This is a genomic window from Pseudomonas sp. S3_B08 (assembly GCF_054667725.1).
Window position 1 is genome coordinate 393,520 of record NZ_CP162750.1, and the last position, 55,599, is coordinate 449,118.

54 protein-coding genes (2 of these 54 cut by a window edge) are annotated in these 55,599 nt (G+C 60.2%); 33 read left to right on the forward strand and 21 right to left on the reverse strand.

Annotated features, from left to right (window positions below; all coding sequences use genetic code 11):
* From AB4N73_RS01885 to AB4N73_RS01905, 5 genes are all read left to right on the forward strand, one after another.
* Nucleotides 1-532 carry the 3' portion of a class I SAM-dependent methyltransferase gene (locus AB4N73_RS01885; protein ID WP_236167969.1) on the forward strand. 179 nt of this gene lie to the left of the window's left edge, so the window shows 532 of its 711 coding nt (coding positions 180-711); its start codon lies off the left edge, out of view; the stop codon is at nt 530-532.
* The gene (locus AB4N73_RS01890; RefSeq protein WP_150636531.1) at nt 529-915 is read left to right on the forward strand and encodes a GtrA family protein; all 387 of its coding nucleotides are present in this window, start codon (nt 529-531) and stop codon (nt 913-915) included. The genes AB4N73_RS01885 and AB4N73_RS01890 overlap by 4 nt, the downstream gene beginning before the upstream one ends.
* Entirely contained in the window at nt 912-3,017 is a 2,106-nt protein-coding gene (locus tag AB4N73_RS01895; protein WP_460142867.1) for a DUF6311 domain-containing protein, read from the forward strand. The genes AB4N73_RS01890 and AB4N73_RS01895 overlap by 4 nt, the downstream gene beginning before the upstream one ends.
* An 89-nt stretch (nt 3,018-3,106) precedes the next feature.
* Nucleotides 3,107-4,027, forward strand: a complete 921-nt coding sequence (locus tag AB4N73_RS01900) for a LysR substrate-binding domain-containing protein (RefSeq protein ID WP_122691656.1) — start codon at nt 3,107-3,109, stop codon at nt 4,025-4,027.
* A gap of 166 nt (nt 4,028-4,193) precedes the next feature.
* Nucleotides 4,194-4,559 (forward strand): 5-carboxymethyl-2-hydroxymuconate Delta-isomerase, encoded by a 366-nt coding sequence (locus AB4N73_RS01905; RefSeq protein ID WP_041478855.1) that lies wholly within the window; start codon nt 4,194-4,196, stop codon nt 4,557-4,559.
* A 3-nt stretch (nt 4,560-4,562) separates the two neighbouring features.
* Here the strand turns inward: AB4N73_RS01905 and AB4N73_RS01910 are convergent, their stop codons facing one another.
* Together AB4N73_RS01910 and AB4N73_RS01915 are read right to left on the reverse strand one after the other, a co-directional pair.
* On the reverse strand, nt 4,563-5,498 hold the full coding sequence (locus tag AB4N73_RS01910) for a LysR family transcriptional regulator (protein WP_252887457.1): 936 nt from the start codon (nt 5,496-5,498) through the stop codon (nt 4,563-4,565).
* Between the two features lie 176 nt (nt 5,499-5,674).
* Nucleotides 5,675-6,847, reverse strand: a complete 1,173-nt coding sequence (locus tag AB4N73_RS01915; protein ID WP_460142868.1) for a cyanate transporter — start codon at nt 6,845-6,847, stop codon at nt 5,675-5,677.
* 403 nt (nt 6,848-7,250) lie between these two features.
* Here AB4N73_RS01915 and AB4N73_RS01920 point away from each other — a divergent pair, with 403 nt between their 5' ends.
* From AB4N73_RS01920 to AB4N73_RS01940, 5 genes are all read left to right on the forward strand, one after another.
* A complete protein-coding gene (locus AB4N73_RS01920; RefSeq protein WP_041478852.1) occupies nt 7,251-8,900 on the forward strand; it encodes a phosphoethanolamine transferase in 1,650 nt (549 codons plus the stop codon).
* 163 nt (nt 8,901-9,063) lie between these two features.
* Nucleotides 9,064-10,197 (forward strand): ribonuclease D, encoded by a 1,134-nt coding sequence (gene rnd / locus AB4N73_RS01925; RefSeq protein WP_460142869.1) that lies wholly within the window; start codon nt 9,064-9,066, stop codon nt 10,195-10,197.
* Complete coding sequence (locus AB4N73_RS01930) at nt 10,194-10,487, forward strand: YcgL domain-containing protein (protein WP_041478850.1); 294 nt, start codon at nt 10,194-10,196, stop codon at nt 10,485-10,487. The genes rnd and AB4N73_RS01930 overlap by 4 nt, the downstream gene beginning before the upstream one ends.
* Nucleotides 10,488-10,592: 105 nt before the next feature.
* A complete protein-coding gene (locus AB4N73_RS01935) occupies nt 10,593-11,525 on the forward strand; it encodes a D-2-hydroxyacid dehydrogenase (protein WP_353188738.1) in 933 nt (310 codons plus the stop codon).
* Nucleotides 11,526-11,779: 254 nt separating this feature from the next.
* Complete coding sequence (locus AB4N73_RS01940; protein ID WP_016771232.1) at nt 11,780-12,229, forward strand: YcgN family cysteine cluster protein; 450 nt, start codon at nt 11,780-11,782, stop codon at nt 12,227-12,229.
* Between the two features lie 121 nt (nt 12,230-12,350).
* Here AB4N73_RS01940 and AB4N73_RS01945 read toward each other — a convergent pair whose 3' ends face one another.
* The 4 genes from AB4N73_RS01945 to AB4N73_RS01960 form a co-directional block, all read right to left on the reverse strand.
* Nucleotides 12,351-12,728, reverse strand: a complete 378-nt coding sequence (locus tag AB4N73_RS01945) for a YgaP family membrane protein (protein ID WP_110645006.1) — start codon at nt 12,726-12,728, stop codon at nt 12,351-12,353.
* 81 nt (nt 12,729-12,809) lie between these two features.
* Nucleotides 12,810-13,280 carry an RNA methyltransferase gene (locus tag AB4N73_RS01950; protein WP_007911337.1) on the reverse strand — a complete coding sequence of 157 codons (471 nt, stop codon included), beginning with the start codon at nt 13,278-13,280 and terminating at the stop codon, nt 12,810-12,812.
* A gap of 127 nt (nt 13,281-13,407) precedes the next feature.
* Entirely contained in the window at nt 13,408-13,833 is a 426-nt protein-coding gene (locus tag AB4N73_RS01955; RefSeq protein ID WP_460060184.1) for a YajD family HNH nuclease, read from the reverse strand.
* 47 nt (nt 13,834-13,880) lie between these two features.
* Entirely contained in the window at nt 13,881-14,567 is a 687-nt protein-coding gene (locus AB4N73_RS01960) for a spermidine synthase (RefSeq protein WP_236167963.1), read from the reverse strand.
* Between the two features lie 80 nt (nt 14,568-14,647).
* Between AB4N73_RS01960 and AB4N73_RS01965 the strand changes: the two genes are divergently transcribed.
* The gene (locus AB4N73_RS01965) at nt 14,648-14,932 is read left to right on the forward strand and encodes a hypothetical protein (protein ID WP_016771228.1); all 285 of its coding nucleotides are present in this window, start codon (nt 14,648-14,650) and stop codon (nt 14,930-14,932) included.
* On the opposite strand, the gene AB4N73_RS01970 is transcribed toward AB4N73_RS01965, so the two are convergent.
* Entirely contained in the window at nt 14,929-15,402 is a 474-nt protein-coding gene (locus AB4N73_RS01970; RefSeq protein ID WP_016771227.1) for a cyclic nucleotide-binding domain-containing protein, read from the reverse strand. The two genes, AB4N73_RS01965 and AB4N73_RS01970, sit on opposite strands and share 4 nt — an antisense overlap.
* 235 nt (nt 15,403-15,637) lie before the next feature.
* Nucleotides 15,638-17,692: a S9 family peptidase gene (locus AB4N73_RS01975; RefSeq protein WP_460142870.1), complete on the reverse strand. Its 2,055-nt coding sequence runs from the start codon at nt 17,690-17,692 to the stop codon at nt 15,638-15,640.
* A gap of 236 nt (nt 17,693-17,928) precedes the next feature.
* Here AB4N73_RS01975 and AB4N73_RS01980 point away from each other — a divergent pair, with 236 nt between their 5' ends.
* From AB4N73_RS01980 to AB4N73_RS01990, 3 genes are read left to right on the forward strand one after another with little or no spacing between them, the layout of a single operon-like run.
* Entirely contained in the window at nt 17,929-18,426 is a 498-nt protein-coding gene (locus tag AB4N73_RS01980) for a hypothetical protein (protein ID WP_041478845.1), read from the forward strand.
* Between the two features lie 15 nt (nt 18,427-18,441).
* A complete protein-coding gene (locus AB4N73_RS01985; protein ID WP_041478844.1) occupies nt 18,442-19,218 on the forward strand; it encodes a class II glutamine amidotransferase in 777 nt (258 codons plus the stop codon).
* A 12-nt stretch (nt 19,219-19,230) separates the two neighbouring features.
* Nucleotides 19,231-19,773 carry a DUF2937 family protein gene (locus AB4N73_RS01990; RefSeq protein WP_024012023.1) on the forward strand — a complete coding sequence of 181 codons (543 nt, stop codon included), beginning with the start codon at nt 19,231-19,233 and terminating at the stop codon, nt 19,771-19,773.
* Between the two features lie 302 nt (nt 19,774-20,075).
* On the opposite strand, the gene AB4N73_RS01995 is transcribed toward AB4N73_RS01990, so the two are convergent.
* A complete protein-coding gene (locus AB4N73_RS01995; RefSeq protein WP_095180652.1) occupies nt 20,076-20,990 on the reverse strand; it encodes a LysR family transcriptional regulator in 915 nt (304 codons plus the stop codon).
* 159 nt (nt 20,991-21,149) lie between these two features.
* On the opposite strand from AB4N73_RS01995, the gene AB4N73_RS02000 reads away from it, so the two are divergent.
* From AB4N73_RS02000 to AB4N73_RS02020, 5 genes are all read left to right on the forward strand, one after another.
* Nucleotides 21,150-22,436 carry an MFS transporter gene (locus AB4N73_RS02000; RefSeq protein WP_016771221.1) on the forward strand — a complete coding sequence of 429 codons (1,287 nt, stop codon included), beginning with the start codon at nt 21,150-21,152 and terminating at the stop codon, nt 22,434-22,436.
* Nucleotides 22,437-22,498: 62 nt separating this feature from the next.
* Entirely contained in the window at nt 22,499-23,251 is a 753-nt protein-coding gene (locus AB4N73_RS02005; protein WP_460142871.1) for a 5-oxoprolinase subunit PxpA, read from the forward strand.
* Nucleotides 23,248-23,952, forward strand: a complete 705-nt coding sequence (locus AB4N73_RS02010; protein ID WP_460142872.1) for a 5-oxoprolinase subunit B family protein — start codon at nt 23,248-23,250, stop codon at nt 23,950-23,952. The genes AB4N73_RS02005 and AB4N73_RS02010 overlap by 4 nt, the downstream gene beginning before the upstream one ends.
* Nucleotides 23,949-24,866: a 5-oxoprolinase subunit C family protein gene (locus tag AB4N73_RS02015; protein WP_460142873.1), complete on the forward strand. Its 918-nt coding sequence runs from the start codon at nt 23,949-23,951 to the stop codon at nt 24,864-24,866. The genes AB4N73_RS02010 and AB4N73_RS02015 overlap by 4 nt, the downstream gene beginning before the upstream one ends.
* Before the next feature lie 118 nt (nt 24,867-24,984).
* Nucleotides 24,985-25,515, forward strand: coding sequence for a hypothetical protein (locus AB4N73_RS02020; protein WP_056783600.1), 531 nt, complete (start codon nt 24,985-24,987; stop codon nt 25,513-25,515).
* A gap of 43 nt (nt 25,516-25,558) precedes the next feature.
* On the opposite strand, the gene AB4N73_RS02025 is transcribed toward AB4N73_RS02020, so the two are convergent.
* Nucleotides 25,559-26,737: a vWA domain-containing protein gene (locus tag AB4N73_RS02025; RefSeq protein WP_016771218.1), complete on the reverse strand. Its 1,179-nt coding sequence runs from the start codon at nt 26,735-26,737 to the stop codon at nt 25,559-25,561.
* A gap of 12 nt (nt 26,738-26,749) precedes the next feature.
* A complete protein-coding gene (locus AB4N73_RS02030; protein WP_406228499.1) occupies nt 26,750-27,595 on the reverse strand; it encodes an AAA family ATPase in 846 nt (281 codons plus the stop codon).
* Nucleotides 27,596-27,820: 225 nt separating this feature from the next.
* Between AB4N73_RS02030 and AB4N73_RS02035 the strand changes: the two genes are divergently transcribed.
* A complete protein-coding gene (locus AB4N73_RS02035; protein WP_056783602.1) occupies nt 27,821-28,318 on the forward strand; it encodes a helix-turn-helix domain-containing protein in 498 nt (165 codons plus the stop codon).
* Here the strand turns inward: AB4N73_RS02035 and AB4N73_RS02040 are convergent.
* On the reverse strand, nt 28,315-29,391 hold the full coding sequence (locus tag AB4N73_RS02040) for a DUF748 domain-containing protein (RefSeq protein WP_056783605.1): 1,077 nt from the start codon (nt 29,389-29,391) through the stop codon (nt 28,315-28,317). The genes AB4N73_RS02035 and AB4N73_RS02040 overlap by 4 nt on opposite strands.
* 141 nt (nt 29,392-29,532) lie before the next feature.
* On the opposite strand from AB4N73_RS02040, the gene cysK reads away from it, so the two are divergent.
* Both cysK and AB4N73_RS02050 read left to right on the forward strand, forming a co-directional pair.
* Nucleotides 29,533-30,507, forward strand: a complete 975-nt coding sequence (gene cysK, locus AB4N73_RS02045; RefSeq protein ID WP_041478837.1) for a cysteine synthase A — start codon at nt 29,533-29,535, stop codon at nt 30,505-30,507.
* Nucleotides 30,508-30,691: 184 nt separating this feature from the next.
* Nucleotides 30,692-31,630, forward strand: a complete 939-nt coding sequence (locus AB4N73_RS02050) for an aspartyl/asparaginyl beta-hydroxylase domain-containing protein (protein ID WP_252877661.1) — start codon at nt 30,692-30,694, stop codon at nt 31,628-31,630.
* Between the two features lie 55 nt (nt 31,631-31,685).
* On the opposite strand, the gene AB4N73_RS02055 is transcribed toward AB4N73_RS02050, so the two are convergent.
* Nucleotides 31,686-31,847, reverse strand: a complete 162-nt coding sequence (locus AB4N73_RS02055; protein WP_016771212.1) for a hypothetical protein — start codon at nt 31,845-31,847, stop codon at nt 31,686-31,688.
* A 35-nt stretch (nt 31,848-31,882) separates the two neighbouring features.
* Entirely contained in the window at nt 31,883-32,305 is a 423-nt protein-coding gene (locus AB4N73_RS02060) for a hypothetical protein (RefSeq protein ID WP_305965250.1), read from the reverse strand.
* Between the two features lie 551 nt (nt 32,306-32,856).
* Between AB4N73_RS02060 and AB4N73_RS02065 the strand changes: the two genes are divergently transcribed.
* On the forward strand, nt 32,857-33,720 hold the full coding sequence (locus AB4N73_RS02065; RefSeq protein WP_460066787.1) for a DMT family transporter: 864 nt from the start codon (nt 32,857-32,859) through the stop codon (nt 33,718-33,720).
* Nucleotides 33,721-33,833: 113 nt separating this feature from the next.
* Here the strand turns inward: AB4N73_RS02065 and AB4N73_RS02070 are convergent, their stop codons facing one another.
* The gene (locus AB4N73_RS02070; RefSeq protein ID WP_460142874.1) at nt 33,834-34,742 is read right to left on the reverse strand and encodes a DMT family transporter; all 909 of its coding nucleotides are present in this window, start codon (nt 34,740-34,742) and stop codon (nt 33,834-33,836) included.
* A 214-nt stretch (nt 34,743-34,956) separates the two neighbouring features.
* Between AB4N73_RS02070 and aceK the strand changes: the two genes are divergently transcribed.
* The 5 genes from aceK to AB4N73_RS02095 all read left to right on the forward strand — a co-directional run bounded on the left by aceK (nt 34,957) and on the right by AB4N73_RS02095 (nt 43,418).
* Nucleotides 34,957-36,678, forward strand: a complete 1,722-nt coding sequence (aceK, locus tag AB4N73_RS02075; protein ID WP_056783617.1) for a bifunctional isocitrate dehydrogenase kinase/phosphatase — start codon at nt 34,957-34,959, stop codon at nt 36,676-36,678.
* A 273-nt stretch (nt 36,679-36,951) separates the two neighbouring features.
* On the forward strand, nt 36,952-40,863 hold the full coding sequence (gene hrpA / locus AB4N73_RS02080; protein WP_460142875.1) for an ATP-dependent RNA helicase HrpA: 3,912 nt from the start codon (nt 36,952-36,954) through the stop codon (nt 40,861-40,863).
* A gap of 453 nt (nt 40,864-41,316) precedes the next feature.
* Nucleotides 41,317-42,438: a beta-ketoacyl-ACP synthase III gene (locus AB4N73_RS02085; protein ID WP_016771207.1), complete on the forward strand. Its 1,122-nt coding sequence runs from the start codon at nt 41,317-41,319 to the stop codon at nt 42,436-42,438.
* Between the two features lie 135 nt (nt 42,439-42,573).
* Entirely contained in the window at nt 42,574-43,185 is a 612-nt protein-coding gene (locus AB4N73_RS02090) for an RNA polymerase sigma factor (protein WP_375123257.1), read from the forward strand.
* The gene (locus tag AB4N73_RS02095) at nt 43,179-43,418 is read left to right on the forward strand and encodes an anti-sigma factor family protein (protein WP_236167956.1); all 240 of its coding nucleotides are present in this window, start codon (nt 43,179-43,181) and stop codon (nt 43,416-43,418) included. The genes AB4N73_RS02090 and AB4N73_RS02095 overlap by 7 nt, the downstream gene beginning before the upstream one ends.
* Before the next feature lie 264 nt (nt 43,419-43,682).
* Here AB4N73_RS02095 and AB4N73_RS02100 read toward each other — a convergent pair whose 3' ends face one another.
* Nucleotides 43,683-45,005, reverse strand: a complete 1,323-nt coding sequence (locus AB4N73_RS02100) for a putative porin (protein ID WP_041478827.1) — start codon at nt 45,003-45,005, stop codon at nt 43,683-43,685.
* Nucleotides 45,006-45,285: 280 nt separating this feature from the next.
* Here AB4N73_RS02100 and AB4N73_RS02105 point away from each other — a divergent pair, with 280 nt between their 5' ends.
* Nucleotides 45,286-46,410, forward strand: coding sequence for a GNAT family N-acetyltransferase (locus tag AB4N73_RS02105; protein WP_353189069.1), 1,125 nt, complete (start codon nt 45,286-45,288; stop codon nt 46,408-46,410).
* Nucleotides 46,411-46,528: 118 nt separating this feature from the next.
* Here AB4N73_RS02105 and AB4N73_RS02110 read toward each other — a convergent pair whose 3' ends face one another.
* The 4 genes from AB4N73_RS02110 to AB4N73_RS02125 all read right to left on the reverse strand — a co-directional run bounded on the left by AB4N73_RS02110 (nt 46,529) and on the right by AB4N73_RS02125 (nt 50,758).
* Nucleotides 46,529-48,361 (reverse strand): ABC transporter ATP-binding protein, encoded by a 1,833-nt coding sequence (locus tag AB4N73_RS02110; protein ID WP_056783633.1) that lies wholly within the window; start codon nt 48,359-48,361, stop codon nt 46,529-46,531.
* 88 nt (nt 48,362-48,449) lie between these two features.
* The gene (locus tag AB4N73_RS02115) at nt 48,450-49,013 is read right to left on the reverse strand and encodes a peptidylprolyl isomerase (RefSeq protein ID WP_150742416.1); all 564 of its coding nucleotides are present in this window, start codon (nt 49,011-49,013) and stop codon (nt 48,450-48,452) included.
* A gap of 3 nt (nt 49,014-49,016) precedes the next feature.
* Nucleotides 49,017-49,820: an alpha/beta fold hydrolase gene (locus AB4N73_RS02120; RefSeq protein ID WP_236167953.1), complete on the reverse strand. Its 804-nt coding sequence runs from the start codon at nt 49,818-49,820 to the stop codon at nt 49,017-49,019.
* A 14-nt stretch (nt 49,821-49,834) separates the two neighbouring features.
* A complete protein-coding gene (locus tag AB4N73_RS02125; RefSeq protein WP_016771199.1) occupies nt 49,835-50,758 on the reverse strand; it encodes a LysR family transcriptional regulator in 924 nt (307 codons plus the stop codon).
* Between the two features lie 49 nt (nt 50,759-50,807).
* Here AB4N73_RS02125 and AB4N73_RS02130 point away from each other — a divergent pair, with 49 nt between their 5' ends.
* From AB4N73_RS02130 to AB4N73_RS02140, 3 genes are all read left to right on the forward strand, one after another.
* Nucleotides 50,808-51,122, forward strand: coding sequence for a hypothetical protein (locus AB4N73_RS02130; RefSeq protein ID WP_016771198.1), 315 nt, complete (start codon nt 50,808-50,810; stop codon nt 51,120-51,122).
* A gap of 232 nt (nt 51,123-51,354) precedes the next feature.
* Complete coding sequence (locus AB4N73_RS02135; protein WP_041478822.1) at nt 51,355-51,954, forward strand: FMN-dependent NADH-azoreductase; 600 nt, start codon at nt 51,355-51,357, stop codon at nt 51,952-51,954.
* A 713-nt stretch (nt 51,955-52,667) separates the two neighbouring features.
* Nucleotides 52,668-53,534: a carboxylate/amino acid/amine transporter gene (locus AB4N73_RS02140; RefSeq protein ID WP_460142876.1), complete on the forward strand. Its 867-nt coding sequence runs from the start codon at nt 52,668-52,670 to the stop codon at nt 53,532-53,534.
* 106 nt (nt 53,535-53,640) lie between these two features.
* Here AB4N73_RS02140 and AB4N73_RS02145 read toward each other — a convergent pair whose 3' ends face one another.
* Nucleotides 53,641-54,939, reverse strand: coding sequence for a mechanosensitive ion channel family protein (locus AB4N73_RS02145; RefSeq protein ID WP_056783642.1), 1,299 nt, complete (start codon nt 54,937-54,939; stop codon nt 53,641-53,643).
* Nucleotides 54,940-55,130: 191 nt separating this feature from the next.
* Between AB4N73_RS02145 and AB4N73_RS02150 the strand changes: the two genes are divergently transcribed.
* A protein-coding gene (locus tag AB4N73_RS02150; protein ID WP_236167951.1) for a DEAD/DEAH box helicase crosses the window boundary here: on the forward strand, nt 55,131-55,599 show its 5' portion. 872 nt of this gene lie beyond the right edge of the window; only the first 469 of its 1,341 coding nucleotides appear in the window; the start codon lies at nt 55,131-55,133; the stop codon falls past the right edge of the window.

The following is a 55,599-nucleotide window of genomic DNA, read 5'->3' on the forward strand; positions in this document are numbered from 1 at the left end:
GGCGTGGTGCGTCGACATCAGTTACCCCGCCGATTCAAGCGCCACCACCGCGGGCAAACCGGTGCATTACCGCCGCGGCATCGACAGCATCGATGCCGATCTGGTGTTACTGATGGACGTGCTCGAGCATGTCGACGACGACCTCGGCCTGCTCAAAAACTATGTCGATAAAGTGCCTTCGGGCAGTCGTTTTCTGATGACGGTGCCGGCGTTTCAGTTTCTCTGGAGCGGTCATGATGATTTTCTTGAGCACAAGCGCCGCTACACCCTCGCGCAATTCGAAACCCTGGCGGGCGATGCCGGTTTGACCGTGCAGCGCGGCGCCTACTATTTCGGTGCGGTGTTTCCTATCGCCGCAGCGTTGCGCCTGATACCTCAAGGTTCGCAAACCGCACGGCCGCAGTCGCAACTCAAGCGTCATCACCCGTGGGTCAACAGCGTGCTCAAGACTCTGTGCCGGCTGGAATTGCCGTTGATGGGCAGAAACCGGCTGGCCGGTTTGAGCGTCTTCGTGCTGGCGCAGAAACCGTGATCAGCAGTGATCGTTCAGCGTTGGTCCGCCGTGGTCTGCGCTTTGCCCTGACCGGGCTGTTCGTCACTGCGCTGCATGCGCTGGTGGCTGTGCTGTTCATCCGCTTCATCGCGCCCGAACCTCCGCTGGCCAATGGTTTCGCCTTTGCCGTGGCGACCGTTGTGTCTTATGTGATCAATACCACCTGGAGCTTTTCAGCTCGCCTGCACGGGCGCACGTTACTGCGCTTTGTGTCGGTCTCGGCGGGCGGTTTTCTATTGGCGATGCTGGTTGCCTGGGCGGCGCAAGTGGCGGGGTTGCATTATCTGCTCGGGATCGGTGCCGTGGCCATGACGGTGCCGGCGTTCACATTCGTTTTGCATAATTTCTGGACGTATCGATGAAGCTTTGCTCAACCTCTCGGGCGGCTGCGCTGTTGCCTGTGCTGCTAGGCATTCTGGCCTTTTTTATCGTGGTCGGCCCACGGGCGTTGAATCCGATGAACATTGCCTGGCTGGGCGACGGCGACCCGGCCACCCATTACCAGGGTTGGGTGTTTTTCCGGCACTCGCCATGGAGCTTTCCGCTGGGGCTCAATCCGTCTTATGGACTTGAATTGAGCAATGGCTTGATCTTTTCCGATTCCAATCCGCTGTTTGCCTTTCTGTTCAAGCCGTTTTCGGCGCTGTTGCCGGAGCCGTTTCAGTATTTCGGACTGTGGTTGCTGACCTGCTTCATTCTGCAGAGCTGGTTTGCCTGGAAACTGCTCGGCCTGGTGAGCCGCGACGCGGTTCTGCGATTGCTCGGCACCGGGCTGTTTTTATTCGTTCCGGCCATGCTGATCCGCATGAGCGTGCACCTGTCCCTGGGCGGGCATTTCATGTTGCTGGCCGCGCTGTACCTGGCGCTGCGGCCATTCACGCCAAAACGCTCTCTGGCCTGGGGAACGTTGCTGGCGGCGGCCGCGCTGATTCACGCCTATTTGCTGGCGATGATTGCGCTGATCTGGCTCGCCGATCTCGCAGCACACACCCTGCGGCGACATCTGGCGCCGCGCAAAGCTGTGGCCGAACTGATCGGTCTGTTTTTGCTGGTGAGTCTGTGTTGCTGGCAGGCGGGCTACTTCAGCGTCGGCGATGACGGCCTGGCACTGATGGGTTACGGTCTGTTCCGCGCCAATGTGCTGAGCTTTTTCGACCCGGGAACCTGGTCGTTTGCCCTGCGCGACATGCCCGGTGTGTTGGGCGATGGTGACGGTTTTGCTTTCCTTGGTTTGGGTGTGGTGTTCCTGTTCATCTGCGCCTTCGCGGCATGGCTGCAACGCGGCACGGATGTTCACCTCAAGCCACGTCGCTACCCGTTGCTGTTGCTCGCGCTCGCCGGCCTGGCGCTGTTTGCGTTTTCCAACAACATCGGGTTCGGCCCATTCGAGTTGCACATCCCGTTGCCGGATGCGGTGGTGGCGGTGGCGACGATTTTTCGCGGTTCGGGGCGGATGATCTGGCCTGTCATGTACATGGCGATTTTCGCCATCCTGTACGTGGTGATTCGCGGGCACGCTGCGCGCACTGCGCGGGTTCTGCTGGGCATTGCCCTGGTGCTGCAAGTGGCGGATACGCGGTCCGGCTGGGGAGAGTCGCGCAACCTGTTCATGACCACGCCGGCGCCACAATGGCCGACGCCACTGGTTGATCCGTTCTGGGATCAGGCAGCCCGCCATTATCAGGCGGTGCGCTGGCTGCGCCCGGAGAATTATCCGGAGCAGTGGCGAACGCTGGCCGAGTATGCGGGACGCCATCATCTGCCGACCAATGCGGTCTACCTCGGCCGCATGAGTACCAAGGCCACCGAGGCGGCCCAGGCTGTGGCCGACCAGATGGTCAGCTCTGGTCAATACGCCACCGATACGCTGTATGTACTCGATAGCCGCACTGTGCTGCCGGCCGCGCTGACTCTCAATCGCGAGACTGACGTACTCGCCAGAATCGACGGTTTGAACGTGCTGGCGCCCGGCTGGAAGCGTTGCGCCGATTGCCCGCCCATCGTGGCCGCGGATCCCCTTACGCTGATTTCGCCAATGAAGTCGAACGAGCGCGTGACCTTCAACGTTACCAGCCTGGCGACGTTTTTCCTCGGCAGCGGATGGTCGAAAAGCGAACCGTGGGGTACGTGGTCCGAGGGCAGTGAATCGCAAATCATTCTGCGGCCCGAGGCCCCGGTGAGATCATTTGTGCTGGAAGCCAACGCTTTGATTGCGCCGTCGCATACCGAACAGGGGCTGGAGATTAGCGTCAACGATGTGCCGGTGCTCTCCACCCGCTTGCTCAAGGCCGAAGCGAACGTTGTCAGCGTTGATCTGCCAGCGGAAGTCCAGCAGCGCATTGAGCGTGAAGGCGTGCTGGTGATTCGTTTCCAGCACGCCGATGCCGTCAGCCCGAGAGCGCTGGGCATGGGACTCGATCCGCGCAAACTGGCCATTGGCATTCTGGCGTTGACGCTTCATTGACCCTTCAGTGACTGTTCGGCGCAGCGGCCCATAGACGCGGTTCTTGGGCCTTTCTACACTGCCGCTATTCCGGGGAGCAGGGGCAAAGGATGAACCGCAATGAACTACGCAAGGCCGACATTAACCTGATGGTGGTGTTCGAGACCCTGATGCTCGAACGCAACGTGACCCGCGCGGCGGAGAAGCTGTTTCTTGGCCAGCCGACCATCAGTTCGGCACTCAACCGTTTGCGCACGATGCTCAATGATCCGCTGTTCATCCGCGTCGGCCATCGCATGGAGCCGACGGCCCGCGCTGAAGATATTTACCGCCATCTCAAACCGGCACTGGATTCACTGTCGGCGGCGCTGAGCCTGACCCGCGATTTCGATCCCGCGACGAGCACCATGACCTTTCGCATCGGCCTGTCCGACGACGTCGAATTCGGCCTGCTGCCGCCGCTGTTGCGCGCGTTGCGCCAAGAGGCGCCGAGCGTGGTGTTCGTGGTGCAACATGTCGATTACTGGCGCATTCCCGACCTGCTCGCTGCCGGCGATATCACCGTCGGCATCAGCCAGACCCGCGGTCTGCCGGCCAACGCCAAACGCAAACTGCTGCGGCACATCCAGCCGAGCATCCTGCGCGCCGATGCCTCCGATACGCCGCTGACCCTCGACGAATATTGCGCTCGCCCGCATGTGCTGGTGTCACACACGGCCAATGTCAGCGGTTACGCCGATGAGTGGCTGGCGGAACTGGGGCGCACGCGGCAGGTGGTGTTGTCGGTGCCGCAGTACAGCGCACTGCCGGCTTTGCTGGCCGGCACCGACCTGATCGCCAGCCTGCCGGATTACACCGCAGCGGCGATGGCGGCGTCCGGGGCGCTGTTCCAGGAACCGTTCCCGTTCAAGACGCCAACACTGGACCTGTCGATGGTCTGGCTCAGCCACGTCGACAGCGACCCGGCCGAACGCTGGCTGCGCTCGCGGCTCGAAGCGTTCATGAGTGAACGGCCGCTTATTTCGTCCTGACAAGCACCACACAACCCTGTGGGAGCGAGCCTGCTCGCGAAGCCGTTCGGCAGGCGCAGATGTGCAACCTGAAAGGACGCTTTCGCGAGCAGGCTCGCTCCCACAAATGACGCTGTGTGATTGTGGTATATGTACGCCCCCCGCATCCGCCGACTGGAGATCCGCAATGCCACACCTGCACATGGAATACACCGCCAACCTGACGCAGTTGAACGCTGACATCGCCCTGATCCGGCTCAACAACACGCTGGTCGGTTCCGGTCAGTTCGGCGCGGAGTTCGATATCAAGAGCCGCGCGATCAAGATCGACAACTTCAAGGTCGGCACGGCGCAGGGCGAGCGTGCCTTCGTCCATGTGAAACTGGCCTTGCTCAGCGGGCGCTCGGCGGAGATCAAGAAGCAGCTCTCGCAAAGTCTGCTGGCAGTGTTGCAGGAACTCTGCGAATGGCCGGCCGGGCTCGAAGTGCAACTGTGCGTGGAACTGCTCGACATCGATCGCGAGTCCTACAGCAAAGCCGCCATCGGCATCTGACGTTCAGGCGTTTTCCAGCTCGCTGCACACCTGAATCACCTGCTCGCGCAGCCAGACGTTGGCGCTGTCCTGATCGGCGCTCTGGCTCCACTGCATGTCGAGGGTGAAACCCGGCAGGCCGTTGGGCGCTTCGCAGTGGTTGAACACTGCGTCGTTGGTCAGCAGACGCTGGATACGCCGGGGCAGGGTGAGGATGAAATCGGTGCCGGTGATCATCTTCAACGCGGCGCTGTAGCTGTTCGATCGGGCCACTATCTGGCGCTTTTGCGCTTGCCGCGCCAGCCAGCCGTCGACCATGTTGGTGCTTGAAGTCCACGGCGTTGGAAACACATGCCGACGTTCGGTGAATGCTTGCAGGCTCAGGCGCGGTTCGAGTGGGGTGGCGCGTTTGTCGAAGACGCAGACCAGGTCATCTTCCAGCAACATCCGTGATTTCAGATCCGCATGCTGGCGGTGAAAGTGCGGGCCGAAACTGATCACCAGATCGAGGCTGCCGTCGCGCAACTCTTCGGCCGGAACGTCGGTTTCGAATTTGTGCATGTTGACCATCACTGGCAAGTCGTCGAAATCGAAGCGCTTCAACAGTCGCGGCAGAATCAATTGCTCGAAGTATTCCGGGGCGCAGATGTTGAAAGTCACCGCCTGCCGGCTCGGGTCGAAGGCCGGGGCACCGGCATGACAGAGGTTGATGCTTTCGAGGATTTTCTGCACATGGCCGTACATGCTGCAGGCCTTGTAGGTCGGGCGCATGCCGGTGCGGGTGTTGATGAACAGTTCGTCTTCGAAACTGGTGCGCAGTTTCTTCAGGCAATAACTGACGGTGGACTGGCTGACGAACAGGGTTTCCGAGACATCGGTCACACTGCTCTGCTCGTACACGGCGACGAATACCATCAAGTCCTGCATATCGAGCTTGCGAAGCAAATTACTGTTCAGCATGAGTTCCGTCTCGCTGTGCCCCTTGCGCAGAATTCGCGCAAACGTGTGCGTACGATCCTAACGGAACGATGGTGCCAGGAGAAACCCTCGTAGGACATTTCACGGACACATGTGGGACAGAAACTTTTAGCAACACGACGTTGCCAATCTCGTGCGCAAAAGATGGCCAGAGGCCTCTAGGCCGGGCAGGGCAAGTGACGTGTGTAGTCGCGAGGGTTGAAGCGCACGACCATCAGCAGCATGAGCACCACTACTGCAGTCAGCGCCCACCACGCGCCTTCGAAACTGCCCAGCCGATCACGAATGATCCCTGCCAACAGCGGCGACAGTCCTGCGATCAGATAACCGATCCCCTGTACAAACGCGGTCAGGCCACCGGCGCGCTGCGGCTCGTCGCAGTGATCCAGAGCGACGATCAGGCTCATCGGAAACAGACCGCCAATCCCCAGCCCCAACAGACAGGGCCATAACAGGGCCAGAGATGGCGGGGCGAGAATCAGCCCGCAGAAACCGCCGATGATCAGCAACAGCAGAACCGCCAATATCCCACGCCGGTCACGGCTGCGATTGGCAATCGCGGGCACTACCAGCCCGGAAATGACCTCCATCGCTGTAAGAAAACCCAACATCAACCCGGCGGTTTGTTCACTCCAGCCTTTTTCTACGTAGTACGGGGCCAGCCAGGCGAGGACGCAGGTGTAGGACGCCGTACCGAGGCCAAAGAAAATCGCCAGCAACCAGGCGCGACGGCGCGTGATGAAAGGCTCCCGCTGGGTCACCCTTGATAGGGCTTGCGCTGGCTGCAAGCACCAGACCAGCAATGCGACCAATGCCAACGCCGCCCAGATGGCCAGCCCCACGCGCCAACTGCCGGTCTGCACCATCACCAGCGGCGCGAACGATGCGGCAATCGCGGCGCCGCCCATGATCGAAGTCACGTAGATGCCCATGCACAACGCCACGTTGTCAGCAAAGCGCGTCTTGATCAGCGCCGGCATCAATGCCTGAATCAGGGCTATGCCAATACCGGCCAGTATCGCGCTGACGATCAGCTCGACCGCAGAATCGATAAACAGCCGTGACACGTTCGCCAGCCCGATGACAAGCAGCGACAGCAGCACCGTGCGTTGTTCGCCCAGACGCTGGCTGATGCGCAGGCCGAAGAACATCGCCAGCCCCATGGCCATGACCGGCAGCATCGTCAGCAAAGAGGCAAGCGTGAAGCTCAACGGTATATCGCTACGGATCGCCGACAGCAGCGGCCCGATGGCTGCCATTGAGGGGCGCAGATTTAGTGCAACAAGAATGATCGCGAGTATCAGCCAAGCGGCGGGGCGGGAGTGATTCATCAGCAGGCCTTTGAGTGGGGAGGCTGATGATTAGGCGTCGCGGCGCGCGCATCGGCAAATCAGAAAACCCCGGGCCAGACCTAAAAACTCGATAACACCCCTGTCCCGATGTGGGAGCGAGCCTGCTCGCGAATGCGTTCCTCCAGACAAACATTCATTTGCTGACATTGCGCTTTCGCGAGCAGGCTCGCTCCCACAGAGGACATTGTGAAGTGCCTGAAACTGAATAAACCCTGAACCATTCTCAAATACTCGCAAACTTTCACGTTCGTACTCCGAGGCAACTAATCATTAGCATCTTTTTCACGAAAAATTGATCCATGCCTGCCTAAAGTTTGGCATGCCTCGGTGAATGAATTTTTCACAATCGACGAGGCTCTTCTTTCAGGAACAGTCACTCATCATGTTGAAGTTAAAAGCCGTGCGCCCGGAATGGGTGACGTTGTTTGCCAGCGCCTTTTTGTTGCTCGGTTTCAATCTGGTGCTTTGGCAACACCTGTTCGAGATCACCGCCGCCGATGGCAAGGGCATCGCCATGCGCGTGGCGTTCGGCGTGATGATCCTTGCCGCGTTCAATATCGTGCTGACGATATTCGCGTTCCGGCCACTGCTTAAACCACTTTTGACTCTTTTGTTTTTAGTCAGCGCCGGCGTGGCTTATTTCATGAGCCAATATGGCGTCATGATTGATGCGGGCATGTTGCGCAACTTTGCCGAGACCAACGCGACGGAAGTGCGTGATCTGCTTTCGTTGAAGTTGTTCGCTTATATTCTCTTGCTGGGTGTTTTGCCGTGTTTGTTGTTGTGGAAAGTACCGGTCAATTATCGGCGCTGGCATCGCGAGTTGTTCAGCAAAGTTATTGTCAGTGTTGCCTCGGCGGCGGTGATCGGCGTTGTGGCATTGGCCAACTATCAAGGTTTGTCGTCGCTGTTTCGCAATCACCACGAAATTCGCCTGATGCTGGTGCCGAGCAATTACATCGGCGCATCCATTGGTTATCTGCAAGAGCAAGTTGTCTCGGCGCAGCAGCCGTTCATCAAGATCGGCGAAGATGCCCAGCGCAACCCCGACTTGCAGCTACAGCCACGCAAATCCCTCACCGTGCTGGTGGTAGGGGAAAGTGCGCGGGCGCAGAACTTCGGCATTCTCGGTTACGACCGAGACACCACCCCGCAACTGGACAAAGAGGCTGGCCTGATCGCTTTCACTGATGTGCATTCCTGCGGCACGGAAACGGCTGTCTCGGTACCGTGCATGTTCTCCAACATGGGCCGCAAGGATTACAACGCCAGCAAGGCCAGGAATGAGGAGGGCTTGCTCGACGTACTCAAGCGCGCCGGCATTGATGTGATCTGGCGCGATAACCAGTCCGGCTGCAAAGGCACTTGCGACCGCGTCACGGTGCAGGATGTCAGCAAGTTGCAAGACCCGGCGTTGTGCGCCAACAGCGAATGTCGCGATGAAATCCTCCTGCAAGGGCTGCAAAGTTTTATCGATCACTTGGACAAGGACACCGTGCTGGTTCTGCACCAGATGGGCAGTCACGGCCCGGACTACTTCAAGCGGTATCCCAAGGAGTACGAACACTTCACTCCGGTCTGTGAAAGTAACGCGCTGAACAATTGCAGCCGCGAAAGTATCGTAAACGGTTACGACAACACCTTGGTCTACACCGACCATGTGCTGGCAAGCCTGATCGATGTGCTGCGCAGCAATCAGGACAAAGTCGACACCGCCATGCTCTATCTGTCGGACCACGGCGAATCGCTGGGCGAGTACAACCTGTTTCTGCACGGCACGCCTTATATGCTGGCGCCCGAGCAACAGAAGCATGTAGCGATGCTGGCGTGGTTCTCTGACAGCTATCAGAAGGCCTATTCGGTCGACACCCATTGCCTGCAACTGAGCCGGGACAAGCCGCTGAGCCAGGACAATCTGTTCCACTCGATGCTCGGCCTGCTGGAAGTGCGCAGCAGCGTCTATCAACCTGCCTTGGACATGTTTGCCGGCTGTCGTGGCGCGGTGATCGACGGCGTGTTGGCCAAGCAGTGAAGCGTTTCCTGCCCGTCGCGCCAATGCGACGGGCCTTTCTGTTTCTGCTGTCAGACTATTCTTGCTGACAGGCAAGACATTTCCTTACAGCTCTTGCCCTTCAAAGGCGCGTAAATCGTCGGTGGCGATATATACTGCGCGCCATTCTTCAAGGGAGAGCCGTGTGGCTATCGATATTCACTGGATTCGCGACAACGAAAGCCTCGCGCAGTTTTGCGCCGAGTGGCAGCAGCTGCCGTTCGTTGCCCTCGACACCGAATTCATGCGGGTCGACACCTTCTATCCGATTGCCGGCCTGTTGCAGATCGGCGACGGCAAACGCGCCTACCTGATCGACCCGCTGACCATCAACGCCTGGCAACCGCTGGCCGAGTTGCTGGAAAACCCGGCGGTGCTGAAAGTCCTGCACGCCTGCAGCGAAGACCTCGAAGTACTGTTGCGCCTGACCGGCAGCCTGCCGGCGCCTCTGTTCGACACGCAACTGGCCGCCGCTTACCTGAACCTCGGCTTTTCGATGGGCTACTCGCGTCTGGTGCAGGAGGTGCTCGGCATCGACCTGCCAAAGGGCGAAACCCGTTCCGACTGGTTGCAGCGCCCGCTGTCCGAAACCCAGATCAGCTATGCCGCCGAAGATGCCGTGCATCTGGCCGAGGTGTTCGTCGAGTTGCGGCCCAAGCTGTCCGACGACAAGTTCGCCTGGGTGCTGGAGGATGGCGCCGAACTGGTCGCCAACCTGCGCCGCGAAACTGATCCTTACGAGGTGTATCGCGAGGCGAAACTGGCGTGGAAGTTGTCCCGTGCACAACTCGCCGTGCTGCGTGAGCTGTGCGCCTGGCGCGAAAAAGAAGCCCGCGCCCGCGACCTGCCGCGCAACCGCATCGTCCGTGAACACTCGCTGTGGCCCTTGGCCCGCACGCAGCCGGATAACCTCGCGGCGCTGGGCAAGATTGAAGACATGCACCCGCGTACCGTACGTCAGGACGGTCAGTTTCTGCTTGATCTGATCAAGCGCTCTGGCAGTGCGGGGCCAGATCAATGGCCGCCGGCAGTGCCGGAGCCGTTGCCGATCGAAGCCGCTGCGTTGATCAAACAACTGCGCGCGCTGGGTCAGGCCGAGGCCGAACGCCTGGGTATTGCCCCGGAACTGATGCTGCGCAAGAAAACCCTCGAAGCCCTGGTCAAAAGCGGCTTCCCCGAGGGGCCTTACCAATTGCCCGATTCGCTGCGTGGCTGGCGCCGCGAATTGCTCGGCCAGAAGCTGCTCGACAGCTTGGCCACCGCCGGAGAACAGCCTTGAAACGTATTTGCTCCATCTACCAAAGCTCCAAGCGCAGCGGCATGTATCTCTACGTGCTCAAGAGCGATGCGCTCGAGCGCGTGCCGGAAGCGCTGATGACGGCTTTTGGCAAAGCGAAGCATTCCTTCGATCTGGTGCTGTCGCCCGAGCGCAAGCTGGCCAGCGAAGACATCACCGTGGTTCTGGAAAACCTCGACAAGCAGGGCTATCACCTGCAAATGCCACCGGCCGAGGACGAGTACATCGAGCACTTGCCCGAAGAGTTGCTGCGACGCAACGACCCGGTCTGACCCGCGAGGCCCTGTTCTGGGCCTCGGTTAACCCTGGAACTGTTTTTACCGCGATGGCCGGCCCGACCCCGGCGGCTGTCTGCACGGTTTGCGAAAGGTTTGAAGATGCGCGTTCTGATTGCCGAACACGACTACGCGATATACGCCCGCCTGCTGCGTCAGGCGCTGCCCGAGCTTGAAATCCTGACCAGCGGCGACTCCGCCGAACTGGCGCGTCAGGCCGCCGATTGCCCGGTGTGGCTGGGCCAGCCGGATCTGCTGGCGACCTTGCTGCGCCAGGGCCATCAACCGCAATGGCTGCAATCGACCTGGGCCGGCATCACGCCGCTGCTCGCCGACGGCCTGCGCCGCGACTATCGCCTGACCCGCGCCGTGGGAATCTTCGGTCAGGTCATGGCCGAATATGTTTTGACCTACATCCTCGGCCACGAGCGCGAAGTGCTGGCGCGGCTGGTCAGCCAGGTCGAGCGCAAGTGGGACAACCGCAGCGGCCAGAGTCTGGTCGGGCGCAAGGTGCTGATCGTTGGCACCGGTGACATCGGCCAGAGCGTTGCGCAGTTTCTGCGGCCGTTCGGCGTCGAGCTGTACGGCATCGCCAGCAGTGCCCGCGAACAGGCACCATTTGTCGAAGTCGGCGCGCTGGCCGATCTTCCGCGATTGGTGGGCGAAGTGGATTACGTGGTCAATCTGCTGCCGAACACCGAACACACCCACGATATCTACGACGCGGCGCTGTTCAAGCAATTCAAGCCGACCGGATTGTTCATCAACGCCGGGCGTGGCGTCGCAGTGGTCGATGCCGATCTGGTAGAAGCCTTGAAGGAAGGGCATCTGGCCGGCGCGGTAATCGACGTCTGCCGTCAGGAACCATTGCCGCAACGCCATCCATTCTGGACCGCGTGGGGCTTGCTCCTGACCGGGCACAGCTCGGCACCGACCTCGCCGGCGCTGATGGTGGATTTGTTTGTGCAGAACCTGAAAGCGTATGAGGCAGGTGAGACGTTGCGTGGGGAAGTGGATTTCACCCGCGGTTACTGACTCTCCACTGATTTCACTGTGGGAGCGAGCCTGCTCGCGAAGAGGGCGTGTCAGTCGACAACAGCGTGTCTGACACAGCGCTTTCGCGAGCAGGCTCGCTCCCACATTGGTTTCAAAGTGTAGCCACCAGTTTGCTCAGCGGGCGGCGCTGGTGCGGACAAGCGGATTTACCGGCAGTCGCCAGCGCTTGGCCCCCGCGCCCGCTGGCACTAGACTGGCGGCCTTTTCACCACCTTGATGTTGATGCTTGAGCCATGGCCGCCATAGTCGAACCGTTCTGGAAACGCAAAACCCTCGATCAACTCGATCACGAGGAATGGGAATCGCTGTGCGACGGCTGCGGTCTGTGCTGCCTGCAAAAGCTCGAGGACGAAGAAGACAACAGCGTCTATTACACGCGCATCGCCTGCAAACTGCTGGATCTGAAAACCTGCCAGTGCAGCGATTATCCGAACCGGATCAAGTTTGTCCCTGACTGCATTCAGCTCACGCCGGGTCAGGCGGAGGAATTCAAGTGGCTGCCGCCGACCTGTGGTTATCGTCTGGTCAGCGAGGGCAAGGATCTGCCGTTATGGCATCACCTGGTGTGTGGCGACCGCGACGCGGTGCACCATGAGCGGATTTCCCAGTCCGGGCGCATGCTCGCCGAAGGCAGCGTGCCGGAGGATGACTGGGAAGATCATCTGATTTTTCGCGCGGGCTGATGAGGTGGTGAGTTGTTGAACCCGTAAAGATCAAAAGATCGCAGCCTTCGGCAGCTCCTACAATGGAAAACGTGATTCCGTGTAGGAGCTGCCGCAGGCTGCGATCTTTTGCTTTAAAGCCTCAGACGCCGGCCTTCGGCGAGGTCAGCGAATCATTGCCGGTGACGGTCGCCGTTTCCGTGGCCACTTCGGCATTGGTCTTCAACTTGCTCAGTTCTTCCCCGGCGCGTTCGATCTTCGCCCGCACGTTGCTCATGTCCTGACGGCCTTTTTCCAACAGGCTTTTCGCCGAGCAGTGCCCGGTAATGCCACGGGCCACGGCCATGCCGCCGAGCGCCACTTGAATCAGGCCGAACACGCCGCCACGGCGCAGGCCCTTGCCGACCATCAGCACGCCGCCGGTCAACGAGCCGACGCGCTCCCAGCCATGCACATTCTTGTGCGAAGGCGACTGGAACGGGGTGGATTCGATGCGTTCTACGCGTTTGAGCTCGCTCATGATCTATCTCCAGGCAGGGTGCGATTGATAGATAAGCTGACTGCCAGGGCGGTCAGCTTGTTCCATCGAATGTGCGACGCTTCAGCGGAATTTCGGCCCGGAGCGGGTGTTCAGGCCCTTGGCCATGCGGTCGTAGAGCACGACGTTGACCGTGGCGGCGAGATTCATGCAGCCGGTGGTGGGGATGTACACGACGTCTTCGCACCAGTCGCGAATCTCTTTATCCAGCGAGCCGTCTTCCGGGCCGAAGATGTACAGGGCGCGGTCGGGGTGGGTGTATTCCGGCAGCGGCCGTGCGCCTTCGACCAGCTCTACCGCGACGGGCACGCAGTTGAGCGGAAGGATTTTTTTCAGGTCGTCGATGCCGATCAACGGGATGTCGTAGTGCACGCGCTTGGTGTCGGTGACGAAATCGGCCGCGCGTTCATAACGCTTGCCGGTGTAGAACACCGACGCCACGCCGTAACAGCCTGCGGCGCGCATCACCGAGCCGACGTTCTCCGGTGATTTGGGGTTATACAAACCAATGCAGCTGTACCGTTTGTCTGCCACGAGCGGGGTGCCTTCGGGAAAAAGAGGGCGATTATACGGGGATTGGGGGAGGGCGGGCAGATTCGAGATTTGTGGTGCCTGGCCGGCCGCCTTCGCGAGCAGGCTCGCTCCCACAGGGGAACGCATTTCAACTGTGGGAGCGAGCCTGCTCGCGAAAGGGCCAGCTCAGGCGATGAAGATCTTCAATCTTCTTTTTCATCAAGCCAGCCAGGGCCGCAAACGGGTTATGCGTGGCCTTGGCGATCTTCGGTGTGCTCAGCGAGCCGTCGCCGAAATACTGCTGATCGGTGTAACGCGAGTGCTCGTTGTCGTGGCAATACAGGCACAACAGCTCCCAGTTCGAGCCGTCCTGCGGGTTGTTGTCGTGGTTGTGGTCACGGTGATGCACAGTCAGTTCGCTCAGGCGCTTGCCGGAAAACTCACGGGCGCAGCGGCCGCAGACGTGCGGGTACATTTTCAGGGCCTTGTCGCGGTAGCCCATTTCCTTGTCGCGCTGGTTGTCGGCGAGGATGCGGTCCAGCTTCGACGTGTTGGTGGGGGTGGACGAACTCATGGGTTCACCTTTGCAGAAAGACTGATGACGGTTATGCGCAGTTTAGCTCAGCCCTTGAGCTTCTCGGCAATCCAGATCGTGTGACGGGTGCCCTTGTTGCCGTGGGCGAAGACCTGGACTTCTTCGGCCTTGAAACCGGCCTTCTTCAATTTGTCGGAAAACTGTCGGTCGGCGCTGGCCGACCATACCGCGAGAACACCTTTGGGACGCAGCGCCTTGGCGCAGGCATTCAGACCTGCGGCGGAATACAGCCAGCTGTTGGCCTTTTGAGTCAGGCCTTCGGGGCCGTTGTCAACGTCAAGCATGATCGCATCGAAACCGTTCGGCTCGCTTTGCAGCACGTTGGCCACATCTTCCATGCGGATCACCGTGCGCGGATCGAGCAATGGCCGACCGGACTTCTCCCCGAGCGGGCCGCGATTCCACTCGACCACGCCGGGCACCAGCTCAGCGACCACCACCTCGGCGGACTTGCCCAGATGCTTGAGTGCCGAGGCGAGGGTGAAACCCATGCCCAGGCCACCGATCAACACCCGCGAATTCGACCGGCCGGCGACCTTGCGGCAGGGGATCTCTGCCAGTGCGTCCTCGGAACCGTGCATGCGCGTGTTCATCAACTGTCCGCCGTCGCCGCCCTGGATCTTGATGACGAAATCCTCGCCATACTCGAACAGGCACAGGGCACCGCCGTTTTCAGGGATCGGGGTGGTGTCGAGCAGAACGAAACGTTTCATGGAAATCTCTAAAGGGGGGAAGGCAAGCAGGCGCGTTGGGAGTAGCCTGAGCACAGACTAAAGGCCAAACGGAGCCCTTGATGAAGCGCACCATTCTAACGGTCATTACCCTGGCCGCGCTCGCGATTACTGCAGTGCAGGCCCAGCAGAGCGTTCCGGTCAGCCCGACGCCGCAGCCCGGCTCGCCCGGCACCGCGACGCCGACACCGTATCCGCAGATCACCCCGATCACCCTGCCCAAGTCGGGCGCCGGCAGCGGCAGCCCGCCGCTGGTGCCGATCGAAATGCCCAGCCCGCCGAGCAAGGATCAACCGGTGCCGGGCATCGAGCCGAACGGCAACAAGGTCAAATCCCCGGGCGGCTAAACCTGTTGCGCGGCGAGCTGGCCATCGGCCATGCGCAGGCGTTTGGACAGCGAGACGGCGAGGGCGCGGATGATTTTTGCGGCGATTTTCGGTGCGTCGTTGAGCATTTTTTCCAGCGAATCCTTGCCCAGGTTGAGCAACTGACAGTTGCTCGCCGCGATACACGTGGCCGAACGACGTTCGCCATCAAGCACGGCCATTTCACCGAAGGCCCGGCCGCTGCGCAGGGTGGCCATGGTGATGACCTGGCCGTCAGCGCCGGTTTTCTGCACGGCGACCTGGCCGGTGTGGATGATGCACATGAAACTGCCGGCATCGCCCTCGCGAAAAATCGCCTCGCCTTCAGCCACGGTGCTGATGCTGAAATAGCCGGAAGCGGCCGCGAAGTCGGCCAGCTGCAATTGATCGAACAGGCCACAGTCCATCAGCCAGTCGCGGATTTCGTTGTTCAGAAAGGTCGGTTCGGACATGTCGATGCGGTCTTTTTGTTATCACATTTCAAGGCTATACACGGATCCCGTAGGAATGGGCTTTTGTGGCGAGGGGATTTATCCCCGCTCGGCTGCGCAGCAGTCGCAAATCCTGCCAACTCGGTGCTTCAGGAATACTGAGTTTGCAGGTTTTGGGGCCGCTTCGCAGCCCAACGGGGATAAATCCCCTCGCCACAAGGGTCTGCTGTAAGACCCAAGCCACCCACAGAGTTCCTCAGGCAATCTGCAAAACCTTGAACACAAATGCATATTCGAGCGCTACGTCACGTAATCCCTGATAGCGCCCGCTCATACCGCCATGCCCGGCGCCCAGTTCGGTCTTGAGCAGCAGCACATTGTCGTCGGTCTTGGTTGCGCGCAATTTTGCTACCCACTTGGCCGCTTCCCAGTACTGCACGCGGCTGTCGTTGTAGCCGGCGATCACCAGCAGTGGCGGATAAGCCTGCGCGGTGACGTTTTCGTACGGTGCGTAAGCCTTGATCCGATCATAGACGTCCGGTTCTTGCGGGTTGCCCCATTCGTCGTATTCGGTGACGGTCAGCGGCAGATCGGGGTCGAGCATGGTGTTGAGCACGTCGACGAACGGCACTTCGGCAATCGCCACGCCGAACAGGTCCGGGCGCTGATTGAGTACCGCGCCGATCAGCAGGCCACCGGCGCTGCCGCCGCTGATCGCCAGTTTTTCCGCCGTGGTGATGCCGTTGAGGATCAGAAACTCAGCGCAAGCGATGAAGTCGCTGAAGGTGTTGTGTTTGTGTTCCTGCTTGCCGGCGCGATACCAGGCTTCGCCCAGCTCGCCGCCGCCGCGTACGTGGGCAATGGCGAAGGCCATGCCGCGATCGAGCAGGCTCAGGCGGGCGTGAGAAAACCACGGATCGAGGCTGGAGCCGTAAGCGCCATAACCATACAGATACAGCGGCACCGGTTTACCTACCATCTCGCGCTTCATCACCAGACTGATCGGCACCTGCGTACCGTCCGGGGCGGTCGCCCACAGGCGTTGGCTGACATAGGCGTCGGCATCAAATTGGCCGAGTACCGGGGTTTCCTTGAGCACCGTTTGCTCGCCGCTGGCAAGAATCAACTGGCGCACCTGGGCCGGGCGATTCAACGCTTCGTAGCGCAGGCGAATGCGGTCGCTCTCGAATTCCAGGCTGTTTTGCACGTGGAGGCTGTAGGCCGCATCGGGCAATTGCACGCGATACGGCGCCGAGCCCTGCGGGTGAACCTCGATGATCGGCAGGCCACCTTCGCGCAGACTCAAAGTCATCGCCTCGGTGTTGAGGCTGACACCGTCGAGCATCACTTCTTCGTTGTGCGGGATCAGGTTCTGCCAGTCGGCCTCGCTCGGCGGCACGCCAGTGTCCGGAGCCTGATACAGGGCGAAGTTGATGCCGTCGCGGTTGGTACGGATAAACCATGTCCAGACGCCATCGAGCAGGCCGTGGTCGACATCGTATTCATGATCTTCGACCCGTGGCGCCAGGCAGGTGAACGGCAGGTGCGGCTGATTGGCATCGAGCGCCCAGACTTCGCTGGTGGTCTTGCTGCCCAGCGACAGCAGCAATTGCTGCTCGGAACTGGAACGGTAGCAGTGCAGGAAGAAACGCCCGTCCGGCTCATGGAAAACTTCTTCGGCCGCAGTGCCGTCGAGGCGATAACGGAACAGTTTGTGTGGGCGGTGGGTATCGTCGAGTACGCCGAAAAACAGGGTCAGGCTGTCATTGGCCCAGGTCATGCTGCCGTCGCAGTCTTGAAATTCCAGTTCGCTGATCTTGTCGTTGGACAGTTCCTTGACGAACAGCGTGTAGATCTCATCGCCCGAGGTGTCGACGCTGTAGGCCAAACGTTGATGGTCCGGGCTGATGCTGAACGCGCCCAGCGAGAAGAACCCGCCGTTGGCCAGCTCATTCGGATCGAGCAGCAGTTGCTCGCGGCTCTCATCGAGGGTCAGGCTGTCGTCCGCCGGACGCGGGCAGCGGTAGTGCCGGGCGTATTCGTCGCCCGCCGTGGTGCGCGTGTAATACAGGTACGGGCCCCATGGGGAGGGCAGGGACAGGTCGGTTTCGAGAATCCGGCCCTTGATCTCTTCGAACAGGGTTTCACGCAGTTCGGCCTGATCGGCGGTTTGCGCCTCCTGCCAGGCGTTTTCGGCCTTGAGGTAATCGAGCACCGCGTCGGTGTCGCGCTCCTGCAGCCAGGCATACGGGTCGGCACCGGGCGCCCGGTGGGCAATCGGGGCAGTCATGACATTGGCGGATTGGGGCATGGAAGGCTCTCGGACAATATTCGGAATTGGGTTGTTCGCAGGTCTTGAAAGCGCCGCAGCCCGTGTGGGAGCGAGCCTGCTCGCGAAAGCGGTGTGTCAGGCAACGCTGTTGCAACTGACAGTCCGTATTCGCGAGCAGGCTCGCTCCCACAGGGGCGGCTGCTGGCCGTCTGGTATTGGGACAAGCCGCATGGGCGAAAAGTCGTTACTATAAGCGCCTATTTGCCTGCCTTGCCATGGACACCATGACCGAGAACGACTATCTGATCGCCTGGGGCCTTTACGCCTTTGCCGCCGTGGGCTGCCTGCTGGTATGGATGCGCCTGACCACCTGGATGTGGCGCTGGCTGCGCGAGCCGCTGCGTGTGCTGATGGCGGTGTTGCTGTTCAGCCCGACCATCGTCGATCCGGTGAAAGCCAAAGTTGCACCGGCCATCGCCATCACCGCCCTGGACATGCTGTTCAAGGTCGGCAACAACGCCTGGCGCGCGGTTTCCGATCTGTTCATGTACGGCATGATCGCCTTCGGGGTGTATCTGGTTTTCGTTTTGATCCGCCTGCCGATCGAGCGTGCCTCGGCAGCACGGCGTGAACGCGCCGAGGCCGCCAAGGCTGCGGCCCGTGCCGAAGAGCGCGACGATGATCAACCGTTCGGCGGCGCCGGTGACGACCGCTACGGTCGCCCGCCAGTGCCGAACAATCCGCAGCGCATGCGGGTCGAGCCACGTCTGTAACCCGAGAGTCCGCACATGTGTGAATTACTGGGCATGAGTGCCAACGTGCCGACCGACATCGTGTTCAGCTTCACCGGCCTGATGCAGCGTGGCGGACGCACCGGCCCGCACCGCGACGGCTGGGGCATTGCCTTCTACGAAGGGCGGGGCCTGCGGCTGTTTCAGGACCCGGCAGCGAGCAGCGAGTCGGAAGTTGCCAACCTGGTGCAGCGTTATCCGATCAAGAGCGAAGTGGTCATCGGCCATATTCGCCAGGCCAACGTCGGCAAGGTCTGCCTGTCCAACACCCACCCGTTCGTCCGCGAACTGTGGGGGCGCAACTGGTGTTTTGCGCACAACGGCCAGCTCGCCGACTTCACTGCGATCAAGAGTTTCTACCGACCGGTCGGCGATACCGACAGCGAAGCGGCGTTCTGCGATTTGCTCAACCGGGTACGCGCAGCCTTCCCCGAGCCGGTCGATATCGAAGTGCTGCTGCCGGATCTGGTCGCAGCGTGCGCCGAATATCGCAGCAAAGGCGTGTTCAATTGCCTGCTCAGCGACGGTGACTGGCTGTTCTGTTATTGCTCGACCAAACTCGCCCAGATCACCCGCCGCGCCCCGTTCGGCCCGGCGCGGCTCAAGGATGTCGATGTGATCGTCGACTTCCAGGCCGAAACCACGCCCAACGACGTGGTCACGGTGATTGCCACCGAGCCTCTGACCGAAAACGAAACCTGGACCCGTTACGAACCGGGCCAATGGAGCCTGTGGCGACGCGGCGAATGCGTCAGCCAGGGCAAGACCGAATAAGGATTTGCACCCATGTTGCTCAGTTATCTACGGCTGGTGTTGTTTGCGGCGGGCCTGTTGATCGGTGTCCAGGTGCCGGGGTTCATCAACGATTACGCCCAGCGTGTCGAAGCGCACCTGATCGAAGCGCAGACCGGTCTGCGTGGTTTCCAGGGCACGGCGGATCAGTTTTTCAAAGGCGATATGCAGGCGCTGGTCGCACATTACCGTGCCAGCGAAGACCCGATTTTTCGCAGCGATGCCGACAGCCTGAACACCTTGCTCACCCGCCAGGTCGCGCTGGACAAGCAATTCCAGGCGATGCAAGGCCCGTGGTATGTGCGCTTCCTGCAAGTGGTGCTGGCCGCCGATCCGGATATTCGCAAGGAAACCTGGAACGGCTACAGCTACCAGATCCTGCTGACGCCAGAGGCGATGATCTGGGGCATGAGCGGCGCGTTGCTGCTGTCGTTCGGCGTCGAATGCCTGTTCCGCCTGATCGACTGGGTCGTCCTCGGCGGCCGCCGCCTGCGCCAGAGCCGGCCGATCGAAGATCGCGATGTGCGCGGTTTGTAAGACTTGCACAATCCCCTCTGGCAAGAGAGGCCTTATGGCATGGGGGATTCTGTGGTGAGTGGGCTCTGGGGTGAGTGGGTTCTGTGGTGAATGGGCTCTGTGGTGAATGGGCTATGGGGGGAGTGGGTTCTGTGGCGAATGAGTTCCGTGGCGAGTGGGTTCTGTGGTGAATGAGTTCTGTGGCGAGGGGATTTATCCCCGTTGGGCTGCGCAGCAGCCCCAAAACCTGCACTGAAAGACCGCGTTGGCCGCAATCACGACTGCTGCGCAGCCGAGCGGGGATAAATCCCCTCGCCACGTAATCATTCAGTAAGGGTGATGTAGTCCTTGCCGACCTTGTGCGCATACCCCGCCAGGACCTGCTGACACAACGTCACGATCTCCTCGACCCACTCAACCCCGACCCGCCACGACACCACCACCGGCAGATTCGCCGGCCGCTGCTCGATGTCGAGCAAGATCAATTCGCCCCGTGCCAGCTCCTCGGTCACCAGCACCGGCGGCAGCGCGCCGATACCGAAGCCGTCGCGCAACAACCGGGTGATCGCCGACACCGAGTTCACGCAATTCAAGCGTGGCGCCATGACGCCGCTGGCCTGCATCAGCGCGACGATATCCTGATGCGGTCGTGAGTTTTTCGAATAGGTGATGATCCGCTCCTGCGCCAGTTCGGCGAGGTCGGCGTAGTCGCGGTTGTAGATCGAATTGCTCGCGACAATCCAGCCCAGCGGATGGCTTGCCAGCTCGAGGCTGCGCACGCTTTCGTGACGGACCAGATCGGTTTGCAGAACCAGATCAAGGAAGCCTTTTTGCAGTTGATCGCAGAGGTTCAGCGCGGTATCCGCGACCAATTCGATTTCCACCCGTGGGTACAGATCGGTCATCTGCGCCACCAGCGGGCTCAGCCAGGTATGGATCACTGTGTCCATCACGCCGATACGCACCCGGCCGACCTTGCTCGAACGGGTCTCGATCGACTGCTTCAGCGCCGCCATGGTGTCGAGCATCTGCTCGGCATAGTCGAGCACTTTCAGGCCTTCCGGGGTCAGGCTGACGCCGCGTGAGTCGCGCAAAAACAGCTTTACGCCCAGCTCGCCTTCGAGCACCGCAATGCGGCTGGAAATCGATGCCTGGGTGGTGAACAGCTTGTCAGCGGTCAGGCGAAAACTCTTCAGGCGCGCGACCCAGACAAAGGTCTCGAGAAACTTCAGATTCATGGACAAGGCTCGAGTGACAAATTTTTCTTATGCCTAAGGCGGGTTTTTATTCGTTGGACGGCGCAGGGCAGAGCGACGAAAAATCGACGCATCCGGTTCCCACGATAGGCGTCGTCGGAGCTTCGAACAAGACCAATAAAAGCCCTGCGGAGATTTGCCATGAGTGCTCCCGATACCCTCCCTTTATCCAAGCCTGCGGCTCGCCCCGGACCTTTCGACTGGTACCGCAACATCAACCAGCAGGAGCGCCGCACGTTCTGGAGCTGCAAGATCGGCTACGGTCTGGACGGTATGGACACGCAAATGCTCAGCTTCGTCGTGCCGACGCTGATCGCGATGTGGGGCATCACCACGGGCGAAGCGGGGCTGATTCACACCAGCACCCTGATCGCCTCGGCCATCGGCGGTTGGGTCGCCGGGATTCTCTCCGACCGCATCGGCCGTGTGCGCACCCTGCAACTGACGGTGCTGTGGTTCGCCTTCTTCACCTTCCTCTGCGGCTTCGCGCAAAACTACGAACAATTGTTGATCGCGCGCACGTTGATGGGCTTCGGTTTCGGCGGTGAATGGACCGCTGGCGCAGTGTTGATCGGTGAAGTGATCCGCGCCAAGGATCGCGGCAAAGCGGTGGGCATGGTGCAATCCGGCTGGGCGCTGGGTTGGGGCCTGACGGCGATTCTGTACGCGCTGCTGTTTTCGGTGTTGCCAGCGGAAGATGCCTGGCGCGCGCTGTTCATCCTCGGCATCGTGCCGGCGATATTCGTGATTTTTGTCCGTCGCCTGGTGAAAGATCCGGAGATATATCGCGAAGCCAAAGCCGCGCAAACTCCGGAAAACCCGGCGAAGTTCTACGAGATCTTCGCACCGGGCATGCTCTTCACCACGTTTCGCGCTTCTTTGCTGACCACCGGTGCGCTGGGCGGCTACTACGCGATCACCTCCTGGCTGCCGACTTTCCTCAAGAACGAGCGCGGTTTGAGCGTGCTCGGCACCGGTGGTTATCTGGCGATGGTGATCGTCGGTTCCTATGTCGGTTATGTGATCAGCGCGTATCTGACCGACCTGCTGGGGCGGAAAAAGAACTTCATTTTGTTTGCCGTCGGCTCGTTCACTATCGTTCTGCTTTACACGCAGATGCCGGTCAGCAATGGCGTGATGCTCTGGCTGGGCTTTCCGCTGGGCTTCTTCGCCTCGGGAATTTTCAGCGGCATGGGTGCGTTTCTCACCGAACTGTTCCCCACGCGGATTCGCGGCTCGGGCCAGGGTTTCTGCTACAACATCGGCCGCGCACTGGCGGCGTTGTTCCCGCTGTTGATCGGCCTGCTCAGCCAGAAAGTGCCATTGAGCATGGGCATCGGCGCCTTCGCGGCGGTGTCGTATGGCGTGGTGATTCTGGCGGCGCTGAGCCTGCCGGAAACCCGTGGCAAGCAACTCGACGCGCAGTAACTGATACCCTGCGCAGAAGTCTCCTACAGATAAAAAGACCAGCAGCTACAGGAGTGTTCACCGTGAGCCGCCTGCTATTGAATTGCGACATTGGCGAGAGCTTCGGCAGCTGGACCATGGGTCTGGACACCGAAGTCATGCCCTTCATCGATTGCGCCAATGTTGCCTGCGGTTTCCATGCCGGCGACCCGAGCATCATGCGCAAAACCGTGGCGGTGGCGCTCGAACACGGCGTGCAGATTGGCGCGCACCCGGCCTATCAGGATCTGGTCGGATTCGGCCGACGCTCCATGGCGTATTCCGCGCAAGAGCTGCAAGACATCCTGCATTACCAGATCGGTGCCCTCGACGGCATCTGCAAGGCGCAGGGCGGGCGCGTGAGCTACGTCAAACCCCACGGCGCGATGTACAACGACATGATGGCCAACCCGGCGCAGTTGCGCGCGGTGGTGCAGGCCGTGGCCGCGTATGACCGCAGCTTGCCGCTGATGTTGATGGCGACCCGAGACAACGCTGCGACGCAGCAAATTGGCGATGAATACGGCGTAACGCTGTGGTTTGAAGCGTTCGCCGACCGTGCCTATGACAGCGCCGGCCGGCTGGTCTCCCGGCAATTGCCGGGCGCCGTGCATCACGATGCCGAAAAAATCATCGAGCAAGCGTTGACCATCGCCCGTGGCGGCGAACTCAGCGCCAGCGATGGCAGCGCCTTGATCCTGCGCGCCAATACCTTGTGCGTCCACGGCGACAACGCCAGTTCCGTGGCCGCGGTGCAGCGCATTCGCCAAGCCTTGCAGCAGTCGAGTGCGTCATGAACCCACGGATTGAAGTGGTGGCGCTCGACTGCCTGATGCTGCGTCTGTTCGATGAAATCGCCGAAGCCAACATGCCGTGGCTGCTCGCCGCCAGCGAGCGTTTGCGCACGGCGTTTGGTGCACAGTTGATCGATCTGGTGCCGTCCTATACGACGTTGATGGTGCATTACGACCTGACGCTGTTGAGTCCTGCTCAGGCGCGTGACTTGATCGCCGAAGCGCTGATCGATCTGGCGCCGAATGCGCGCCGTGCCGGGCAGTGTCACGTCTTGCCGGTCTGGTACGACTTGAGTGTCGGCCCGGAACTGAGCCTGCTGGCTGAACGCAGCGGGCTGCCAGTGGCGGAAGTGATTCGTCGGCACAGCGCACGGGAATATCAGGTGTTCGCGCTGGGCTTTGCGCCGGGTTTTGCCTTCATGGGTCTGGTCGAAGAAATGCTCGCCGCGCCGCGCTTGAGCACGCCGCGCAAGAAAGTTGCCGCCGGCAGCGTGGGCATCGCTGAGCGGCAGACGGCGGCTTATCCGGTAGTTTCACCTGGTGGCTGGAACCTGATCGGGCGCACCCCGGCGCAACTGTTTGATCGCCATCGCGACGGCTACAGCCTGATGCAACCGGGCGACACGGTGCGCTTCGAAGCCGTCGATCACGCCGAATTCATACGCTTGGGCGGCGATGACACCCCACTGGAGGCGCTGGCATGAGTCGATTGATGATCGAGGCCAGCACGCCGCTGTGCCTGTTGCAGGACGCCGGGCGGTTTGGCGTGCGGCATCTGGGCGTGACCCAGGGCGGCGCGGCGGATTGGTGTTCGATGAGCTGGGCCAATTGGCTGCTCGGCAATGAGCTGGATGCAGCAGTGGTTGAAATCACCCTCGGCGGGTTTGCTGTTGTGGCTGAAGAGGATTGCCTGCTGGCGCTGGCGGGAGCGGATCTCGGCGCGCAGATCGACGGCCAGCCGCTGGCGCCGTGGCGCAGTTTCAAATTGGCGAAAGGCCAGACATTGCGATTTACCCAGCCGTTGCTTGGCGCTAGAGCTTATCTGGCGGCCCCCGGTGGGTTTACTGCGCCTAAGGTGCTGGGCAGCAGTGCCACGGTGGTGCGCGAAGAATTGGGCGGGCTTGATGGCATGGGCCTTCCGCTCGCCAAAGGGGCGGTGCTCGGTTACAGCGGCGAAGCGTTGGCAGTACGGGAAATGCCTTCGGCGCTGCGGCCGGATTTCAAAACGCACGCGCCTTTGGACTTGGTGCTCGGCGCACAGATCGGCCAGTTCAGCGGGCAGAGCCTGTTCGATGTCTTCAACAGCGCCTGGACCATCGACAGTCGCGCCGACCGCATGGGCATCCGCCTGCTCGGCGCGCCGCTGCAATATCAGGGCGCGCCGATGATTTCAGAGGGCATTCCCTTGGGCGCTGTGCAGGTACCGCCCGATGGCCAACCGATCGTGTTGCTCAATGATCGCCAGACCATTGGCGGATACCCGCGCCTGGGCGCTTTGACGCCGCTGGCGCTGGCCAGGCTGGCGCAATGTCTGCCAGGGGCAACGGTGCGATTCATTCCGGTAATGCAGGAGCAAGCCTGGAAAACGCATCAGAACTATCTGAGGTCCTACGCGTAACGTGCATGGTTTCGTACCCAAAACCGAGACGCTTCCTGGCAGCTAAGTACGTCGCCTTACAGTCGTGACTGTGAGCATATGAAACGATTGCCCTTCATCTCTCACAAGGAAGTTACAGATGCGTTATATGAAAGTCAGTGCCCAAACCAGCGCGGAAGGTGCCGTGAGCGTCGTCGAGTTCCATGATCGCGCCAGAGCTGATGTGGTCTACAAGGCCAGAGTCGATCGTTTTGGTAGTCTGCAACGGGTAGACGCCGGTGACGCCGATAGCGAAGCAATGACAGACCCGATCGAAAAATTTCTGTCTACCGCCAATTCCGATATCCGGCGCATGTTTGTCAGGCACCTTCAAACCGGACAGAACGGCGCCTGTATGGAGCTGATTGCCGAGGGCAGGGTTGCGCAAGGTCCGGCTACCGGTGTGCGGTTTCGCTTCTTTGATGCGCAAGGTCAGATGCAAGAGGAACTGCTGACAAGGCCGGAAACCCGGCAGGAAAAGGCCAACCGTTTACAGCGCGAAGCTCAGCAGCGCAATGAAATCGTGCGGCAGGCGAAACAACGCGGCGTGTCTCCTCCGCCTGTTTGCGAAACGGATGACCGAGCCTTCATGGACAGACTTTGCGAGGCCTACATCAAATCGGGCTGGTAATTCTTTGATCATTCCCGCGCTCAGCGTGGGAATGATCAGGCGGTCATTTGGACAAGAACCGCATCCCTTCTTCAAGTCCGCGCAGCGTCAGCGGATACATCTGATCCTCGATCAGATCGCGGACGATGTTGGTCGACGAGGTATAGCCCCAGGTGTCCTTCGGATACGGGTTGATCCAGATGAGCTTCTTGTATTTCTCCATGAAGCGCTGCATCCACACGTAACCCGGCTCTTCGTTCCAGTGCTCGACGCTGCCACCGGCCTGGGTGATTTCGTACGGCGCCATCGCGGCGTCACCGATAAAGATCACTTTGTAGTCGGCGCCGTATTTATGCAGCAGATCCTGGGTCGAGGTGCGTTCGGAAGTGCGGCGCATGTTGTTCTTCCACACTGATTCATAAATGAAGTTGTGGAAGTAGAAATACTCAAGATGCTTGAACTCGGTCTTGCAGGCCGAGAACAATTCCTCGCAGATCTTTACGTGCGCGTCCATCGAGCCGCCGATGTCGAACAACAGCAGCAGCTTCACCGTGTTGCGCCGTTCCGGGCGCATCTGGATGTTCAGCAGGCCGGCATCCTTGGCGGTGTGGTCGATGGTGCCGTCGATGTCGAGTTCTTCCGCCGCACCCTGACGGGCGAACTTGCGCAGACGACGCAGGGCGACCTTGATGTTGCGCGTGCCCAGTTCCACCGAATCGTCGAGGTTCTTGTACTCGCGCTGATCCCAGACCTTGACCGCTTTGCCCTGACGCTTGCCGGCATCGCCAACGCGGATGCCTTCCGGGTTGAAACCGCCGGAACCGAACGGGCTGGTGCCGCCGGTGCCGATCCATTTGTTGCCGCCGGCGTGACGTTCCTTCTGTTCTTCCAGACGCTTCTTGAATTCCTCGATGAGCTTGTCCAGCCCGCCAAGGGACTGGATCTGCGCGCGTTCTTCGTCGCTCAGCGAACGCTCGAATTCCTTGCGCAGCCAGTCTTCGGGAATCAGCGCCTGCAAGTGATCGTCGAGTTTCTCCAGGCCATTGAAGTAGGCACCGAACGCGCGGTCGAACTTGTCGAAATGGCGCTCGTCCTTCACCAGAATCGCCCGCGACAAGTAGTAGAACTCGTCCATGTCGGCGAAGGTCACGCGCTGTTTCAGCGCGTTGATCAGGTCGAGCAGCTCGCGTACCGACACCGGCACCTTGGCTGCACGCATTTCGTTGAACAGGTTGAGCAACATGGCAGCAGCCTCTTAGCGGGTGCCGCGCCGGCTCATGAACGCCAGGCGCTCAAGCAGTTGCACGTCCTGTTCGTTTTTCACCAGTGCGCCTGCCAGCGGCGGAATGGCTTTGGTCGGATCGCGCTCGCGCAGCACCGCTTCGCCGATGTTGTCGGCCATCAGCAGTTTCAGCCAGTCGACCAGCTCGGACGTCGAAGGCTTTTTCTTCAGGCCCGGTACCTTGCGCACGTCGAAGAACACGTCGAGCGCTTCGCTGACCAGGTCCTTTTTGATGTCCGGGTAGTGCACGTCGACGATTTTCTGCAGGGTAGTGCGGTCGGGGAAGGCGATGTAGTGGAAGAAGCAGCGGCGCAGGAAGGCGTCCGGCAGCTCTTTCTCGTTGTTGGAGGTAATGATGATGATCGGGCGTCTCTTGGCCTTGATGGTCTCGTCGATTTCGTAAACGTAGAACTCCATCTTGTCGAGTTCTTGCAACAGGTCATTAGGGAACTCGATGTCGGCCTTGTCGATTTCGTCGATCAGCAGAATCACCCGCTCTTCGGACTCGAAGGCTTCCCAGAGCTTGCCTTTCTTCAAGTAGTTGCGCACGTCGTGGACTTTTTCATTGCCCAGCTGCGAGTCGCGCAAACGGCTGACCGCATCGTACTCGTACAGACCCTGATGGGCCTTGGTGGTGGACTTGATGTGCCAGGTGATCAGCTTCGCCCCGAACGACTCGGCCAGTTGCTCGGCGAGCATGGTCTTGCCGGTGCCCGGCTCACCCTTGACCAGCAGCGGCCGTTCCAGGGTGATGGCGGCGTTGACCGCCAGCTTCAGGTCATCGGTGGCGACGTAGGCCTGGGTGCCTTCGAACTTCATCTGCAAATCCTCGAACGGTAACGCTGACCTTGCGGGCAGGGCGGGGCGAATAATCGGATGCCCGACTATAACGCGCACGCCGGTCGACTGTGAACGCAGACGGCTTATTCAGTCTCTGAATGGAGCGTCACATGTTGACTCAGTCTCGGCGGATGGCCAGTATTTCGGTATCGCCGATTTGGCGATAGCCTTTCTTACTCGGTTAGTAAAAAGGGCAGAAAATCGATGTTACCCATGAAACGGCCGCGTCTGCGATCTGCGCACGTCCTGTCGGATTTCAGGTTGGCGCTGACATTTATCAATGGTCAGGAACTGACAGTTGATTTGGGGATGGATATTCATACTTATCCAGGTCTGCGGCCACTGCTTGATCGCGAAGTCTTTGCGACTGCCGTAGTCGGGGACGAGGGTTGGATCGTTGAATGGGTTGAACCCGACGTACAGATCGGTGCAGACACCTTGTATATGGATGCGCTAGCGCAAAATGCCCAGGATGAGAACACGCGCATTTTTATCGATTGGCGCGCCCGTACCGGACTTTCTCTCAATGATGCGGCCGAAGCGCTCGGTGTGAGCGCTCGCAGCATCAGCCGTTACAGCAATGGGCGTGAAGCAGTGCCACGTTCTTTGGCGTTGGCCTGTCTGGGCTGGGATTCGCTGCAACAGCGTTCATCGATAGCGGCCGAAGACACAGGTCGATATGTCGTCAACCGCAAAAATTAACCCTCATCCGGCTTCGGCCGCTCATATCGCGCATTGAATGCCTGGATGAAGCCATTGCGCAAAATCTGCAAAAACGCTTCGAAGGCGTTGACGTTCTGCTGGTGAACATTGCCGCTGAGTTCGACTCGCGTGGCGAACTGGTTTTTGTTCTGGTTTTTCAGCACGGTCTCGGTGCCGCCGACCAGTGCTTCCCAGATTGAGCGGAACAGGCCTTTGTTCTTGTTCTCGACGTCCTGCTGCCAGTTGAATACGTCGACGTCGCGCAGCAGAGGTTTGATGTAGCCGGTGAGCCGGGCTTTCTCTGCCTTCGCTTCGATAACCACGTCGCCGTGACCGGCGTTGAAGTCGAACTTGCCGTAGGCGGCGGCGAAGTCGTTCATGCGTTTGAGCTCGATGTCGCGAGCGCGCAGACGGAATTCAAAGTCTTCGAAGTTGCTCAGTGGATCGAAGGTGGCGGTGGTTTCCAATGGCGCGTGGCCCAGCAGCAAGGCCTTGCCTTCAAAGCGGGCGTCGCGTTTGCCTTCCTTGTCGACCACATTGGTCAGGTTGTAGATGCTGGCGTTGACGTTGCTGGCATTCATGTTCACCGGCGGCTTGGAATTGAAGTTGCGGAAGGTGATACGGCCGTCGTTGATCTGCACTTCATCGAGGGTGATCGGCAGCAGCTTGCCCAATTGTTCACGCCAGTCGGTGCCCTGACCGGTTTGCGAGTTCTGCTTGTTGGGGCCACCGTCGACGAAGTTGATTTCGGGATTGAGGAATTGCACCTGCGCGACCACGGCATGGTCGTACCAGAGCGAATGCCAGCTCACCGACAGGTCGATCAACGGCGCATCGACGAACGGCACCGGGACCTTGCCGTCGACCTTGACGATTTTCAGGCCGTTGATTTTGTACGCACCACGCCACAGCGCGAGGTCGACATCGGTGATCTGTCCACGGTAATCGCCCATGTCCGCGAGCTTGTCATTGAGGTAGTCGCGTACCAGATAGGGCAGGGCGAAATGCAGGGCGACCAGCAGCACCACGACACCCGCCAGGGTCCAGAGCGGCCAGCTGTAACGACGTTTCATGCCATTGTTCCTTCAAGAGTGTGGCTTGACGATTCAAAGCGATTGACTCCGCGCGTTTGCAGACGTTCGACCCGACTGGACTGTGATCGGCAACGGGCTTACCTTGGAAGGCTGAATTCAACGCTGCATAAGGACCCAGCCATGAGCCGTATTTACGCTGACAACGCCCACTCCATCGGTAATACGCCGCTGGTCCAGATCAACCGCATCGCGCCGCGCGGGGTCACGATCCTGGCCAAGATCGAGGGGCGCAATCCCGGTTACTCGGTCAAATGCCGAATCGGCGCCAACATGATCTGGGACGCCGAAGGCAGCGGCAAACTCAAGCCGGGCATGACCATTGTCGAGCCGACTTCCGGTAACACCGGTATCGGTCTGGCCTTTGTCGCCGCTGCGCGGGGCTACAAGTTGATGCTGACCATGCCGGCATCGATGAGCATCGAGCGCCGCAAGGTTCTTAAAGCCTTGGGCGCGGAACTGGTGTTGACCGAGCCGGCCAAGGGCATGAAAGGCGCCATCGAGAAAGCTGCGGAAATCGTCGCCAGCGATACCGATAAATATTTCATGCCGGCGCAATTCGATAACCCGGCCAACCCGGCGATTCACGAAAAGACCACCGGCCCGGAAATCTGGAACGACACCGACGGCGCCGTGGATGTGCTGGTGGCTGGCGTCGGCACCGGCGGAACCATTACTGGTGTCTCGCGGTATATCAAGAACACCGCCGGTAAACCGATTCTGTCGGTGGCTGTCGAGCCGGCGTCTTCGCCCGTCATCACCCAGGCTCTGGCCGGCGCCGAGATCAAGCCGAGCCCGCACAAGATTCAAGGCATCGGTGCCGGTTTTGTGCCGAAGAACCTTGATCTGTCGATGGTCGATCGTGTCGAACAGGTGACCGATGAAGAATCCAAGGCCATGGCTTTGCGCCTGATGCAGGAAGAAGGGATTTTGTGCGGCATCTCCTGCGGTGCTGCCATGGCGGTGGCGGTGCGTCTGGCGGAGAAACCAGAGATGCAGGGCAAAACCATCGTCGTGGTGCTGCCGGATTCGGGCGAGCGTTATCTGTCGAGCATGCTGTTCAGTGACCTGTTCACCGAGCAGGAGAACCAGCAGTAAGCCTGTTGATTCAGGTCAGCCGAGGTTCAGGTGCTGCATGTTAATAAAGGCTTTGTTGCGTAATGCTTAACACTGAATCTTGTGTCAGGCGGGTTTTTCCGCAGGCCGGTAGTGTTTATCATGGCCGGCTGCCATGCCGGGTAAAGGGCATTGCGCAGCGTTGTCTTTATTCAAGGAGTTGTTGATGACCGTTTCGTTTGCCGCCAAGGCGTTTGTGCTGTTGCTGTTTCTGGGCAGCACGCTCTATGTGCATTTGCGCGGCAAGGCGCGTTTGCCGGTATTGCGCCAGTTCGTCAACCACTCCGCGCTGTTCGCGCCCTACAACGCTTTGATGTACCTGTTCTCCGCAGTGCCATCCAGACCGTATCTGGATCGCAGCAAGTTTCCGGAACTGGATGTTCTGCGCGACAACTGGGAAACCATTCGCGACGAAGCCATGCACCTGTTCGACGAAGGCTACATTCGCGCCGCCGAGAAGAACAACGATGCCGGTTTCGGTTCGTTTTTCAAGAAAGGCTGGAAGCGTTTCTATCTGAAGTGGTACGACAAACCGTTGCCATCGGCCGAAGCCCTGTGCCCGAAAACCGTGGCGCTGGTCAGTGCCATACCCAACGTCAAGGGCGCGATGTTCGCGCTGCTGCCGGGCGGCAGTCACCTCAACCCGCACCGCGATCCGTTCGCCGGCTCGCTGCGCTATCACCTCGGTTTGTCGACGCCCAACTCCGACGATTGCCGGATCTTCGTCGACGGTCAGGTCTATGCCTGGCGCGACGGCGATGACGTGATGTTCGACGAGACTTACGTGCACTGGGTCAAGAATGAAACCGCTCAGACTCGAGTGATTCTGTTCTGTGACATCGAACGCCCGCTGAGCAACCGCCTGATGACCCGGATCAACCGCTTCATCAGCGGCTGGCTCGGCCGCGCCACCGCGCCGCAGAATCTTGATGACGAACGCGTTGGCGGCATCAACCAGGCTTATGCCTGGAGCAAGAACTTCAGCGACCGTTTCAGCGGCGTGGTCAAGCAGTGGAAGCGCCGCCATCCCAAGGCCTACAGAGTAATGCGCCCGGTGCTGGCGGTGCTGGTGCTGACGTTGATAGGGTATTGGTTGTTTGGTTGAGGCTGGATCAGACAATAGAAAACCGCTCTTTGGGAGCGGTTTTTTATTGATGGGTTCAAGGACGGCCGGCGAGCAGGTTGGGCTCGGTCACGTCGGTTCCGTTTTCAAGGACCTGCAGAAAACGGCGCTGATTCGCGGATAACTCCAGTCGATCAAGCTTTTCCACCGGCTCGCGCAATTCCTTTTTGCTTGGGGATTTTCTTACGACTTTGCGCATACTCCCTCCCTCGCTGGTCAATAAATGAACAGATGTCACGATACTTCACTCTCCACTGGTAGAACAAGGCGACCTTGCACATCAAATGTGAAGCCGAGTTGTTGATAAACCGGAATGGCTCCCGGCATAGGTTCCTGAACTTCGATGACTTGGCTGCCAATAATTCGGGCGAATTCGTCGATGGCGAGCAATGCCAAAGCGGCTATTCGGTTTTTCAGCGGGTGAACCTTTCCGGGTTTGCCCTCCAGTCGCACGATGCGAATCCGCTGGCGGCTATTGTTGGGATTTGCGAAGCATAGCCCGCAGAGTTCTTGTTCAAACCAGATTGCGATATCCAGAGACAGAGGTTCTCGAGCTTTCCAGACGACGACGTCTTCCCACGAGAAAATCGGGTCGTCCCAAGACTGATAAACTGCCAGTGCTTCAGCATCAATAGGCTCAAAGCGGACTTCTGACATGTCGGCTCCCGAAATGCATCGCATCTGCGCAGTCGCAACACCCGCCCGCTTCCTCGCCTCCGACCGATAAACCTGATACCGCAAATACGTCCGTTTCCTTGGCATATGATCTCTTGCATTCCATGTCTCCTGACAATCCGTTGCCACGCCAATAACCCTAACCACCCGGCGCCGCACTGTCGCTACCGGCCCATTGCCCAAGTCATTGCAATCTGTGTCCCGGGCTGGTTATAGTCAGCCCGCTTGAGCGCCATGCTCACGCCTTCATTTCCTCAATAAAGATCAGCATCCATGCCTGCATCCCTCATCAACGCGGTAGTCGATTCAGCGGTCAACGCTGGCGTCGTGCCGTGCGGGAATCGGCAGCCTGTGCAGATCAGTCATTACCCTCCACCTGTCAGTAGCACGCCGGTGTGCGCAGTCGTTTCGCCGCCGGGCGTTGGTGTTCGGGGCAGATCGGCAGTTTCTGCTGAACCCCGCGCCCGCCAGAAAAACCTACTGAATTTCAGCTTCGGCTGAGTTGGCTTCTTGCCTGACTACAGGTGGTATTCATGTTTGTCCTTTCGAAACAATCCGCGCTCGCGGCGACGTCCACGAGCCTGTTCGTTCTGCTGTGGAGCAGCGGGGCGATTTTCTCCAAATGGGGCCTGGCCCATGCTTCGCCCTTTGCCTTCCTGCTGATTCGCTTTGCCATCGCCCTGTGCGGGCTGGTCTTGCTGGCGCCGCTGCTGAAATTGAAGCTGCCCAAGGGTGGCAAACCGATGCTGTTTGCGATCGCCACCGGCGTGGTGCTGTTGGGCGCCTATCAGATCTTTTATCTGCTGGCGCTGGACTGCAAAGTCACGCCGGGGGTGATGGCCACTCTGATGGGCGTTCAGCCGATTCTCACCGTGGTGCTGATGGAGCGCCAGCGTTCGGCGAGCCGCCTGTTCGGCCTGGCGCTGGGCCTGGCCGGGCTGGTCATGGTGGTTTATCAGGGCATCGGTCTGGCCGGAATGTCCTGGGCCGGCATGTTGTTCGGTTTGCTGGCGCTGGCGAGCATGACGCTCGGCTCGATCATGCAAAAACGCATCACCGACAATCCGCTCGGTACGCTGCCAGTGCAGTACCTGGCCGGCCTGTTGCTGTGCGCGGTGTTCGTACCGTTCCAGCCGTTTCACTTCGAGCACAGCGCAGGCTTTATTGTCCCGGTGTTATGGATGGGCCTGGTGGTGTCGGTGCTGGCGACGCTGTTGCTGTATCGACTGATCGCGCGGGGCAATCTGGTGAATGTCACCAGCCTGTTCTATCTGGTGCCGGCGGTGACGGCAGTGATGGATTACCTGATTTTCGGTAATCGTCTGGCGGCGTTGAGCGTGTTGGGAATGCTGCTGATTATTGTCGGGTTGGTGTTTGTGTTCCGTAAAACCGGATAGCCGATAGGCAGGTGGCGCTTGTTGCGCCGCCTTTCGCGAGCAGGCTCGCTCCCACATTGGAATGTATTTTTCTGTGGGAGCGAGCCTGCTCGCGAATATCTGCGGCAGAAAATCTAACGGACTGACACCTTTGCAGGCCTCACCACCGCCGGCTTCAACACCAGCCACAACGCCGCCGCAATCAGCACCCCGCCATAAATGTGCGCCATCGACAACGGCTCATCCAGCAACAACGCCCCCCACAACACGCCGAACGGCGGGATCATGAAGGTCACGGTCATCGATTTTACCGGGCCGATCGAGCTGAGCAGGCGGAAATAGATGATGTAGGCAAACGCCGTGCAACCCAGGCCCAGGCCGAGCAGCGACAGCCAGACATGCCAGCCACCCCAGCCGACCGGCGGCGCAGTGATCACGCTGTAGGCGAACAGCGGCAGCAGAAACAACGTCGCCCCGAGCATGCTGCCCAGTGCCGACAAACGGCTGTCCAGCCCACCGGCCTGATCCAGCCAGCGCCGCGCGAGGAAACCGGCAAAGCCATAACAAGTGGTCGCCAGCAGGCACGCGACCGCGCCCATCAGCAGTTGCAGGTCGAAGGCCACGGGACCGGCGCGTGTCAGCACGCCGACGCCGAACAGGCCGAGGAACACACCGCCCAGCTTGGCAATCGTCAGTTTCTCGCTGAAGAACAAACCGCCAATCAACACGCCCATCAGCGGCGTCGTGGCGTTGAAGATCGCCGAATAGCCGGCCGGCAATACCTGGGCGGCAACCGAATACAGCGTCGCCGGAATCCCCGAGTTGATCACGCCCAGTAGCATCACGGTCTTCAGCTTGCCCTTGAAGTCCCAACTGATGCGCATCAGCCCAAGGATCACCAGCAGCCCGGCGGCCGCAATCGACACGCGAAAGAAGCCGGTCGGGATCGTGCCGATCACCGGGGCAATGATGCGCATGAACAGAAAACTCGCGCCCCAGATAGCGGCCAGCGACAACATGCGGAAAATATCGACAGGGCTCACGGCGGGCTCCTTCCTTGATCGGGACGAGAGTGTTGCCGAGCGTCCGGATCATGGCAACCGCTATTCGGGCTTTTAATTCTGCCTTGGGATTAACCTGCGCGAGAAACACCGTCAACGGTCAGCGCTGTATCGGTTTTGGCAGAAATTGCGCTTTTCCTGCGAGCGCTTCCGTGACTAAGCTCAGACCAACCGAATTCCCGCCGAGGTTTCATTTATGTCGCAGCAATGGCCAGCCACCGAGATCGCCCGGATGATCCTCGCCGGCTTCGACGATTACCGCGAGCATTTCCGCCGCATCACCGATGGCGCGCGGGAGCGCTTCGAACAGGCGCGCTGGCAGGAGGCGCAGGCCGCGTCGGCGGCGCGGATCAGTCTGTATGAGGAAAAGGTTGGCGAAACCGTCGCTCGCCTGCGCGAGTATTTCGACGAAGAGACCCTGATGAACGTCAGCTGCTGGCCGCTGGTGAAAAGCGCCTATATCAGTGTCATCGACCTGCGCTTCGACGATGAGCTGTCCGAAACCTGGTACAACTCGATTTTCTGCGGGCTGTTCAGCCACGACCTGATCAGCGACGGCTGCATGTTCATCCACACCACGCGCCCAAGCCTGCGCCGTGCCCGCGCCGCGCAAACCCGTACGTACAAGCCGCAGGGCCAGTTGTCCGGGATGCTCGCCAGCATCTTCGCCGATTACCGCTTCAGCGAGGATTACGCTGATTTGCCCGGCGACTTGCTGCGGCTCGAAGCGCAATTGCGCGAGAACCTGCCGGACTGGGTGTGCAAGGACCCGGAGCTAAGCGTCGAGCTGTTTTCCTCGGTGCTTTACCGCAACAAGGGCGCGTATCTGGTCGGGCGCATCTACACCCGCGACGAGCAATGGCCGCTGGTGATTCCGTTGTTGCACCGCGAAGGTCGGGGCATTCAGATCGATGCGTTGATCACCGACGAAGCCGATGTGTCGATCATCTTCTCTTTCACCCGTTCGTATTTCATGGTCGATGTCCCGGTGCCGGCGGAGTTCATCGGATTTCTGCGGCGCATCCTGCCGGGCAAGCACATCGCCGAGCTGTACACCTCGATCGGCTTCTACAAGCACGGCAAGTCGGAGTTTTACCGCGCGCTGATCAATCACCTGGCCAACACTGACGACCAGTTCATCATGGCCCCGGGCGTGCGCGGCATGGTCATGAGCGTGTTTACCCTGCCGGGTTTCAACACCGTATTCAAAATAATCAAGGACCGTTTCTCACCGTCGAAGAACGTCGATCGCGCCACGGTGATCGAAAAGTATCGGCTGGTGAAAAGCGTCGATCGGGTCGGGCGTATGGCCGATACCCAGGAGTTTGCCGATTTTCGCTTTCCGCTGAGCAAGTTCGATCCGGCGTGTCTGGAGGAATTGCTAGAGGTGGCGCCGTCGACGGTTTCGGTCGAAGGCGAAACCGTGCTGATCCGCCACTGCTGGACCGAACGCCGGATGACGCCGCTCAACCTGTATCTGGAAAATGCCAACGACGCCCAGGTACGTGAAGCGCTTGAGGATTACGGCCTGGCGATCAAGCAGCTGGCGGCGGCGAATATTTTTCCCGGGGATATGCTGCTGAAGAACTTCGGCGTCACTCGACACGGCCGGGTGGTGTTCTACGACTACGACGAAATCTGCTTCCTGACCGAAGCCAACTTCCGCCACATCCCGGCACCGCGCACGCCGGAGGATGAAATGGCCTCTGAGCCGTGGTACTCCATCGGCCCGCTGGACGTTTTTCCCGAAGAGTTTCCGCCGTTCCTGTTTGCCGATGCCGGACAGCGCAAGCTGTTCGATCAGTTGCATGGCGAGTTGTACAACGCCGATTACTGGAAGGGCTTGCAGGAGGCGATTCGGGCGGGGAAGGTCATCGACGTCTTCCCATACCGGCGCAAGGGCCTCGACAACGAGTAGCTCTTTTAAAAGCCCCTCACCCCAGCCCTCTCCCAGAGGGAGAGGGAGCTGACCGAGGTGTCTTGGGTCAAACGCCGACCTGAAAGAGCTCGGCGATTATGGATTCGGCAAAGCTCTTTCAGGTCGATGTACCTTTGAAGCATCCCCCAATCGGTCCCCTCTCCCTTTGGGAGAGGGCTAGGGTGAGGGTCGCAATCCCCCTGACACGCCACAACCCCCCCAAATCTGCGACAATCCGCCCCTGCATAAATAGACGACCGAATTGCCTACCCGATGACCGACGAATCGCCCTCCATCGACAAACTGCTGAAAAACCTCGATCACGCCATGCTCGCCGACCGTCACCGGCTGCGGCGGCAGTTGCTTGAACTGCGCAAGAAACCCGACGAGGCCAAACTGGCCCAGTGGGTGACGCGCATGCAGGCGTCCTGTGAACAGGTACTGGCGCGTCGCGCGAGCCTGCCAGTGATTCGTTACGACGACAGTTTGCCGATCGCGGCCAAGCGCGACGAAATCAAAAAGGCCCTGGAGCAACATCAGGTGCTGATCATCGCCGGCGAAACCGGTTCGGGCAAAACCACCCAGTTGCCGAAAATCTGTCTGGAAATCGGTCGTGGCCAGCACGGTCTGATCGGCCATACCCAGCCGCGTCGGATCGCCGCGCGCAGTGTCGCCAGTCGCGTCGCCGAAGAACTCGGCACGCCGCTTGGAGCGCTGGTCGGCTATCAGGTGCGCTTCGAGGATCAGAGCGATGCCAACACCCTGATCAAGCTAATGACCGACGGTATTCTGCTGGCGGAAACCCAGAACGACCGTTATCTGGAACGCTACGACACGATCATCGTCGACGAAGCCCACGAACGCAGCCTCAACATCGATTTCCTCCTCGGTTACCTGAAAACCCTGCTGCCACGCCGTCCCGACCTGAAGGTCATCATCACGTCGGCGACCATCGATCTGGAGCGCTTCTCCAAGCACTTCGATGACGCGCCGATCGTCGAAGTGTCGGGGCGTACTTTCCCGGTGGAAACCTGGTACCGGCCGCTGACGCTTGAGCAGGACGAGGAGGGCAACCGGGTCGAGGATGACCTGACCGTCGATCAGGCGATTCTCGCCACCCTCGACGAAATCGCCGCCTACGAGCGCAGCGAACGGCGCAGCCCCGGCGATGTGCTGGTGTTCCTGCCCGGCGAGCGCGAGATTCGCGATGCTGCCGACATGCTGCGCAAGGCCCAGCTCAAGCACACCGAAATCCTGCCGCTGTACGCGCGCCTGTCGCCGGCTGAACAGCAGCGCATCTTCCAGTCGCACCCGGGCCGCCGTGTGGTGCTGGCGACCAACGTCGCCGAAACCTCGCTGACCGTGCCGGGCATTCGCTATGTGATCGACAGCGGTACCGCGCGTATCAGCCGCTACAGCTATCGGGCCAAGGTCCAGCGTTTGCCGATCGAAGCGATTTCCCAGGCCAGCGCCAATCAACGTAAAGGTCGCTGCGGGCGGGTCGAGCCGGGTATCTGCGTGCGTTTGTACAGCGAAGAGGATTTCCTCGGCCGCCCGGAATTTACCGATCCGGAAATTCTGCGCACCAACCTCGCCGCCGTTATTTTGCAGATGCTCCATCTGCGCCTCGGCGAAATCACCGCGTTCCCGTTTATCGAACCGCCGGACGGCAAGGCGATCAGCGACGGTTTCAACCTGCTGCAAGAGCTTTCGGCAGTAGATCGCAACAGCCAGCTGACCCCGCTCGGTCGACAATTGGCGCGCTTGCCGGTCGACCCGCGCATGGGCCGCATGCTCCTGGAAGCGGCCAGGCTCGGCAGTCTGCAGGAAGTGCTGATCGTCGCCAGCGCCATGTCGATTCAGGACCCGCGCGAGCGTCCACCGGAGCGTCAGCAAGCGGCGGATCAGGCCCATGCGCAATGGAAGGATCCGGATTCGGACTTCGCCGGGCTGGTCAATCTGTGGCGTGGTTTCGAAGAGCAACGTCAGGCGCTGACCGCCAACCCGCTGCGCAACTGGTGCCGGAAGAATTTCCTCAATTACCTGCGCTTGCGCGAGTGGCGTGATTCTCACCGTCAGTTGAGCCTGATCTGCCGCGACATGCAGCTGAGTCTGAACAAAGAGCCGGCGGATTATCCGAAGCTGCACAAAGCGGTACTGGTCGGCTTGCTCAGCCAGATTGGCCAGAAAACCGAAGACGGCGATTACCTCGGCGCGCGGCAGCGGCGCTTCTGGATTCATCCGTCGTCGGGCATCGGCAAGAAGCGTCCGCAGTGGCTGATGACCGCCGAACTGGTGGAAACCACCAAGCTGTACGCGCGCATGGTCGCCAAGATCGACGCCGACTGGATCGAGCCGCTGGCCGGGCACCTGATCAAGAAAAACCATTTCGAGCCGCATTGGGAGAAGAAGCGCGGCCAGGTCGTAGCTTATGAGCAGATCACCCTGTTCGGCCTGATCGTGGTCGGTCGCCGCCCGGTGCATTACGGCCCGGTCGATCCGGTGGTGTCGCGTGAGCTGTTTATCCGCGAAGGCCTGGTGCGCGGCGAGATTCAGTCGCGGGCCAAATGCCTGAGCGCCAATCAGAAACTGCTCGAGCAGCTCGACGAACTGGAGGCCAAGGCTCGCCGTCGCGATATTCTCGCCGACGAAGAAACCTTGTACGCCTTCTACGATGCGCGTCTGCCGGCGGAGATCCACCAGACCGCGACCTTCGACAGTTGGTACAAGGTCAACAGCCAGAAAGACCCGCAGCTGTTGATCATGCGCGAAGAAGACGTGCTGGCTCGCGAGGCCAGTGAAGTCACCGCCCGTGATTACCCGGACACCCTGCACATCGGCGATCTGGAGCTGGCGCTGACCTACCATTTCGAACCCAATCACCCGCGCGACGGCGTGACCTTGCGCGTGCCGGCGCCGTTGCTGCCGATGTTGCCGCCGGAGCGTCTGGAATGGCTGGTGCCGGGGCTGATCGAGGCCAAGTGCATTGCCCTGGTGCGCAACCTGCCGAAAGCCCTGCGCAAGAACTTCGTGCCAGTGCCGGACTTCATCAAGGCCGCGTTGCAGCGCATGACTTTCGCCGAAGGTTCGCTGCCGCAAGCGCTCGGTCGCGAGCTGCTGCGCATGACCGGCGCGCGGGTCAGCGATGAAGCGTGGGCGGAAGCGGCGCAGCAGGTTGAAAGCCATCTGCGCATGAACCTGGAAATCGTCGACGGCGAAGACAAGTTCCTTGGCGAAGGCCGCGATCTGGCTGAGCTGACCGCACGCTTCGCCGAAGCCAGCCAGGCCGCGCTGGCGGTGCCGCAGAGTGCGAAAAGTCAGCAGCCGGTCGAGGCGAAAGTCTTCGCGCCGGTAGCAGAAAAGACCCAGCAGAAGATCGCCGGGCTGTCGATGACGGTGTACCCGGCGCTGGTGGAAGAGGGCGGCGCGGTCAAGGAAGGGCGCTTCTCGACCCCGGCCGAAGCCGAGTTCCAGCATCGTCGGGCCTTGCAGCGTTTGTTGATGCAGCAACTGGCCGAGCCGGCGAAATTCCTCCGGGGCAAGTTGCCGGGGCAGACTGAACTGGGCTTGCTGTATCGCGAACTGGGCCGCGTCGATGCGCTGGTCGAAGACATTCTGCTGGCCAGCCTCGACAGCTGCATTCTCGAAGGTGAAGACCCGTTGCCCCGCGATGGCGCCGGATTGGCGGCACTGGCCGAACGCAAACGCGGCAACTGGACCGAGCACGCCGAGCGGGTTGCGCGGCTGACGCTGGAAATCCTCAAGATCTGGCACGGTCTGCAAAAACGCTTCAAGGGCAAGATCGATCTGGCGCAAGCGGTGGCGTTGAACGACATCAAGCAGCAGATCGGCAATCTGGTCTATCCGGGTTTCGTCCGCGAGACGCCGATGCAGTGGCTCAAAGAGTTGCCGCGTTACCTGAAAGCGGTCGAGCAGCGTTTCGAGAAACTCGGCGCACAGGTGCAGAAGGATCGCGTCTGGAGTGGCGAACTCGCTGGCCTGTGGGCGCAATACCAGACCCGCGCGGCCAAGCATGCGCAGGAAGGCAAGCGTGATCCGCAGCTGGAGTTGTACCGCTGGTGGCTGGAGGAATACCGCGTGTCGTTGTTCGCGCAACAGTTGGGGACGAAAGTGCCGATCTCCGACAAGCGCCTGAGCAAACAGTGGAGCCAGGTCGAGCCCTGACCTGCAGCCATACACAATCCCCCTGTGAAAGCGGGCATTGTGGCGAGGGGATTTATCCCCGTTGGGTGGCGAAGCCGCCCCAAAACCTGCAACCTCGGTTCATCGATCGTTCCCATGCTCTGCGTGGGAATGCCTCTGGGAACGCTCCGCGTCCAGTGACGCGGAGCGTCACGGGCTGCATTCCCACGCGGAGCGCGGGAACGATCATCAAAAGATCGCAGCCTTCGGCAGCTCCTGCAGGGATCGAGTTGAGCAGGAGAAAGGCGCCAAAATTCTGGGTTTATGGCAAACTTCGCCACCATAACCCGCCGTTTCGCGACCCAGAGCCTTCGGCCATGTCGCGCTGCGGAATAAAACGATGCCAGGTTTGCGTCCCCCGGATGGGAATAGACCCTTTGCGTGTTGGTACGACGGTTCCAGCACTTTCTGCCTGAACAGATTAGAGAAACGACCATGCATAATGTCGTCATCAGCGGCACCGGCCTGTACACACCGGCCAACAGCATCTCCAACGAAGAGCTGGTGCAGTCTTTCAATACCTACGTCGCCCAGTTCAACGCCGATAACGCCGAGGCCATTGCCAGCGGTGAAGTCCAGGCCCTGACCGAATCCAGCGCCGCGTTCATCGAAAAAGCCTCGGGTATCAAGAGCCGCTTTGTCATGGACAAGGACGGCATCCTCGATCCGCAACGCATGGCCCCGCGCCTGCCCGAGCGTTCCAACGATGAATGGTCGGTGCTCTGCCAGATGGCCGTCGGCGCGGCTGAACAAGCCCTGCAACGAGCCGGCAAAACCGCAGCCGACATCGACGGCGTGATCGTTGCCTGCTCCAACCTGCAACGCGCTTACCCGGCCATCGCCATCGAAGTCCAGGAAGCGTTGGGCATCGAAGGTTTTGGTTTCGACATGAACGTGGCGTGTTCTTCCGCCACCTTCGGCATCCAGGCCGCCGCCAACAGCGTGCAACTGGGCCAGGCGCGGGCGATCCTGATGGTCAACCCGGAGGTCTGCACCGGGCACCTGAACTTCCGTGATCGCGACAGCCATTTCATCTTCGGCGATGCCGCGACTGCGGTGATCATCGAACGCGCGGATCTGGCGACCTCCCCGTACCAGTTCGACGTGGTCAGCACCAAATTGCTGACAAAGTTCTCCAACAACATCCGCAACAACTTCGGCTTCCTCAACCGCGCGGCGGAAGAGGGCATCGGTGCCCGCGACAAGCTGTTCGTGCAGGAAGGCCGCAAGGTGTTCAAGGATGTCTGCCCGATGGTCGCCGAGCTGATTGGCGAGCACCTGGAAGAGAACCAGCTCAATGTCGGCGACGTGAAACGCTTCTGGCTGCACCAGGCCAATCTGAGCATGAACCACCTGATCGTGCGCAAGCTGCTCGGCCGCGAAGCTACCGAAGAAGAAGCTCCGGTGATTCTCGACAGCTACGCCAACACCAGCTCGGCCGGTTCTGTCATTGCTTTCCATAAATATCAGGATGATCTGGCCTCGGGTTCGCTGGCAGTGCTCAGCTCCTTCGGAGCCGGTTACTCGATTGGCAGTGTGTTGCTGCGCAAGCGCTGAAACAGGTTAATTTCCCCTTAATCGCGTCGATCTTTCCTACATCCGAAGCGATTGAAACGCTGTAATTTTTCGGACGTCGCGGCAGGTGCACACCAGCCGCGTTCATTTTCGAAGTCCGGACAAGGGGATTGATGGATGGCGGCTGACGACACCCAACTGCTCACGCGCCTGCTGGCGGGGGAGCAAAAGGCTTTCAAGGAACTGGTCACCACGCATCAGAGCGCCATGCGCGCTGTGGCTTACGCGATTGTCGGCCAGCGTCATGTCGAGGAAGTGGTGCAGGATGCCTGGCTGTCGGTGGTCCGCCATCTGGCCAGCTTCGAAGGCCGCTCCAGCCTCAAGACCTGGTTGCTGACCATCACCGCCAATTCGGCCAAGAGTCGCTACAAGCTCAATCGCCGGGAGGTCCTGCTCGACGACCTGCCATCGCCCCACGGCACCATAGGTGATGATCGATTTTCCTCGAGCGACGGTCATTGGCTGGTCGCGCCATTTGCCTGGCATCAGGACACCCCCGAAGCGCTACTCACCGAAAACGAACTGCGCGAATGCCTCGAACATACGTTGCTGAGTCTGTCCGAGTTGCAGAGCAGTGTCCTGCTGTTGCGCGAACGCCAGGGCCTGGAGCTGGAAGAGATCTGTAATCTTCTGGAGATCTCGCTCTCCAATGTCCGCGTGCTGCTGCACCGGGCACGCTTGAAGGTCTTTGCGACCGTGGAACATTTTGAGGAGACAGGAGAATGTTGACCTGCAAGGAGCAAGTGGCACGATCCAGCGATTATCTCGACGGCCAACTGAGCTTTCGCGAGACGCTGATGGTGCGTCATCACCTGTTGTTCTGCCCGAACTGCCGGCGCTTCATGCGGCAGATGCGCGTGATGCAGGCAACCCTGAAGGCGATGCCGGACAAACCGGACGAGAACGTCGATGCCTTGGCCGAACGCCTGGCCGAGCAACGACGAAAAGACAACCCCCTGTAGGAGCTGTCGAGTGAAACGAGGCTGCGATCTTTTGATCTTGTTTTCAGGATCAAGATCAAAAGATCGCAGCCTTCGGCAGCTCCTACAGGGGTTTTTGCATCCTGCAGAAATAACCCGGTGCGGGTGAAACGAACGGATGATGGGGATCGTCCCGCCCGCTCCGGAGTGAGGCAGCTTCAAGCTTCAAGCCTCAAGCTGCAAGTAAAGGCATTCACTCGCAGCTCTTGGCTTGTAGCTTGTAGCTTGTAGCTTGTAGCTGCCGTTTTAGAACTTCGCTTCAGCATCCAGCTGCAGGGTGTTGGCATCTGCATCGCGCTGGCTGCGGCTGGCGAAGTCGGCCTTGGTCAGGAAGTACGTGGCGCCGACGGCGAAGTTCTTGTCGATGTCGTAACCGACCTTGAACTTGTGCCCGCGCGAACCGGTGGTGCCGTTGGCGAAGTCGGAGTCGGTGAAGGCGCCGACCACGGCATTGCGCTGCACGTCGCGATAGTTGTAGTCGAGGTTGAAGCCGAAGACTTTCGACTTGGCGCCGAGCAACCATGCGGTGTCCTGATCGGTCACGGCATCGTTGTTCTTCACGTACTGGCCGTAGAACGACAGCGGCATTGGCAGGCCGCCGATGTCGATCTGGCTGAACCCTTCATACAGACGGAATTCGTTGTTCGCCGAGTTGCCGTTGACTGCCAGCGCGCACGGCGTCGAGGTGCCGGTGCAGCGGCTGTCTTCGTCGTTCTGGTAGGCGTAGACACTGCCGCCGACGGTCATTTTCAGGTTGTCGGTGATGTTGAAGCGGCTGCCCAACTGGCCAGCGGTCAGACGCAGGTCGTGGCGGAACTGCACGCCGTCGCCGTCAACGTTGTCCTTGAGGTTGTAGTTACCCAGGCTGCCGAACAGTTCGGCGCTGCCGCCCAATGGATACTTGTAGGTAACGGCCAGACCTTCCGGGTTGATATCGCTGTCCCAGATCACGTCGCCCATGCTCACCCACGGTTGCAGCATCTTGCCGCCGATCACGTGCAGGTTCTTGATCTGATCAGGGTGATAGTCGATGTAGCCGAGGTCGAGCCAGATCTGCTTCTTGTCGAAGTAGTTGTCCTGATCCTGGTTGGTCGAACGCGCGTCGTCACCGCCGCCGGTGGCGATGCGGATGCCGGTGTCGACTTGCGGGTTGATCTCGGTGTAGGCGCCCAGACGCGCACGGATGCGCTGGCGATCCTTGTCGCGGCCGCCGTTGTTCGGCTCGCCGTCGATCTTGATGGTTTCCTGGCGGATACGTACGTCGCCCTTGAACTGGGTCTTCGCCGCCCAAGCCAGTTTCTGGTCGAACAGGCTCTGTTCGTTGGTCTTCTTCGCGACCGCCGCCACTTGTTCGTTGGTTTCCTGCTGCGCCTGTTGGGCGATTTGCTGAGCCTTCTGATCCTTGGCCAGTTCTGTTTGCAGCTCGATGTACTGCGCCTGGGAAATCGACCCGTTGGCCTTGAGCATGTCGAGCAGTTTGGCGTCGACTGCAGCACTGGCCGGAACGCTCATGGCCAGCAACAAGCCGCCGCACAGGGCCGCTGCAGTTTTCGTGGAAGCAAGACGCATAGCAATCTCCGAAGATGAAGGGGATGGCTGAACCATCCTGGGCACAACCGGCTGAAGGCCGGAAAACTGTGTCCGGGTTAGAACCCGGCGCTCTAAAAACAGGCGCCAGTATCGCGATGGTTTATGACAGAGCGGTGGCACAGTGATGGCAGGTTGATGACGATGCGTATCAGGCGTGAACTATCGAGTTAGAGCGCTGTCGGCCGATTGAGCGTGTGCAACCGGGCCGCGATCAGCGATACTCGCCGGGCTTTGTCGCCAAGCTGTGGAGTGCCAGTGAATGCCGTTGCAACGCCTGCAAGACCTGTCAGAAATCGCCCCGGCAAGCTGGGATGCGCTGGTGCCGGACAACCAGCCGTTCCTGCGCCACGCCTTTCTCAGTGCGCTGGAAGACAGCGGCAGTGTCGGCCCGCATTCGGGCTGGCAGCCCGAACATTTACTGCACATCGAAGATGATCGACTGATCGCCGCACTGCCCAGTTATCGCAAGTGGCATTCCTACGGCGAGTACGTTTTCGATCACGGCTGGGCCGATGCCTGCGCGCGTGCCGGCATCGATTACTACCCCAAACTCCTGACTGCTGTGCCCTTCAGCCCGGTCAGCGGTCCGCGCTTGCTGGCGGCGAAGGTCGAGGACGGTTTCGAACTGCTGAAAAGCCTGCCGGGCTATCTGCAGATCGAAGAACTGTCCAGCGCGCACATCAATTTCACCGATCCGTTTACCGATGCGGCGATGGCCGAGCAGCCGGGCTGGCTGCAGCGCATCGGCTGTCAATATCACTGGCAGAACCGTGGTTACCGCGACTTTCAGGACTTCCTCGACGCCCTCAGTTCGCGCAAGCGCAAGCAGATGCGCAAGGAACGCGAGCAGGTGGCGGGGCAGGGCTTCGAGTTCGAGTGGTTGGAGGGGCGAGAGCTGGGCGAGGCGCAGTGGGATTTCGTGTACGCCTGCTATGCCAACACTTATGCGGTGCGGCGTCAGGCGCCGTACCTGACGCGCGAGTTCTTCAGCCTGCTGGCCGAACGTATGCCCGAAGCGATTCGGGTGGTTCTTGCCAAACAGGGCTCACGGCCGGTGGCGATGGCGTTCAGCCTGGTCGGTGGCGACAGTTTCTACGGGCGTTATTGGGGCTGCCTGGCCGAGTTTGATCGGCTGCATTTCGAGACGTGTTTTTATCAGGGCATGGATTACGCGATTGCCCATGGCATCCAGCGTTTCGATGCCGGGGCGCAGGGCGAGCACAAGTTGATTCGCGGCTTCGAACCGGTGATCACCCATTCCTGGCATTACCTGCGCCATCCGGGGTTGAAGGCAGCGGTAAAAGATTTCCTGCAACAGGAACGCGCCGGCATCCTCGCCTATGCCGAAGAAGCGAAAACCGCCTTGCCCTATCGCCAAGCATAGATCCCTGTGGGAGCGAGCCTGCTCGCGAAAGCGTCGGGTCAGTTGACGAATTTGTCGCTGATCCACCGCATTCGCGAGCAGGCTCGCTCCCACAGTTTTTTCACCGCACCGCCAGGCATCAGTCGATGCCGACAAACCCGCCGGTCTGGTGTGCCCACAAGCGCGCATACAAGCCGCGATGGGCGAGCAGTTCGGCGTGGGTGCCGCTCTCGGCGATCTTGCCGTTTTCCAGCACCACGAGGCGATCCATGCGCGCGATGGTCGAGAGACGGTGGGCGATGGCGATCACGGTTTTGCCCTGCATCAAGGTCTCGAGGCTTTCCTGAATCGCCGCTTCGACTTCCGAATCCAGTGCCGAGGTGGCTTCGTCCATGATCAGGATCGGCGCGTCCTTGAGCAGTACCCGCGCAATCGCGATGCGCTGGCGCTGACCGCCCGAGAGTTTCACCCCGCGCTCGCCGACATGGGCATCGAAACCGGTGCGGCCTTCAGCGTCGGACAGCAGTGGAATGAACTCATCGGCGCGAGCCTTGTGCACCGCCTCCCACAGTTCAGCGTCGGTGGCGTCGGGTTTGCCGTAAAGCAAGTTGTCGCGGATCGAGCGGTGCAACAGCGAGGTGTCCTGAGTGATCATGCCGATCCGCGCACGCAGGCTTTCCTGGCCGACTTCGGCAATGTTCTGCCCATCGATCAGGATGCGCCCGCCCTCGACGTCGTACAGGCGCAGCAACAGGTTGACCAAGGTTGATTTGCCGGCGCCGGACGGGCCGATCAAGCCGATTTTCTCCCCCGGTTTTATCGTCAGATTGAGGTCGCCGATGATGCCTTTCTTCTTGCCGTAGTGAAAATCCACGTGCTCGAAACGCACTTCGCCCGAGGCCACGGCCAGCGGTTTGGCCTGCTCGCGGTCGGTGACGCTGACCGGTTGCGAAATGGTGCGCAGACCGTCCTGGACCATGCCGATGTTTTCGAAAATGCCGGTGACCACCCACATGATCCAGCCGGACATGTTGACGATGCGAATCACCAGGCCGGTGGCCAGGGCAATCGCGCCGACGGTGATCAGCGACTGCGTCCACAGCCACAATGCCAGCGCCGTGGTGCCGACGATCAGCAGGCCGTTCATGGTGGTAATCGCCACGTCCATGCTGGTCACCACGCGACCGGCCATCTGCGCTTTGACGGTCTGTTCCTCGATCGCTTCCTTGGCGTAGTGCTGTTCGAAGTTGGTGTGAGCGAACAGTTTCAGCGTGGCGATGTTGGTGTAGCCGTCGACGATACGGCCCATCAATTTCGAGCGCGCGTCAGAGGCTTCCACCGAACGCTCTTTCACGCGCGGCACGAAGTAATACAGCGCGCCGATGTAGGCGACGATCCAGGTCAGCAACGGGATCATCAGGCGCCAGTCGGCCTCGGCGAACAGCACCAGCGAGCTGATCGCATAGATCACCACGTGCCACAGCGCGTCCACCGCTTGCACGGCGGAATCGCGCAGCGAGTTGCCGGTCTGCATGATGCGCTGGGCGATGCGCCCGGCGAAGTCGTTCTGGAAGAAATTCAGGCTCTGCTTGAGCACGTAACTGTGGTTCTGCCAGCGGATCATGCTGGTCATGCCGGGGCTAAGGGTCTGATGCACCAGCAGGTCGTGCAGAGCAAAGAAGATCGGTCGCAGCACCAGAGCGACCACCAGCATCCAGGTCAATTCGAGGGCGTGGTCGCTGAAGAAATTCGGGTTGGGCGTGCCTTGCGCCAGATCGATGATGCGGCTCAGGTAACTGAACAGCGCAACCTCAATCAATGAGGCAAACAGGCCGATAACAAGCAGGGCAGCGAAACTCGGCCAGACCTGCTTCAGGTAATAGACGTAGAAGGGCCAGACGCGGTCCGGCGGGGACGCCGTCGGGGCGTCGCGGAAGATATCGATAAGTTGTTCGAAACGGCGATAGAGCATCAGATAACCGCCCGGAATCCGGGCTCTCCTTTTATCAGTGCGAGCGGCGCAGGCTCAGCCCGGCGCCGCTCGATATGCCCGGCGAAACTCAGTCGATGCGCTTGGCCGACTTGATGATCACAGGGTCGACAGGCACGTTTTGCATGCCTTGTTTGGTGGTGGTCTGCGAGTTGACGATGACGTCTACGACGTCCATGCCCTTGACCACTTTGGCGAACACCGCGTAACCGGCGTCACGGCCCGGATCGAGGAATGCGTTGTCGGCAACGTTGATGAAGAACTGGCTGGTCGCCGAATCAGGGTTGGAAGTACGCGCCATCGACAGGGTGCCGCGAACGTTGTGCAGGCCATTGCTGGCTTCGTTCTTGATCGGCGCCTTGGTGTCTTTCTGTTGCATCTGCTGGGTGAAGCCGCCGCCCTGAGCCATGAAGCCCGGGATCACGCGGTGGAAAATGGTGTTGTTGTAGAAACCGCTGTCGACGTATTCAAGGAAGTTCTTCGTGCTGATCGGTGCCTTGACCGGGTCCAGTTCGATTTCGATCTGGCCGTTGGTGGTGTCCAGCAGCACGTGGGGCGCCTTGGCCGGGGTAGCAGCCATCAGGTTGGCGGCAAACAGTACGGAGCCGGCGGCGAGGGCGAGTTTTTTCAGCATGGGTCAGTGATCCTGAGAGTGAAGGTCGGCTGTGGCGAGAAAATCCAGCAGCGTGTGATTGAAGCGTTCGGGTTGATCGAGCGGGGTGGCATGGCGCGAGTCGTCAATGACCACCAGCCGCGCATCCGGCAGCAGTTTTACATAGGTTTCTTTTAACGCCACCGGTGTGTAATCACGGTCGGCGCTGATGACGAGCGTTGGACAGGACACCCGGGAAAGTCGTTCCTGAACGCCCCAGCCCACGATCGCATCGAAGCTGGCGAGATAAGCACGTTTGTCGTTTTTTGCCCAGCGTTCGGCCATTTTCTGTCGTAGATCGGCCTGTTCCGGCTTGGGGAAAAGTTTGCTGCCGAGGGCTTTGCCGATGGTTTCCAGGCTGAGCAGGCGCATCAGGCTCCAGCGTTTGAACCACTGCCAATAATCGTCGCGGCTGCGCAATTTGACTTGTGGCGCGCTGTTGACGATGGTCAGGCTCTTGAGCACCTGCGGCTGATCGACGGCCAGCTGAAAACCGATCATCCCGCCCATCGACAGCCCGACGTAGTGCACCGGGCCGAGGCGCAGGTGCTCGATCAAGGCCAGCAGGTCGGCGCTGAACCCGGCAATGCTGTAGCGCTCGCGGGGTTTGTCCGAGCGCCCGTGGCCGCGAATGTCCGGGACGATTACCCGGTAGTGCGCGGCCAGCGCCGGGATCTGCATTTCCCAGTCCAGTGTGCTCGAGCCGAGCCCGTGGACCAGCAGCAACGGCGCACCGTGGCCATATTCCTCGTAGTGCAGGTTGCAACCTTCGTGCTCGAAATACGCCATCGGTGAACTCCGTGTCAGGCTTGTTCAGGTGCGGCGAACGGTGCGTCCAGCGGCAAGGTGTCGAAGGTGCGCAGCAGTTCGATGAGGATCTGCGTGGCCGGGCCCAGGGGTTTGTCCTTGTTCGAATACAGATAGAAGCTCGAATTGCGGCTGCCGCCTCGATCCAACGGTAGCAGCTTGAGCGAACCATCCTTCAATTCGCGGTCGATCATGTGCCGCGGTAGCCAGGCAAAACCCAGGCCGCTGCTGACAAAGGTCGCGGCGGTGGCGAGGCTGCCGACGGTCCAGCGCTGCTCGGCGCCGAGCCAGCCGACATCGCGCGGCTGCTGGCGGCCGGAGTCGCGGATCACCACTTGCATCTGGGTTTCCAGATCCTGAAAGCTCAGCTCGCGGTTGAGCCGATGCAGCGGATGATCAGGGTGGGCAACGGCGACGAACTCGACATCGCTCAACTCCGCACCCAGGTAGCCCGGAATGCTCAGGCCGGTGATCGCCAGGTCCGCCACGCCTTCGAGCAGCACTTCCTCGACCCCCGACAACACTTCCTCGCGCAAACGCACGCGGCAGCCGCGACTCTGCGGCATGAACGCGGTCAGCGCGCGGACGATCCGCGCGCTCGGGTAGGCCGCATCCACCACCAGCCGCACTTCCGCTTCCCAGCCTTGCTCCATGTGATGGGCGAGGTCTTCGAGTTGGCTGGCCTGTTTGACCAATTGCCGCGAACGGCGCAACAACACGCCGCCGGCCTCGGTGAGCACAGCTTTGCGCCCGTCGATGCGCAGCAACGGCACGCCGAGCTGATCCTGCATGCGGGCGACGGTGTAGCTCACCGACGATTGCGAACGGTGCAGGGCCTCGGCGGCCTGGGCGAATCCGCCGTGGTCGACCACGGCCTGCAACGTTCGCCATTGATCAAGGGTCACGCGGGGCGCTTTCATCAATAGCTCCTCTTGTCCTAAGCTGGCCGTCCCTCATGGAGACTGCCGAATGAAAAAATTCTGTTGTGTGGTGCTGGCGCTGCTGCCGTTGACCGCGTTTGCCTATCCGATCGATGTGCAAAAGGATCTCAACGGCATGAAGATCGACTACGAGACTTACGACACGGACAACGACATAGGCTCGATCCGCGTGGCCAATTACGGTGACGTCGATGCGACCTGCCGTGCGGTGTTCAGCAACGGCCCGGAAGCACCGCGCACGCGCAGCATCGATGTGCCGGCGGGCAAGCATAAAAACGCCACGGCCAAGTTCACCCGCGAGATCATCAAGCTGCGCATCAAACTGACCTGCACCCCGAAATAACGCTATTTCCCTGTGGGAGCGAGCCTGCTCGCGAAGACGGAGTGTCATCCAGAGATGATGTGACTGACATTCCGCTTTCGCGAGCAGGCTCGCTTCCACAGGGGATATGGGTCTAGCTTATAAACGAATTTATCGATGGATTACAGCGGATATTTGCGCTTTTTCATCGATTCGACTCTGTTTAACCTTCACTCCATCGACTTACAACATTCTCGGATGGAGGCTACACACCATGTCCCGCGTTCTGATCATCGAAAGCAGTGCCCGCCAGCAAGATTCGGTTTCCCGTCAACTGACCCAGACCTTCATCGCTCAGTGGAAAGCCGCGCACCCTGCCGATCAGATCACCGTGCGTGACCTCGCCGCGAACCCGGTGCCGCATCTGGACGCCAATTTGCTGGGTGGCTGGATGAAACCCGCCGAACAGCGCAACGACAGCGAACAGGCGTCGCTGGACCGCTCCAACCAATTGACTGATGAGCTGCTTGCCGCCGACGTGCTGGTGATGGCTGCACCGATGTACAACTTTGCGATCCCGAGCACGCTCAAGGCCTGGCTTGACCATGTGCTGCGTGCCGGGGTGACCTTCAAGTACACCGAAACTGGCCCGCAAGGTCTGCTCAGCGGCAAGCGCGCCTTTGTCCTGACCGCTCGCGGTGGCGTGTATGCCGGTGGCCCGGCGGATCATCAGGAACCGTACCTGCGTCAGGTGATGGGTTTCATCGGGATCAACGACGTGACTTTTATCCATGCTGAGGGCATGAACCTGGGCGGTGACTTCCAGGAGAAGGGCCTGAATCAGGCCAACGCCAAATTGTCTCAGGTCGCTTGATCGGTTAATCGCCAGATAATCGCCGATTGTTTAAGTGACCTGGCGCAACCCCTTCAAGGTTCCACGCGCATCGAACCTCCCTTTGCACTTTTGCTCCTGAGTGCTGTAGCCCGATTGAACGCTTTAGCGAGATCGGGCTTTTTTTTGTCTGGGTTTTCTTGGCGGCCTTTGGGCCGACCAGGCTCTTGGGGTTTTGGGTGAATATCCGTTACTGCGGTGTTGCGGCTGGCGGTTCCGCTCTTACAGCGGGTCACTTTGGCAAACGCCCCAAAGTAACCAAAGGTCTGTGCCCCAACGTTCGGCCCGCTCGCTGGGGCTCGGGGTTCCTTCGCTGCGGGATCGATCCGGGCGCAGCGGCTCCGGTTTGCTTCGCTGCACCTCCTTCCGCTGTGTCTGGCTGCGCCAGACGGTCGCTGCGCTCCCACGCCCGGATCAATCCCTCCGCTCAGCCTGCCGACGGGGCGGGTGGATCAAGATCAAGAGCGGTACTCGAGCTTGCGCTCATTGTGTTGAGCGGTGGAGGGCCGGTTTTTGGCTTCTTTGGATTCGATGCGGTATTTCATGTCGGCGTAGCTTGCCCAACCACCTCGGTCAGTCCCCTCTCCCCTCCGGGAGAGGGCTAGGGTGAGGGGCTTTTGATTCCGGCGCCGTTTGCTGTTGGAGCCCATCCGAAAAACCGCTATCGTCGCCGCCATTCGATTTTCGAGGCGAGCATGGGCTATCTACTTTTTGTCACGCTGATCCAGGCGTTTTCCTTCAGTCTGATCGGCGAATACCTGGCTGGGCATGTCGACAGTTACTTTGCGGTGCTGGTCCGTGTGGTGTTGGCCGGGCTGGTGTTTATTCCGTTGACGCGCTGGCGTTCGGTGGAGCCGGCGTTCATGCGTGGCATGTTGCTCATCGGCGCGTTGCAGTTCGGGGTGACTTACGTCTGCCTGTACCTGAGCTTCCGCGTGCTGACGGTGCCGGAGGTGTTGCTGTTCACCATTCTCACGCCGCTGCACGTGACGTTGATCGAAGACGCGCTGAACCGCCGCTTCAACCCGTGGGCGTTGATTGCTGCGCTGGTAGCAGTCGGGGGTGCGGCGGTGATTCGCTTCGACAGCATCAGTCCCGACTTCTTCATGGGCTTCCTGCTGCTGCAACTGGCCAACTTCACTTATGCCGCCGGGCAGGTCCTGTACAAGCATCTGGTGGCGAAGCATCCGAGTGGCCTGCCGCATTACCGCCGCTTCGGTTATTTCTACTTGGGCGCATTGGCGGTTGTGCTGCCAGCGTTCCTGTTGTTCGGCAAGTCGAACTTCCTGCCGGAAGCGCCGCTGCAATGGGCGGTGTTGCTGTTTCTCGGACTGGTGTCGACGGCGCTGGGTCTGTACTGGTGGAACAAGGGCGCGTGCATGGTCAACGGCGGTACCCTGGCGGTGATGAACAACCTGCATGTGCCGGTGGGATTGTTGTTGAATCTGCTGATCTGGAATCAGCATGAGGAACTGGGGCGGTTGTTCCTTGGCGGGGGTGTGATTCTGGCAGCGGTGTGGATCAGTCGGGTGGGCATCCGCAAATCCCCGGCCGCCGCATAACCCCTGTGGGAGCGAGCCTGCTCGCGAAGGCGTTGGGTCAGATAAGTATGGGTCGACTGACACATTGCATTCGCGAGCAGGCTCGCTCCTACATTTGATCTTTGGGTTACATCAGGTGTTTTTCCGGCTCGGGAATACTCGCCGAGCCCAAGACCGCCGGCAGCAACCCGGCGCGCAAATCCCCGCCACTCGGCTGTTGATACAGGCTCAACCCGAACTCCGGCAACACCGCCAGCAGGTAATCGAAAATATCCCCCTGAATCCGCTCGTAATCGGCCCACACCGTGGTGCGGGTGAAGCAGTAGATTTCCAGCGGAATGCCCTGCGCGGTGGTTTGCATCTGCCGGACCATGCAGGTCATGTTCGGCTGAATCTCCGGATGACTCTTCAGATACGCCAGCGCATACGCGCGGAAGGTGCCGATATTGGTCATGCGGCGGCGGTTGGCTGACATGGCTGCGACATTGCCCTGCGCTTCGTTCCAAGCCTTGAGCTCGGCTTTCTTGCGGCCCATGTAGTCGGTCAGCAGGTGCACCTGCGAAAGCTTTTCTTCCTCGTCGTCGCGGATGAAGCGCACGCCGCTGGCATCGATGAACAGGCTGCGTTTGATCCGCCGACCGCCGGACTGCTGCATGCCGCGCCAGTTCTTGAATGACTCGGACATCAGCCGCCAGGTCGGGATCGAGACGATCGTCTTGTCGAAGTTCTGCACTTTGACCGTGTGCAACGTGATGTCGACCACGTCGCCATCGGCGCCGACTTGCGGCATCTCGATCCAGTCGCCGACGCGCAGCATGTCGTTGCTGGTCAGTTGCACGCTGGCAACGAACGACAGCAGGGTGTCCTTGTAGACCAACAGAATCACTGCCGACATCGCACCCAGACCGGACAATAGCAACAGCGGCGAGCGGTCGATCAGAGTGGCGACGATGATGATCGCGCCGAACACGTACAAAACCATTTTCGCCAGTTGCACGTAGCCTTTGATCGAGCGTGTACGCGCATGCTCGGTGCGCGCGTAGATGTCGAGCAGGGCGTTGAGCAGGGCGCTGACCGCCAGCAGCAGGAACAGAATGGTGAAGGCCAGCGCGACGTTGCCGAGGAAATTCATCGCGGTTTTGCTCAGCTCCGGCACCAGATGCAGGCCGAACTGGATCACCAGCGACGGCGTCATCTGCGCCAGTCGTTGAAACACCTTGTTGTGGCGAAAGTCGTTGATCCAGTGCAGCGCCGGTTGGCGGCCGAGCATGCGACTGGCGTGCAGGATCAGGTAACGCGCCACTCGCCCGAGCACCAGCGCGATGACCAGCAGCACCAGCAGCGCCAGTCCCGATTGCAGAAGTGGGTGCTCTTCGAGCGTGCCCCAGAGGCCTTGGGCTTTGAGCCAGAGCTGTTTGATATCCATGAGCGAAACGTTTCTTCTGTAAGACGCGAGGGCCGATTAGAGCATTTAAGACGCTGTGTATTGCAGCGAGTGACAAATCGGGCAACAAAAAAACCACTGATTGTCGGCGTTTGCACAAAGAAACTCGGCCTGAGCGCTCGAAACCGGTAACCTATGCAGCTGTTTTTTTGCATATCTTCGAGGTAGCACCCGTGTTTTCCCAATTCGCCCTGCACGAACGCCTGCTCAAAGCCGTGGCCGAGCTGAAATTTGTCGAGCCAACGCCTGTGCAAGCCGCGGCCATCCCGCTGGCGCTCCAGGGGCGTGATCTGCGGGTGACGGCGCAAACCGGCAGCGGCAAAACCGCCGCTTTCGTCCTGCCGATCCTCAATCGCCTGATCGGCCCGGCGAAGATCCGCGTCAGCATCAAGACGCTGATCCTGCTGCCAACCCGTGAGCTGGCCCAGCAGACTTTGAAGGAAGTCGAACGCTTCTCGCAGTTCACCTTCATCAAGTCCGGCCTGATCACTGGCGGCGAAGACTTCAAAGTCCAGGCCGCCATGCTGCGCAAAGTGCCGGACATCCTCATCGGCACCCCGGGACGGATGATCGAGCAACTCAATGCCGGCAACCTCGACCTGAAAGAAGTTGAAGTGCTGGTCCTCGACGAAGCCGACCGCA

Bases quoted from the DNA above. Each gene is read 5' to 3' on its own strand.
- AB4N73_RS01895 (WP_460142867.1), top strand. From the start codon at position 912: ATGAAGCTTTGCTCAACCTCTCGGGCGGCTGCGCTGTTGCCTGTGCTG.
- AB4N73_RS01900 (WP_122691656.1), top strand. From the start codon at position 3,107: ATGAACCGCAATGAACTACGCAAGGCCGACATTAACCTGATGGTGGTG.
- AB4N73_RS01905 (WP_041478855.1), top strand. From the start codon at position 4,194: ATGCCACACCTGCACATGGAATACACCGCCAACCTGACGCAGTTGAAC.
- AB4N73_RS01910 (WP_252887457.1), bottom strand. From the start codon at position 5,498: ATGCTGAACAGTAATTTGCTTCGCAAGCTCGATATGCAGGACTTGATG.
- AB4N73_RS01915 (WP_460142868.1), bottom strand. From the start codon at position 6,847: ATGAATCACTCCCGCCCCGCCGCTTGGCTGATACTCGCGATCATTCTT.
- AB4N73_RS01920 (WP_041478852.1), top strand. From the start codon at position 7,251: ATGTTGAAGTTAAAAGCCGTGCGCCCGGAATGGGTGACGTTGTTTGCC.
- AB4N73_RS01935 (WP_353188738.1), top strand. From the start codon at position 10,593: ATGCGCGTTCTGATTGCCGAACACGACTACGCGATATACGCCCGCCTG.
- AB4N73_RS01940 (WP_016771232.1), top strand. From the start codon at position 11,780: ATGGCCGCCATAGTCGAACCGTTCTGGAAACGCAAAACCCTCGATCAA.
- AB4N73_RS01945 (WP_110645006.1), bottom strand. From the start codon at position 12,728: ATGAGCGAGCTCAAACGCGTAGAACGCATCGAATCCACCCCGTTCCAG.
- AB4N73_RS01955 (WP_460060184.1), bottom strand. From the start codon at position 13,833: ATGAGTTCGTCCACCCCCACCAACACGTCGAAGCTGGACCGCATCCTC.
- AB4N73_RS01960 (WP_236167963.1), bottom strand. From the start codon at position 14,567: ATGAAACGTTTCGTTCTGCTCGACACCACCCCGATCCCTGAAAACGGC.
- AB4N73_RS01965 (WP_016771228.1), top strand. From the start codon at position 14,648: ATGAAGCGCACCATTCTAACGGTCATTACCCTGGCCGCGCTCGCGATT.
- AB4N73_RS01970 (WP_016771227.1), bottom strand. From the start codon at position 15,402: ATGTCCGAACCGACCTTTCTGAACAACGAAATCCGCGACTGGCTGATG.
- AB4N73_RS01975 (WP_460142870.1), bottom strand. From the start codon at position 17,692: ATGCCCCAATCCGCCAATGTCATGACTGCCCCGATTGCCCACCGGGCG.
- AB4N73_RS01980 (WP_041478845.1), top strand. From the start codon at position 17,929: ATGGACACCATGACCGAGAACGACTATCTGATCGCCTGGGGCCTTTAC.
- AB4N73_RS01985 (WP_041478844.1), top strand. From the start codon at position 18,442: ATGTGTGAATTACTGGGCATGAGTGCCAACGTGCCGACCGACATCGTG.
- AB4N73_RS01990 (WP_024012023.1), top strand. From the start codon at position 19,231: ATGTTGCTCAGTTATCTACGGCTGGTGTTGTTTGCGGCGGGCCTGTTG.
- AB4N73_RS01995 (WP_095180652.1), bottom strand. From the start codon at position 20,990: ATGAATCTGAAGTTTCTCGAGACCTTTGTCTGGGTCGCGCGCCTGAAG.
- AB4N73_RS02000 (WP_016771221.1), top strand. From the start codon at position 21,150: ATGAGTGCTCCCGATACCCTCCCTTTATCCAAGCCTGCGGCTCGCCCC.
- AB4N73_RS02010 (WP_460142872.1), top strand. From the start codon at position 23,248: ATGAACCCACGGATTGAAGTGGTGGCGCTCGACTGCCTGATGCTGCGT.
- AB4N73_RS02015 (WP_460142873.1), top strand. From the start codon at position 23,949: ATGAGTCGATTGATGATCGAGGCCAGCACGCCGCTGTGCCTGTTGCAG.
- AB4N73_RS02020 (WP_056783600.1), top strand. From the start codon at position 24,985: ATGCGTTATATGAAAGTCAGTGCCCAAACCAGCGCGGAAGGTGCCGTG.
- AB4N73_RS02025 (WP_016771218.1), bottom strand. From the start codon at position 26,737: ATGTTGCTCAACCTGTTCAACGAAATGCGTGCAGCCAAGGTGCCGGTG.
- AB4N73_RS02030 (WP_406228499.1), bottom strand. From the start codon at position 27,595: ATGAAGTTCGAAGGCACCCAGGCCTACGTCGCCACCGATGACCTGAAG.
- AB4N73_RS02035 (WP_056783602.1), top strand. From the start codon at position 27,821: ATGTTACCCATGAAACGGCCGCGTCTGCGATCTGCGCACGTCCTGTCG.
- AB4N73_RS02040 (WP_056783605.1), bottom strand. From the start codon at position 29,391: ATGAAACGTCGTTACAGCTGGCCGCTCTGGACCCTGGCGGGTGTCGTG.
- cysK (WP_041478837.1), top strand. From the start codon at position 29,533: ATGAGCCGTATTTACGCTGACAACGCCCACTCCATCGGTAATACGCCG.
- AB4N73_RS02050 (WP_252877661.1), top strand. From the start codon at position 30,692: ATGACCGTTTCGTTTGCCGCCAAGGCGTTTGTGCTGTTGCTGTTTCTG.
- AB4N73_RS02055 (WP_016771212.1), bottom strand. From the start codon at position 31,847: ATGCGCAAAGTCGTAAGAAAATCCCCAAGCAAAAAGGAATTGCGCGAG.
- AB4N73_RS02060 (WP_305965250.1), bottom strand. From the start codon at position 32,305: ATGTCAGAAGTCCGCTTTGAGCCTATTGATGCTGAAGCACTGGCAGTT.
- AB4N73_RS02065 (WP_460066787.1), top strand. From the start codon at position 32,857: ATGTTTGTCCTTTCGAAACAATCCGCGCTCGCGGCGACGTCCACGAGC.
- aceK (WP_056783617.1), top strand. From the start codon at position 34,957: ATGTCGCAGCAATGGCCAGCCACCGAGATCGCCCGGATGATCCTCGCC.
- hrpA (WP_460142875.1), top strand. From the start codon at position 36,952: ATGACCGACGAATCGCCCTCCATCGACAAACTGCTGAAAAACCTCGAT.
- AB4N73_RS02085 (WP_016771207.1), top strand. From the start codon at position 41,317: ATGCATAATGTCGTCATCAGCGGCACCGGCCTGTACACACCGGCCAAC.
- AB4N73_RS02090 (WP_375123257.1), top strand. From the start codon at position 42,574: ATGGCGGCTGACGACACCCAACTGCTCACGCGCCTGCTGGCGGGGGAG.
- AB4N73_RS02095 (WP_236167956.1), top strand. From the start codon at position 43,179: ATGTTGACCTGCAAGGAGCAAGTGGCACGATCCAGCGATTATCTCGAC.
- AB4N73_RS02100 (WP_041478827.1), bottom strand. From the start codon at position 45,005: ATGCGTCTTGCTTCCACGAAAACTGCAGCGGCCCTGTGCGGCGGCTTG.
- AB4N73_RS02105 (WP_353189069.1), top strand. From the start codon at position 45,286: ATGCCGTTGCAACGCCTGCAAGACCTGTCAGAAATCGCCCCGGCAAGC.
- AB4N73_RS02110 (WP_056783633.1), bottom strand. From the start codon at position 48,361: ATGCTCTATCGCCGTTTCGAACAACTTATCGATATCTTCCGCGACGCC.
- AB4N73_RS02115 (WP_150742416.1), bottom strand. From the start codon at position 49,013: ATGCTGAAAAAACTCGCCCTCGCCGCCGGCTCCGTACTGTTTGCCGCC.
- AB4N73_RS02120 (WP_236167953.1), bottom strand. From the start codon at position 49,820: ATGGCGTATTTCGAGCACGAAGGTTGCAACCTGCACTACGAGGAATAT.
- AB4N73_RS02125 (WP_016771199.1), bottom strand. From the start codon at position 50,758: ATGAAAGCGCCCCGCGTGACCCTTGATCAATGGCGAACGTTGCAGGCC.
- AB4N73_RS02130 (WP_016771198.1), top strand. From the start codon at position 50,808: ATGAAAAAATTCTGTTGTGTGGTGCTGGCGCTGCTGCCGTTGACCGCG.
- AB4N73_RS02135 (WP_041478822.1), top strand. From the start codon at position 51,355: ATGTCCCGCGTTCTGATCATCGAAAGCAGTGCCCGCCAGCAAGATTCG.
- AB4N73_RS02140 (WP_460142876.1), top strand. From the start codon at position 52,668: ATGGGCTATCTACTTTTTGTCACGCTGATCCAGGCGTTTTCCTTCAGT.
- AB4N73_RS02145 (WP_056783642.1), bottom strand. From the start codon at position 54,939: ATGGATATCAAACAGCTCTGGCTCAAAGCCCAAGGCCTCTGGGGCACG.